Origin of the sequence: Microcoleus sp. F10-B2 (genome assembly GCF_036704965.1) — a bacterium.
Lineage (GTDB): Bacteria > Cyanobacteriota > Cyanobacteriia > Cyanobacteriales > Microcoleaceae > Microcoleus.
Map to the genome: position 1 here is coordinate 1 of NZ_JAUBTB010000054.1, position 54554 is coordinate 54554.

General features: G+C 45.7%; 50 protein-coding genes, 1 tRNA gene and 1 pseudogene. 27 read left to right on the plus strand and 25 right to left on the minus strand.

What is annotated here, in order from left to right:
- Window positions 1-397 precede the first annotated feature (397 nt).
- Window positions 398-1587 (minus strand): annotated as a pseudogene (locus QUA99_RS20510) (RNA-guided endonuclease InsQ/TnpB family protein).
- Window positions 1588-1676: 89 nt separating this feature from the next.
- Window positions 1677-1847 carry a hypothetical protein gene (locus QUA99_RS20515; protein WP_333240194.1) on the minus strand — a complete coding sequence of 57 codons (171 nt, stop codon included), beginning with the start codon at window positions 1845-1847 and terminating at the stop codon, window positions 1677-1679.
- Window positions 1848-2454: 607 nt separating this feature from the next.
- Between QUA99_RS20515 and QUA99_RS20520 the strand changes: the two genes are divergently transcribed.
- The 3 genes from QUA99_RS20520 to QUA99_RS20530 all read left to right on the plus strand — a co-directional run bounded on the left by QUA99_RS20520 (window position 2455) and on the right by QUA99_RS20530 (window position 3642).
- Window positions 2455-2664, plus strand: a complete 210-nt coding sequence (locus tag QUA99_RS20520; protein WP_015176940.1) for a DUF2997 domain-containing protein — start codon at window positions 2455-2457, stop codon at window positions 2662-2664.
- A gap of 40 nt (window positions 2665-2704) precedes the next feature.
- Window positions 2705-3091, plus strand: coding sequence for a DUF1257 domain-containing protein (locus QUA99_RS20525; RefSeq protein ID WP_333240196.1), 387 nt, complete (start codon window positions 2705-2707; stop codon window positions 3089-3091).
- Window positions 3092-3171: 80 nt separating this feature from the next.
- Window positions 3172-3642, plus strand: coding sequence for a ferredoxin (locus QUA99_RS20530; RefSeq protein ID WP_333240198.1), 471 nt, complete (start codon window positions 3172-3174; stop codon window positions 3640-3642).
- A 95-nt stretch (window positions 3643-3737) separates the two neighbouring features.
- Here QUA99_RS20530 and QUA99_RS20535 read toward each other — a convergent pair whose 3' ends face one another.
- From QUA99_RS20535 to QUA99_RS20560, 6 genes are all read right to left on the minus strand, one after another.
- Entirely contained in the window at window positions 3738-4019 is a 282-nt protein-coding gene (locus tag QUA99_RS20535) for a YiaA/YiaB family inner membrane protein (protein WP_015176943.1), read from the minus strand.
- A gap of 362 nt (window positions 4020-4381) precedes the next feature.
- Window positions 4382-5461, minus strand: coding sequence for a hypothetical protein (locus tag QUA99_RS20540; protein WP_333240200.1), 1080 nt, complete (start codon window positions 5459-5461; stop codon window positions 4382-4384).
- A 76-nt stretch (window positions 5462-5537) separates the two neighbouring features.
- Entirely contained in the window at window positions 5538-6515 is a 978-nt protein-coding gene (locus QUA99_RS20545; RefSeq protein WP_333240202.1) for a hypothetical protein, read from the minus strand.
- A gap of 56 nt (window positions 6516-6571) precedes the next feature.
- A complete protein-coding gene (locus QUA99_RS20550) occupies window positions 6572-6940 on the minus strand; it encodes a hypothetical protein (protein WP_333240204.1) in 369 nt (122 codons plus the stop codon).
- A gap of 59 nt (window positions 6941-6999) precedes the next feature.
- Window positions 7000-7704: a hypothetical protein gene (locus tag QUA99_RS20555; protein ID WP_333240206.1), complete on the minus strand. Its 705-nt coding sequence runs from the start codon at window positions 7702-7704 to the stop codon at window positions 7000-7002.
- Between the two features lie 114 nt (window positions 7705-7818).
- The gene (locus tag QUA99_RS20560; RefSeq protein ID WP_006634886.1) at window positions 7819-8085 is read right to left on the minus strand and encodes a hypothetical protein; all 267 of its coding nucleotides are present in this window, start codon (window positions 8083-8085) and stop codon (window positions 7819-7821) included.
- A 254-nt stretch (window positions 8086-8339) separates the two neighbouring features.
- On the opposite strand from QUA99_RS20560, the gene QUA99_RS20565 reads away from it, so the two are divergent.
- The 7 genes from QUA99_RS20565 to QUA99_RS20595 all read left to right on the plus strand — a co-directional run bounded on the left by QUA99_RS20565 (window position 8340) and on the right by QUA99_RS20595 (window position 11967).
- Window positions 8340-8663: a helix-turn-helix domain-containing protein gene (locus tag QUA99_RS20565; RefSeq protein ID WP_172189318.1), complete on the plus strand. Its 324-nt coding sequence runs from the start codon at window positions 8340-8342 to the stop codon at window positions 8661-8663.
- Between the two features lie 15 nt (window positions 8664-8678).
- On the plus strand, window positions 8679-9368 hold the full coding sequence (locus QUA99_RS20570; protein WP_015176948.1) for an ImmA/IrrE family metallo-endopeptidase: 690 nt from the start codon (window positions 8679-8681) through the stop codon (window positions 9366-9368).
- An 87-nt stretch (window positions 9369-9455) separates the two neighbouring features.
- Window positions 9456-9806, plus strand: coding sequence for a hypothetical protein (locus QUA99_RS20575; protein WP_333084760.1), 351 nt, complete (start codon window positions 9456-9458; stop codon window positions 9804-9806).
- Entirely contained in the window at window positions 9803-10249 is a 447-nt protein-coding gene (locus QUA99_RS20580; protein WP_333240208.1) for a nucleic acid-binding protein, read from the plus strand. The genes QUA99_RS20575 and QUA99_RS20580 overlap by 4 nt, the downstream gene beginning before the upstream one ends.
- 43 nt (window positions 10250-10292) lie before the next feature.
- Window positions 10293-11135 (plus strand): YheC/YheD family protein, encoded by an 843-nt coding sequence (locus QUA99_RS20585; RefSeq protein ID WP_333240210.1) that lies wholly within the window; start codon window positions 10293-10295, stop codon window positions 11133-11135.
- A 218-nt stretch (window positions 11136-11353) separates the two neighbouring features.
- On the plus strand, window positions 11354-11611 hold the full coding sequence (locus QUA99_RS20590; protein ID WP_333240212.1) for a hypothetical protein: 258 nt from the start codon (window positions 11354-11356) through the stop codon (window positions 11609-11611).
- On the plus strand, window positions 11608-11967 hold the full coding sequence (locus QUA99_RS20595) for a ParE family toxin-like protein (protein ID WP_333240214.1): 360 nt from the start codon (window positions 11608-11610) through the stop codon (window positions 11965-11967). The genes QUA99_RS20590 and QUA99_RS20595 overlap by 4 nt, the downstream gene beginning before the upstream one ends.
- A gap of 8 nt (window positions 11968-11975) precedes the next feature.
- On the opposite strand, the gene argS is transcribed toward QUA99_RS20595, so the two are convergent.
- Window positions 11976-13733 (minus strand): arginine--tRNA ligase, encoded by a 1758-nt coding sequence (argS, locus tag QUA99_RS20600; protein WP_333240216.1) that lies wholly within the window; start codon window positions 13731-13733, stop codon window positions 11976-11978.
- A 72-nt stretch (window positions 13734-13805) separates the two neighbouring features.
- On the minus strand, window positions 13806-13973 hold the full coding sequence (locus QUA99_RS20605) for a hypothetical protein (protein WP_333240218.1): 168 nt from the start codon (window positions 13971-13973) through the stop codon (window positions 13806-13808).
- A 267-nt stretch (window positions 13974-14240) separates the two neighbouring features.
- Between QUA99_RS20605 and QUA99_RS20610 the strand changes: the two genes are divergently transcribed.
- The 4 genes from QUA99_RS20610 to QUA99_RS20625 all read left to right on the plus strand — a co-directional run bounded on the left by QUA99_RS20610 (window position 14241) and on the right by QUA99_RS20625 (window position 21232).
- Window positions 14241-14636 (plus strand): hypothetical protein, encoded by a 396-nt coding sequence (locus tag QUA99_RS20610; RefSeq protein ID WP_333240220.1) that lies wholly within the window; start codon window positions 14241-14243, stop codon window positions 14634-14636.
- A gap of 898 nt (window positions 14637-15534) precedes the next feature.
- On the plus strand, window positions 15535-16926 hold the full coding sequence (locus QUA99_RS20615; protein WP_333240222.1) for a malic enzyme-like NAD(P)-binding protein: 1392 nt from the start codon (window positions 15535-15537) through the stop codon (window positions 16924-16926).
- Complete coding sequence (locus tag QUA99_RS20620; RefSeq protein WP_333240224.1) at window positions 16927-17169, plus strand: hypothetical protein; 243 nt, start codon at window positions 16927-16929, stop codon at window positions 17167-17169. It abuts the gene before it with no gap.
- A 220-nt stretch (window positions 17170-17389) separates the two neighbouring features.
- Complete coding sequence (locus QUA99_RS20625; RefSeq protein ID WP_333240225.1) at window positions 17390-21232, plus strand: PAS domain S-box protein; 3843 nt, start codon at window positions 17390-17392, stop codon at window positions 21230-21232.
- 56 nt (window positions 21233-21288) lie between these two features.
- Here the strand turns inward: QUA99_RS20625 and QUA99_RS20630 are convergent, their stop codons facing one another.
- The 5 genes from QUA99_RS20630 to QUA99_RS20650 all read right to left on the minus strand — a co-directional run bounded on the left by QUA99_RS20630 (window position 21289) and on the right by QUA99_RS20650 (window position 26899).
- The gene (locus tag QUA99_RS20630) at window positions 21289-22677 is read right to left on the minus strand and encodes a cytochrome P450 (RefSeq protein ID WP_333240227.1); all 1389 of its coding nucleotides are present in this window, start codon (window positions 22675-22677) and stop codon (window positions 21289-21291) included.
- Between the two features lie 74 nt (window positions 22678-22751).
- A complete protein-coding gene (locus QUA99_RS20635) occupies window positions 22752-22976 on the minus strand; it encodes an MAPEG family protein (RefSeq protein ID WP_333240229.1) in 225 nt (74 codons plus the stop codon).
- A 341-nt stretch (window positions 22977-23317) separates the two neighbouring features.
- Window positions 23318-23812: a GNAT family N-acetyltransferase gene (locus QUA99_RS20640; RefSeq protein ID WP_333240231.1), complete on the minus strand. Its 495-nt coding sequence runs from the start codon at window positions 23810-23812 to the stop codon at window positions 23318-23320.
- Between the two features lie 91 nt (window positions 23813-23903).
- The gene (locus QUA99_RS20645) at window positions 23904-24500 is read right to left on the minus strand and encodes a tRNA isopentenyl-2-thiomethyl-A-37 hydroxylase MiaE (protein WP_333240233.1); all 597 of its coding nucleotides are present in this window, start codon (window positions 24498-24500) and stop codon (window positions 23904-23906) included.
- A gap of 209 nt (window positions 24501-24709) precedes the next feature.
- Window positions 24710-26899: a tetratricopeptide repeat protein gene (locus tag QUA99_RS20650; RefSeq protein WP_333240235.1), complete on the minus strand. Its 2190-nt coding sequence runs from the start codon at window positions 26897-26899 to the stop codon at window positions 24710-24712.
- Window positions 26900-26998: 99 nt separating this feature from the next.
- Between QUA99_RS20650 and QUA99_RS20655 the strand changes: the two genes are divergently transcribed.
- Window positions 26999-27667 (plus strand): glycosyl hydrolase 108 family protein, encoded by a 669-nt coding sequence (locus tag QUA99_RS20655; RefSeq protein WP_333240237.1) that lies wholly within the window; start codon window positions 26999-27001, stop codon window positions 27665-27667.
- 303 nt (window positions 27668-27970) lie between these two features.
- Here the strand turns inward: QUA99_RS20655 and QUA99_RS20660 are convergent, their stop codons facing one another.
- Window positions 27971-30796: a calcium-binding protein gene (locus QUA99_RS20660; protein WP_333240239.1), complete on the minus strand. Its 2826-nt coding sequence runs from the start codon at window positions 30794-30796 to the stop codon at window positions 27971-27973.
- Between the two features lie 323 nt (window positions 30797-31119).
- On the opposite strand from QUA99_RS20660, the gene QUA99_RS20665 reads away from it, so the two are divergent.
- The 3 genes from QUA99_RS20665 to QUA99_RS20675 all read left to right on the plus strand — a co-directional run bounded on the left by QUA99_RS20665 (window position 31120) and on the right by QUA99_RS20675 (window position 38302).
- Window positions 31120-32292, plus strand: coding sequence for a serine/threonine-protein kinase (locus QUA99_RS20665; RefSeq protein ID WP_333240241.1), 1173 nt, complete (start codon window positions 31120-31122; stop codon window positions 32290-32292).
- An 898-nt stretch (window positions 32293-33190) separates the two neighbouring features.
- Entirely contained in the window at window positions 33191-36721 is a 3531-nt protein-coding gene (locus QUA99_RS20670; RefSeq protein ID WP_333240243.1) for a PAS domain S-box protein, read from the plus strand.
- A 309-nt stretch (window positions 36722-37030) separates the two neighbouring features.
- The gene (locus QUA99_RS20675) at window positions 37031-38302 is read left to right on the plus strand and encodes an FAD-dependent hydroxylase (RefSeq protein ID WP_333240245.1); all 1272 of its coding nucleotides are present in this window, start codon (window positions 37031-37033) and stop codon (window positions 38300-38302) included.
- 163 nt (window positions 38303-38465) lie between these two features.
- On the opposite strand, the gene QUA99_RS20680 is transcribed toward QUA99_RS20675, so the two are convergent.
- A complete protein-coding gene (locus QUA99_RS20680) occupies window positions 38466-38813 on the minus strand; it encodes a hypothetical protein (RefSeq protein ID WP_333240247.1) in 348 nt (115 codons plus the stop codon).
- A 219-nt stretch (window positions 38814-39032) separates the two neighbouring features.
- Between QUA99_RS20680 and QUA99_RS20685 the strand changes: the two genes are divergently transcribed.
- Entirely contained in the window at window positions 39033-40133 is a 1101-nt protein-coding gene (locus QUA99_RS20685) for an AAA family ATPase (protein ID WP_333240249.1), read from the plus strand.
- A 172-nt stretch (window positions 40134-40305) separates the two neighbouring features.
- On the opposite strand, the gene QUA99_RS20690 is transcribed toward QUA99_RS20685, so the two are convergent.
- On the minus strand, window positions 40306-40962 hold the full coding sequence (locus QUA99_RS20690) for a hypothetical protein (protein ID WP_333240251.1): 657 nt from the start codon (window positions 40960-40962) through the stop codon (window positions 40306-40308).
- A 136-nt stretch (window positions 40963-41098) separates the two neighbouring features.
- Between QUA99_RS20690 and QUA99_RS20695 the strand changes: the two genes are divergently transcribed.
- Entirely contained in the window at window positions 41099-42976 is a 1878-nt protein-coding gene (locus tag QUA99_RS20695) for an ATP-binding protein (protein WP_333240253.1), read from the plus strand.
- Between the two features lie 20 nt (window positions 42977-42996).
- On the opposite strand, the gene QUA99_RS20700 is transcribed toward QUA99_RS20695, so the two are convergent.
- From QUA99_RS20700 to QUA99_RS20715, 4 genes are all read right to left on the minus strand, one after another.
- A complete protein-coding gene (locus tag QUA99_RS20700) occupies window positions 42997-43353 on the minus strand; it encodes a DUF5615 family PIN-like protein (RefSeq protein WP_333240255.1) in 357 nt (118 codons plus the stop codon).
- Window positions 43346-43744 (minus strand): DUF433 domain-containing protein, encoded by a 399-nt coding sequence (locus QUA99_RS20705; RefSeq protein ID WP_333240257.1) that lies wholly within the window; start codon window positions 43742-43744, stop codon window positions 43346-43348. Before QUA99_RS20705 ends, QUA99_RS20700 begins: the two co-directional genes overlap by 8 nt.
- 37 nt (window positions 43745-43781) lie before the next feature.
- Complete coding sequence (locus QUA99_RS20710; RefSeq protein ID WP_333240259.1) at window positions 43782-43994, minus strand: helix-turn-helix transcriptional regulator; 213 nt, start codon at window positions 43992-43994, stop codon at window positions 43782-43784.
- A 190-nt stretch (window positions 43995-44184) separates the two neighbouring features.
- Window positions 44185-44268, minus strand: a tRNA-Leu gene (locus tag QUA99_RS20715).
- Window positions 44269-44496: 228 nt separating this feature from the next.
- Between QUA99_RS20715 and accC the strand changes: the two genes are divergently transcribed.
- Window positions 44497-45852 carry an acetyl-CoA carboxylase biotin carboxylase subunit gene (gene accC, locus QUA99_RS20720; protein ID WP_333240261.1) on the plus strand — a complete coding sequence of 452 codons (1356 nt, stop codon included), beginning with the start codon at window positions 44497-44499 and terminating at the stop codon, window positions 45850-45852.
- Between the two features lie 81 nt (window positions 45853-45933).
- Here the strand turns inward: accC and QUA99_RS20725 are convergent, their stop codons facing one another.
- A complete protein-coding gene (locus tag QUA99_RS20725) occupies window positions 45934-46218 on the minus strand; it encodes a YggT family protein (RefSeq protein WP_006634856.1) in 285 nt (94 codons plus the stop codon).
- Between the two features lie 124 nt (window positions 46219-46342).
- On the opposite strand from QUA99_RS20725, the gene psbX reads away from it, so the two are divergent.
- The 6 genes from psbX (at window position 46343) to QUA99_RS20755 (ending at window position 52843) form a co-directional block, all read left to right on the plus strand.
- Window positions 46343-46462 carry a photosystem II reaction center X protein gene (psbX, locus tag QUA99_RS20730; protein WP_333041933.1) on the plus strand — a complete coding sequence of 40 codons (120 nt, stop codon included), beginning with the start codon at window positions 46343-46345 and terminating at the stop codon, window positions 46460-46462.
- Window positions 46463-46742: 280 nt separating this feature from the next.
- Window positions 46743-47549, plus strand: coding sequence for a Ycf66 family protein (locus tag QUA99_RS20735; RefSeq protein ID WP_333240263.1), 807 nt, complete (start codon window positions 46743-46745; stop codon window positions 47547-47549).
- Between the two features lie 452 nt (window positions 47550-48001).
- Window positions 48002-49126 carry a redoxin domain-containing protein gene (locus QUA99_RS20740; protein WP_333240265.1) on the plus strand — a complete coding sequence of 375 codons (1125 nt, stop codon included), beginning with the start codon at window positions 48002-48004 and terminating at the stop codon, window positions 49124-49126.
- A gap of 156 nt (window positions 49127-49282) precedes the next feature.
- On the plus strand, window positions 49283-50476 hold the full coding sequence (locus QUA99_RS20745) for a transposase (RefSeq protein ID WP_333240267.1): 1194 nt from the start codon (window positions 49283-49285) through the stop codon (window positions 50474-50476).
- 108 nt (window positions 50477-50584) lie between these two features.
- Complete coding sequence (locus tag QUA99_RS20750; RefSeq protein ID WP_333240269.1) at window positions 50585-52036, plus strand: trypsin-like peptidase domain-containing protein; 1452 nt, start codon at window positions 50585-50587, stop codon at window positions 52034-52036.
- 186 nt (window positions 52037-52222) lie between these two features.
- Complete coding sequence (locus QUA99_RS20755) at window positions 52223-52843, plus strand: pre-peptidase C-terminal domain-containing protein (protein ID WP_333240271.1); 621 nt, start codon at window positions 52223-52225, stop codon at window positions 52841-52843.
- A gap of 275 nt (window positions 52844-53118) precedes the next feature.
- On the opposite strand, the gene QUA99_RS20760 is transcribed toward QUA99_RS20755, so the two are convergent.
- Entirely contained in the window at window positions 53119-53310 is a 192-nt protein-coding gene (locus QUA99_RS20760; protein WP_333240273.1) for a chlorophyll a/b-binding protein, read from the minus strand.
- A 94-nt stretch (window positions 53311-53404) separates the two neighbouring features.
- Window positions 53405-54421 (minus strand): succinate dehydrogenase/fumarate reductase iron-sulfur subunit, encoded by a 1017-nt coding sequence (locus tag QUA99_RS20765; RefSeq protein WP_333240275.1) that lies wholly within the window; start codon window positions 54419-54421, stop codon window positions 53405-53407.
- Window positions 54422-54554: the final 133 nt, after the last annotated feature.

The window sequence follows — 54554 nt, forward strand, 5'->3', positions numbered from 1 at the left end:
TATGTAGGTCTTTTAAGATTGTCAAATTTTTGTTTGAATTTTTTACTAACGAACATAAATTTGATTTCCCCAAAATACATAAATATAATTGCACGGAAAAAATTAATTAGGATTGCTCTAGGTCTAGAAAATCATTTAGGATTGCTATAGCAGGAGGCAGGAGGCAGGAGGCAGGAGGCAGGAGGCAGGAGGCAGGGCAGAGGTAATCAGAGCAAGGGTTTCAGCCATCGATCTCGTCCTAACAAGCCCATGCCAAAGTTAGAGTATTCGTAGCTTTGACCGGGTTCGCTCAGCAGCGTGATTTCTGCTAGATCTGCATACATTTCCTGCGCCGTGTAGTGAAGTTGACACTCCCCGGCTTTGAAGGCGCGGGGATTCTTGGATCAATCAGTCGAACTTATCTCTGTTTTGCTGCCATCAAAGAGTAGAGATCGGTCTGTCCCCAAGCGTTGATTTCGGTGTGCCCCACCGTATTTAAATTCAAATTAATTCCTGCTTGCTTCAACCCTTTAACCAAAATATTGCGAGCTGCGTTGTAGTCACGATCTAACGTCGCACCGCTATCGCAAATATGGGTTCTGGTTGATAGCGTTTTCTTGATAGTATTGCCACAACTTGAAAAATCTTGCGAGGTGTATTGAGGTGGAACAGCAATTACTGTTTTGCCGTACACATTTCCAAAATACTCTAACCATTGAGCAAATTGTGACCACGCTGCATCGCTAATCGACTTAGCAAGTTTATGGTTTTTGACCATATTCCGTACTTGAAGGTCTTCGTAGGCTACAAAATCGCGCTTATTTTACCGCGCCGGGCGCCGTCTTTATAACGAAGTCTTTACGCTGCCGACTAACCTTCAGGTGCTTTCTTCCTAACTTGTCGATCGCTTTTATTCGATTGCCAGAGCTTTTCTTCTTCCCTTGAAACTCGCTTTTGCAATCTCTTCAAAGCTTTTTCACTTTTTCGGAGGTGGCGAGGGTTCGCGACTGTTTCACCATCGCTATCGGTATAGAAATGGTTCAATCCCACGTCTATTCCAATAGCTTTACCAGTCGGAATAAGTTCCTCTTTTCGCTCCACATTGATGCAAAGTTGTGCGTAGTATCCGTCGGCACGACGCACAACTCTGATTCGCTTAATTTCATCGGGTGCATAGAAATGCAAATCCCGACTACCGACTAATTTGAACTTTCCAGCAGCAAAGCCGTCCTTAAATGTCAAACATCTTTTGTCGGCAGAAAGCAGCCATCCTGATGTTTTGTATTCGACAGAGCGAGTATTTTTCTTAAACTTTGGGTAGCCTTTTTTGCCTGGTGTTTTTGCTTTGCAATTAGCGAAAAAACGTTGGATAGCAAAAATGGCACGTTCGGCACAAGCCTGACGTGCCATTGAGTTAAGCTTGCCTGCCCATTCAAACTCTTTTGCCATAATGGCGCATTGTTTGTACAGATCAATTAGCTTAACTCCTTGATTGTCTATCCAATATCTAAGAGTTTTGTTTCGGACAAATTGAGCTGTTCTGATCGTCTCGTCGATGACCCGATATTGCTCGGCTTTGCCTTTCAACTTAAACTCTAGAACTATCATGACAAAATCTTATCACTTTTGCGAAAGCTTTTAGTTACAAAATACGTATATTTAACAATTATTTGCAATAAGTGGAAATTAAAGCCGTCCTAGAAGGACGGGGCTTTAGACCCAATTTTTTGGTAAATTGTACCAGCATTAGGAATAGCAGAAACGGTGTCGCTGAGGTTGCCAAATCCTTTGATGTAATGATGTCCTTGGCCAACTACTCCGATCGTTAAAGCCAGTTTTTCTCTCTTGCTTAGATAATCCTGCGTCATTCGATCGATTTTAGACTCCAAAGTTTGATAATCCTGGATTATCAATTAAAAATAATTGATAAGTAATTCCGCCGGAAAAACAGAATACCCAGAACCCCGACTTTTTTAAGAAGTTGGTATCTAAAGCGCGATCGTATTTTACGTTTACAAAACTTACGCAAAGATAAGCCCAGAGGCATCTAAGTTTTACCGTCACTTTCGATAGAATTCTTTTTGGGTGTCCCACCCGCCCGAAAAATAAAATTTAGATGCCCAAAAGCTTACTATCCATAGGGCGAAGCACACGGTACCTTACCCTCGGCCTACTATCTCGCGATCCATCCTCCCTCCCCGAGGATCAATCCCAAATAGCCGTTGCTAATATTCGTCACTCATGTATGACTTGACTGATGTCACGATCTACGCGAAACTTTACATACCACTGATGTATTGCTTCTACCTATTAATAAGTTCTGTTAAGTTGTGACTCAAAACCTATCAATTAGTCAAAATTGATATAGCGCTTTGCCAGTCAGCCAACTCTCAAGAAGCTACTTCAGGAGGCATCGTCCCTGGCTTGCTGGTGTCGGTGTCTGATCTCACTATTCCTATTCAGTCAGCCCGAACTATGGAAACACTAGAGTTTGTGATCTATCCAGATGGTCGCGTACAGGAAACAGTCACCGGCATTGTCGGTGCTTCCTGCGCTGAGGTAACGGCTGCAATTGAAGCTCAGCTCGGCGTGGTGCTTCATCAAGAGTCAACATCTGAGTATTTCACGCAAGCGCTGCATCAGTCAGCCGAAGCGACGGCCCAAGTGGCTTTTAGCGATTGGTAATTTTTTTTGTTGAGTTCACTTAAATTTTTTTGGAATCACCATGTCACACTTTAGCCAAATTAAGACCCAGATCCGCAATTTGAATTCTTTGGAAGCTGCTTTAACTGACTTGGGTATCGACTGGAAGTCGGGCCCGACTGAGGTGCGCGGCTATCGCGGCCTAACCAGCACCGCTGAGGTGGTGATTGAGCAAGAAAACGGCTACGACGTAGGTTTTAGCTGGAACGGGACTGAGTATGAATTGGTGGCTGACTTGCAGTTTTGGCAGCAAGCTTGGTCTGTAGACCGTTTTCTGAATAAGGTGACTCAGCGCTACGCTTACCATACTGTGGTGAATGAAAGCGCTAAGCAGGGTTTCCAAGTTTCTGAGCAAAAGCAAAATCAAGACGGTTCGCTCCGCTTGGTGGTGCAGCGCTGGTGCGCTTAATAGTTTTGCGAGATTTTTGCAACAATCTTGTCTCATCAAAGTCCGCCTCTGCGGACTTATTTACTCTTGTGGGGGTCTAAATGTCTGAGCTTTCTGGACTCGGAATAGATACAGCAAGCGACCGCTCTGGTTTAGAGCCGGAGTTGGGAGGTTTTTTGCGGGATGCGCCCGATCGCTCTGGTTTGGAACCGGAATTGGGCGGCCTGTTGCGCCAAAAAGGTGTCTATGTTGATGAGATTACCTGCATTGGCTGCAAGCACTGCGCTCACGTTGCTCGCAATACTTTTTATATTGAACCGGATTACGGTCGATCGCGCGTAGTTCGACAAGACGGGGATTCTGAAGAGTTGATTGCTGAGGCGATCGATACTTGTCCGGTGAATTGCATTCACTGGGTTGATTACACCGAACTCAAGAATCTGGAAGAGGAACGCAAGGATCAGGTGATTCCTGTCGTTGGCTTTCCCCTTGAGTATGCGACGATTCGGGCCCGCGGTCGCCAGCGGAAAAAAGCTAAATTGGGCGATCGCAAGTTCAAAGGTAGCCCTTGAAATCCCCAATTCCCATCCGCAGCTTGAAACCTGTGGATCAAACAACAAAAACAGCCCGCGCGGGCTGTTTTTTGTATACATTGTATAATTAAGGTTTATTTGAGAGGATGGTGCTCAGCGAGAATTTTCTCAACTCTAGCTTCGTCGATTCTGGCGGTTAATGTTGATGCCTCGTTGTTATCGCGAATCGTTTTTGCTAAAGTAAAAGACGAGCCGACTGAAAAAGTTAAACCCATACCCATAAAAGCTTTCTGCCAGGGGTCTACCTGTAAATAAATGATACCTACAGTAGTTGCGGAAAGGGCAAGAATAAAAGAAACCCAGCACTGAAGTATCCAAGCATTAGTATCTTTTTGGCGTATGATTTGTTTCTGCATAGTGCCTCTAGATCAAATATATCTTTTGGTGGATTAACTTAAAGCATAGAAAGCGTGAGTGAAGCGGTCAGGAGAGGAAGGGACAGTTTCGATAAGTGAACAGTGCGATCGGGCTTTTTACTAAAAACTAGAACGCTGTAGATAGGGTTTAAGGCTCAAGGAAGACTTGCAGCGAGTGGACAGTTTGAAAACTCCACTAAGGAAAGCTTGTTTTTTCTCAAAATAGCGTAAGGTGCGCCGAAGAGCACCTTACTTCTCCCAGTCGGCCTCCGCAGACTTCGTTTGACTCTCGACAGCGGTTGAAACCGCCGGGTCTTATCTACTTCGTTTGTATAGCCCCGGTTTCAACCGCCGAGTTAGATCTACTTATTTTTCTGCTGAGTCTTCGCTTGTTCGATCGCAATTTCCCTGACTGCTTGGAAAGAACTCAAATTCGACGCACCTTCAATTGCCTTCACCGCCAAATCTTGAACCTGTTTCAAAGCAGAATCCAGTTGTTTCGACAAGCTAGCAAGGCGCGCATCTTGATTTTGAATTGTCTGCAACATCCCTTGAATTTGCAGTTCATAATTTTGCTTTTGCCCTTCAATATCTTTAGCAGACAAATCAGCCTTAACTTTAGCTTGGTAATTGCCAATATTGCGGCCGTTATCTTTCCCGTTCTTGATATTAGCTTCCAGTTCTTTCGGAAAAGCTTCTACCTTCGCTTTCACCTCAGCATAAAGTTTTTCTCGTTCCGAAATAGATTTTTCGCGTTCCGCCCACTGTTTCTCCTGTTCTTGCTGAAACTCTTCGATTTCTTGATACAGCCTTTTCTGGCGCTGTTGGTATTCTTCGATGTCCAGATTTCGCTGAAGATTCAAATCGTAATTATACAATTCTTCATCGCGCTGGCGAGCTTTTTGTTGATTCTCATTGCGTTCTTTAACGGTCAACTTTTGCAGTTCCTGCTCTTTTTGCCAAGCTTGCCGGCGTTCCAACAATTCCTGTTCAACGGTTTCGCGCTGTTCGCTGAGTTCCCCAGCAAAACTTTTCGCGCTTTCTTCGTACTGTTGAATTAAATTGTCCAGCGTATCTTCTGCAACATCTTCTAAACTGTGCAACTCTTGCAGTTGTTGAATTTCCTCGTCCACAGTGCGCCGCAATTCTTCGACTTTAGCAGCTTCTGAAGTTAATTTCTCAGACAACTCGCTGACAGCGCCGCCAAAGCCAAATTGCAGCAAAATCAAATTATCGATTGTGGACTGCATTTTTTGTTGATTTTGAGTTAAAGCCATTGGTTTTGGTGCCTCCACAATAGGTTTTTCAGTGGCTGCTGTTTGCTTTTGGGAAGCGTTTAGCTGTTGGATTTGCGATTCTAGCTGCGCTTTTGCTTGCGCTGCTTCCTTGTACGCTTCTAAGATTTCAGCCTTGGTGCTTTTGTCGCTAACTTTTTTGTTCATGACTTTTCATTTCTTAATAGCGGGGAAAATTTATGTCATTTTTTCGTAAGGTATGTATTGCACACCCTACTGAGTTTTAAGCTTTGCTGGCAAAAGCTTTCATTGCCAAATCTTGCGCTTGCTTCATCGTGGCTTGCAGTTGCGCGGAAATTTCGGCAATTTGTTCGGTTTGTCGCTCAATAGTCTGCTGCAAAGATTGCACTTTCAATTCATATCCTTGCTTAGTGCTTTCCCACTCTTTCTCCACTAAATCTGCCTTGACTTTAGCTTCGCGGGAAACTTCTTGAATTGCTTCTTCTTTGGCTTTGACATAAGCCTGTTTGAGTTCTTCTTCAAATCCGGCGGCTTTTCTTTGATTCTCTTCAAACTCTGCTTGATTGTCGCTGAGGACTTTTTCCCGTTCCACCCAATTTTTTTCTTTTTCGCGGGTAGATTCTTGCAAATGCCGTTCTAGTTTACGCTTCGTTTCTTCGTATTCGTCGGTTTCGATTTGGCGACTGCGCTGTAATTCGTATTGGTAATCGGCTGTTTCTTCCTGACGATTTTTAGTTATGAGTGCAGTCTCTTCTTGAACTGCGGCATCAAATTCTTGCTGTTCTTTTTCCCAAAGCTTGCGTTTTTGGGTCGTGTCTTTTTCGATTATTTCGCGCTGGTTGGCGGCGTTTTGTTCCAGCAGGGTCAATTTTTCTCGGTGCTCTTGAGTTAAAATGTGGAGGGCATCTGCTACAACTCTGATTTGCTGCAACTCTTGCAATTGTGCCGCTTCAATTTCGATCGCGCGTTTTAATTCGTCTAATTTTGAAGATTCCGCCTTCAGTTTTTCGGAAAGTCCGCTGATGGTGCTGCCGAAATCTAATTGCAAGTCAGCCAAGCCTTTGACGATGCTGTCAATTGTGTAGGTGGAAGCGACTTCGAGGAGTTGTTTGTTTTTGGCTTTTTCGGCTGACTGTTCTTTGGTCTCGACTTTGGATTCGATCTTTTTTTTGTCTGCTAAAATCTGCTGAAAGTTTTGCAAAATTTGGGCTTTGCTATCCTTGGCAGTTGCTATGGTCATAATGTTTGCTTCTCCTGATTCTAACTTGTCGAGATTTTTTAGTGAAACGTTTTCAGTTATTCTAAGTTGCGGAGTTGGCTGAGAATGGAACGGTATTTTCTGGCTGCGTCGGGTTTTTCTTCGGGATTGGCGCTGGCTAGAGTTCTGAGAATTTTCCAGCAGCGATCGCACCGATTTCCTTCCCAGCAGCCGCACTCATCAATTATACTTAAAAGTGTGCCTTTTAGCAATTGATTTTCGGCTAACAAAGCTCGGTAATTCCGCTGAACTGATTCGGCAACTAAAGTCATGTGCTGGAAGTCTTCGGTGAGACTTTCGATGTCGTTAACTGCATCTGTCCGAATTTGGTCTAGCAGCTCAAGATTCTCTTTCAAACGGCTTTCTTGCAGGTTTGGTTTGGTTTTCAGCTTGGTTAATTTCTTCATTTCACTCTGTTATAACAGTTATGGTAAAGGCGCGATTAAATCGCGCCTTTACAACAAAATTAGAACAAGTCAGCAGTTAATTGCTCTTCGGCTGGCGGTAGCGACATACTGCCGTTGGAATTCAAAGCCATAGCATCGTTTTCACCGCCAGCGTGAGCAGCCATCAAGCAGGCAACTTGCTGCGCCGGCAGGTTATCTAAACACACCATAGCTTTTGTTCCTTCTAAGTCAATCATCCGCGATTGATTGCTAGAATCGGACAAAACTGCTGCGGCTTGGTCGATAACCGCCCAATCTTTCCGTTCGTTCCAAGACCATTTCAAGCTGTAGTAGTTGATCGGTTTTACTACTCCGCTGTCGTCTGGTTTCTGACCGGAATGCTTGACAAATTCGGGAACAAAAATCCCGGTTGCAGGTTCTACGCCGCGAGATTGAACTGATGCTACCAAACGGTTAAAATCGTTCAAGCTGCGGTTTTTGATGTATGTCACCATGACAACTCCTTGTGGCAATTCGCCGGTTTCTGCGATAAACCACAGTTGACCCCACAATGTGTGGGAAGTTTGACCTAAACTGCCGAAGAATTTGGAGAATTTGAGGATTGTCATGGAACACTTGGAACCGTAGTCGGTGTCGCCGATCGCCCATTGGCCGCTTTGGCAATTGTTACGCACTGCGATCGGGATTTCTGGTACTAGTAAAGCATTGCTCGGTTTGGCACCAAATACTGAAAATGTAGGTCTTTCTTGTGTTTTAGTAGTCATTGTTCGTTTTTCCTTAGTTATTGATTTATGTTCTGACAATTAGGAATCGGTAATTAGGAATTGGGAACTCACAACAATCGAATTATTTTTCTTCCTTCTTCATTCTTCCTTCCATTACCTAATGAGATGTGTTGTCGCTTTTGGTTCAGGATAGGTATACTCAAGCATCGCCTCTTGTTGAGCTTTGATAATCCGCAGCGCGGCGAGCAAATGCTCTAACGTTTCTAGGTGCGCTGGGGTGAAGTGGATGCTGAAGCCTTCGCCATCCCGCGCGTAGCCGGGACAAACCAGTGAGGCTGAGCTTTGTTCTTCGTGGGTGGCGATGTATAGCCAGTCATCGTCTTCGAGCTTGTAATGCGTGTCTGTCCAGGTTCTCAGCATTTGCGATCTGCTCCTCCTTATTTGCTGCGTACAAGCGTTTTGATGCCCAGCGCTTCTCACTCCTCTGAAGTTGACGACGCTATATGTAGCGTGTGAGCTAGGCTAATTTGCACTCTTAACCCTACCAGTCAGGCTTGGCGGGTTGATTAAACCGTCAACTAATATCATGGTAGCGCGGGTTGATTTTCCCGTCAAGTATTTTGTTGAACTTTTCATCAAAACAGGCTAGAATGCTTGTCAGGAGGCAAAAAACCGTGGAACAAACATTTGGAAGACTGATCCGTCAAGCTCGCAAGGACAAAGCTTACTCACAACGTGAGCTAGCAGCTATGCTAAGTGTGGATTTTACTTATTTGTCGAAGTTGGAGAACGATCGAGCCGATTATGCGCCAAAAGAGGACGTAATCCGAGCATTAGCGCGGAATCTAGACATAAACGAAGAGGAATTGATTTTCTTGGCGGGGAGGCTGCCGCAGCAGTACGAAGCGCTGCTGAAGCAGAATCCGAAGGAAATGCAGGCTCTTTTCCGCCGGATGCAAGAAAATCCAGATTGGCTCAAACAGTCTTTTGAAGCGTAAGAGAGGCCCCTCATAGTGAGTATTTTTAAGCCGTATTGCTTCTATCCCAAAGAAACGATCGAGCGTTTGGCAAATGACATCTTAATGCAGATGCAGAAAACGCAAAATTTTGCTCCGAGATGGCCTTTTGATGCGACAACGGTTGCTGATTTTCTGGATTTAGGCGTAGTTTGGGAGTGCATTGAGCCGGATGAAGAAGGTGCGATCGCGGCGAGGATTTTGCCGCAGCAGCGGTTAATCGAAATCAACGAACAGATTCTCGAAAAACCGCCGGGTTTCATCGAATCGACGATCGCCCACGAAATCGGCCACTGGGTGCTGCACGTCAATCAAGACGAAGCAGACGGGACTGTGGAACAGTTGGAATTAAACTTAGGCGATCGAGGAAAAACCGCCCAGGATGTCGAGGAACCGTTTGTTTGTCGGGGTGCGAGTGCTGATAATAAGGTTTTGTCGATCGAATGGCAAGCGCAATATTTTGCAAGCTGTTTGTTGATGCCTCGGTGTATTTTGGAGGAAAAAAGACAGGGACGTGATTTAACTAAGTGGTCGCATTTATACAAAATGAGAGATGAATTGGGAGTGAGCATTTCCAATTTGACAAACCGCTTGCAAGAATTCGATTGGATTTACATTCCCAAGGGAACGCGCGAGATTTATGCCGGGAAAGACGCGGCCAACGGACAGCAGCGGTTGTTTGGATAAAATTTGATGAAATTTGAGATGAGAGAATTGCGATCGGTTCTCCAATCTCAGATATTTAAAATTAGATTGAAATAATGAGGCTGCAAAATGGAAACAAAACGAGTAGCAGACTTGACAGTTGAAGAACTGCAAGCGATAATTCTCCAAACCAAACGAGTATCGGACTTAACCGTTGAAGAACTGAAAGCGATAATTACGGAAGTAGTAGATCTGCGGTTAACTTATTGGCTAAATTTAGTCAATAAAAATCCATCACCTGTGCTTCCTTCCCGAACAAAAGAAGAACAAATGGAGATAAATCTAGCTGCAATTGAGTGGTTAGATAAATGGGCAGAAGAAGGAGACGCTGAGGAACAGACAGAGACATTTGAATACTTGCAAAAAGTATTAGATGAAGACCGCCTGTCATCCCAGCGACTTTTATTTCAAAAACAATGATTGTATTATTAGATGCTGGTCCTTTAGGAACATTAACAAATCCCAAAGGGTCGGCTGTGACAGTGGAATGTCGGATGTGGGTGCGCTCTTTGTTGCTCAAAGGTTACAGGGTGATTTTACCTGAGATAGCCGACTATGAGGTGAGGCGAGAGTTGCTGCGTGCAAATAAACTGGCAGGAGTTAGACGGCTTGATGACTGGAAAGAGAGGCTTGAATACTTGCCAATAACGACACCTACAATACTCAAGGCGGCTCAGTTGTGGGCGACATCGCGCCAGACAGGAATGCCGACAGCAGACCCCAAAGAACTTGATGGAGATGTGATTTTAGCAGCTCAAGCTTTGCTGATTGTTGAAGGTGGAGAAGCGGTTGTTATTGCTACAACAAATGTGGGGCATTTGTCGAGATTTGTGGATGCTCGCGAGTGGCGGGATATTGAGTAATGGTGGATACTAAAGTTAAAATTTACAATTCAAATTACATTTTATGCTAACCAATATTCAAATCCTGCTGGCAGCTTGTGAGGAATTAAATATACCTTACGAAATCCTGCATCCTTCCCAAAACTTGATTAGACTAAAACAGGGCGGCGAAGAATATTATTTTGTCAATTACATGACGCCATTTAACAGCGCGTCATTAGCAGAGATTTTTAAAGACAAAGAATATACCTATCAACTATTAAACGGCAAAATAAATACTCCCAGAACTCTCGGCTTTGTCTCGCCTCGCTGCGAGGAGAAGTATAAAAAGTATTTGAGTTTCCCAGATATTGAATCAATAGTTTTAGAAGTCAAAAAAAAATTCGCTTTCCCGGTGATTCTCAAAAGAAATCGCGGTGCTGGTGGCAACAATGTTTTTTTGTGTGAAAGTAGAGAGCAAATTAAAGCAGCCCTAGAAATTATATTTAATGTCAACAGCAAAGATTATGACTATGTGGCGCTCGCTCAAGAATATATCGAAATTGCCCACGAATATCGGGCTGTATTCTGCAAAGAAAAGCTAGTTTTGCTGTACGATAAAGACAAATCTCAGGCTAAATTTGCGGGGAATTTAAGCCCGCTGCACTGGGAAGGTGCAAAAGCCAAACATATAATTAACCCCACTATCATGTCGGAGATTGAAGATTTTGTTAAACCTGTTTTTGCAGAAATTGCGATTAATTATGCTGGGCTTGACATAGCACTAGATAAAAACGGAGCATATTGGTTAATTGAAATTAACTCAAGTCCTAATTACGATATTTTTGTCAGAGATAACGATCGCCAAATTGTCGTAACAATGTTTAAAGGAATTCTGGAGAGCTTGATTGTTAACAAAAAGCCGTAAATGCTCGATTTTAGAGAGGCGCTACAATTAACTAAATCCCAATCTCACAAAAAGTAAAAGCCATGACATCAGAAATGTTAGAACTAGAGGGAACTTGGGAATAGATTCTCGCCCTATCCGAAAAATTTGCCGATCGCAGAGTTCGCATTATCGTTCTTGCTGATGAGGAACCGCTGAAGTCAGCCGAAGACTGTTTTCGTCAAGGATGGCACGAAGCAATGACAGGAGAGACTGTACCGCTTTCTGAACTGTGGGAAGGCATTGATGCAGCGATCGAGATGATGCAGTCTCTGCCAGAAACTTTACAGCAACAAGTAGCAGAATACTTGAAAGAGTATATCGCAGACTTAAAAGATGAGCTTCAATGGGACGAATCTTTCCAGAAAACGCAACCGCAACTTGTGGCTGCTGCCCAACGCGCAAAACAAGAAATTGCTGAAGGAAAGGCAGAGGAAATGAGACTCAATGAGTTATGAATTCTGCCACCCTTCCTTCCTTTTGGGAAAAATACAATTCTCTTGACAGTAGAGTAAAAGAGCAAGCTAGAAAAGCTTATCGTTTCTGGCTGGAAAATCCCTTTCATCGAGCTTTGTACTTCAAGTGCATCAACCAGGAAGAAAATATCTGGTCTGCGAGAATCACGCGCGGCTATCTACCAGTGGGGATTTTACAAGGAGATACCGTGACATGGTTTTGGATTGGAAACCACGATGATTATAAACGTTTTTCTAGTAATCAGGCCGGGGCGGGTTTTCGAGATGGTTGGTTTCAGGCAATTATTGTTAGCGAACCCGCCCCTACATCGCCTGGAATCTTGCCTGTTTCACAATAGTTAAAAACTTACATTCTTTCCAAGACCTTAATCCCCAACAACTCCAAACCCAAATTCAAAGTTCTCGCCGTCAAATCGCACAAAATCAACCGCGAAGTCCGCAACGGTTCCTCAGCTTTCAAAACCGGACACTGCTCAAAAAATTGATTGAACTTTTGACTCAATTCAAACAAATACTGACAAATTCGATTCGGCAACAAATCGCCGCCAACAGCATTCACAACTTCATTCAACTGCAATAAATGCTTTGCCAATACCAACTCGGAATCAGATTGCAAGATTACTTTCGCACCAGCATCTAAGTTATCAAAATTAATTTCACCTTTGCGGCGAATTCCCTGCACGCGCACGTAAGCATACAGCATATAAGGAGCGGTATTTCCTTGCAATGCGAGCATTTTGTCGTAACTGAAAATATAGTTACTGGCGCGGTTTTGACTTAAATCGGCATACTTAACCGCACTCAAACCAATTGTTCGAGATACGTTAGCAATAAATTCCTCAGTTTCCTGTCTTTCCTCGGCTTTTAATCTCTCTTCTAAATCTTGGCGCGTGCGGACGATCGCCTCATCTAACAAATCTTGCAGCCGCACCGTTTCCCCAGAACGAGTTTTGAGTTTTTTGCCGTCTTCGCCCAATACCAAACCAAAGGGAATGTGCACAATTTCGACATCTTCAGGAATCCAACCGGCTTTTCTGGCTACTGCAAATACTTGGGCGAAATGGTTGGCTTGTCCCGAATCTGTGACGTAAATTATGCGCTTTGCATTGTCTTTTTGTATCCGGTAGCGCACTGCTGCTAAATCTGTTGTGGCGTAATTGTAGCCGCCGTCGGTTTTTTGGACGATTAGCGGCAGCGGTTCGCCTTCTTTGTTGGTGAAACCGTCTACAAAAACGCATTTCGCGCCGTCACTTTCTACTAGCAAACCTAGATTGGTTAAATCTTCGACTACTGCGGGCAATAATGGATTGTAAAACGATTCGCCGCGTTCGGTTAATTGGATATCGAGCAAGTCGTAAATTACTTGAAATTCGCGGCGCGATTGATCGCACAGCAATTTCCAAGCGCGGCGGGTGTCTTCGGCGCCTGCTTGCAGTTTTACTACTTCTTGGCGGGCGGTTTCTTTGAAGGTTTCGTCGGCGTCGAAGCGCTGTTTTGCTTGGCGGTAAAATGCGACTAAATCGCCTAAATCTAGGGCGTCAGCGGTTGTGAGGGCTTCGGGGTGAACTTCGCGCAAGTATGCGATCAGCATTCCGAATTGGGTGCCCCAGTCGCCGATGTGGTTGATTCTGAGTACGTCGTGGCCTTGAAATTCGAGGATGCGGGCGATCGCATCTCCGATGATTGTCGATCGCAAGTGTCCGACGTGCATTTCTTTGGCTATATTCGGACTCGAAAAGTCGATCGCGATTGTCTGAGGCGTTTTCGCAGGTTCAATCCCCAAACGCGAGTCGCCGGCGATAGCACTAATTTGCGCTTCCAAATAAGCCGGTTTCAGCTTCAAATTGATAAAACCTGGCCCGGCGATTTCTGGGGTTTCGCAGATGTCGGTAATATCTAGGTTTTCGATGATTGTTGAGGCGATCGCCCGCGGGGGCTTTCCTAACTTTTTCCCCAAACTCATTGCCGCGTTGCACTGAAAGTCCCCAAAGTTGGGATTGGTGGCGGCTGCTAGCATCGGATCTGCACCTGCATAACTTTCGCCGAATGCCGCGGTGAATGCTTTTTCAAATCTTGCTTTTAACTGTTGGGCGATCGAGTTCATGTTTAATATTTTGATTGGATGTTTATTTTAAACTCTAGATTCAGCACTTTTTGCCAATAATACTCTTACTACTTACGTAATTTCCCTCTCTCCCTCTCCTCCTCGGGAGCATCTCATATTTGTAAAAACACTTCTTCTGGCTCCTTCCTTCTTCCTCTTTCCTTCTTTCTCTTTCCTCCTGCCTCGGGCCTCGCAGCAAGAGAGCCTTAAAACTCCAATTTCTAGCTTAACTGCTTTCATTGAGATGCTCCCTCCTCCTCTGGCCCTCTGGCCCTCTCCCCAGCTACTAGGAAATTTTGTACTTAGCTTTGAGGTGCTGACGCGATCGAAATCAGTGGCAGTGCTAACACAGACTACATTTTATCACAGTTGCGATCGCTACACAAATTTAAAAATGTCACATCAAGTCCATGATCTCGATCGCTAAATAATTTTGTTAAATCCCTTACATTAAGGTATGTTAAAATTTTTTCAAGGCTCCCAAAAATCCTACGAAAGGAAGTAGTTATGTTACCTCAACCTATTTTTGGCGATCGTTCCCTGACCCAAGCCTTTTATCAAGCAGTAATCGATCGCTTCTACGACGGTTTCAGTCTCTCCACCCAAGCACTATTAGGAGAGTGTACCCTCGGCTTCGCCCCTTGTCCCGATGGAGTCAAAACCTTTTTCATCATCGCGCCAAGTCTGGATGCAGCAGAGCAACTAATTGAAAAAATCGACAGTATTTTGGAGCGAGTTGGCGAACTCATGGCTGGAGTCGGACAAGTTGCCCTGTGCATAGTTCCCGCCGGCAGCGAAGCAGAGAAATCGGTCGATCTGCAAGACTTAGAAAAAGTTCCCCCGGATTGTCTGGCTTGCAAATTCTTTACAATTATATGGGCCGATGCTGCGGCCGATCGATAAAATTGACAGTTAGCAACCAGCAAATGTCCACGCTGGGCTGAACCTGTCCCTGTGTCGGCGCGGGGTAGATTGTCTATTAGTTACATTCCCTAGAATTTTCGGGCAAAGGGTGCAGGTAATTCGCTCGTTTGCCAGGTGGCACTCGCTATCGAAGGTAAGTGTTAAACGGGAGCATCTCAATCAAAGCAGCCAAGCTAGAAATCTCAGTTTTGAGGCAGGAGGCAGAAGGAAGGATCCCGAAGAAGTGTTTTTACAAATATGAGATGTTCCCGTGTTAAACAAGCAGGCAATATATATATCAAATACCCGCTTGTCAGTCGATGCGATCGGTCGATCTGATTTTTACCAGCAGGCTCAAACAGCGGTGCATCTACATTTGTACCCGCAAAGTCGGTAGCCAAAGAGCCGCACCAACCCTTCTGGGCATCTCGCTTCAAAAGACGGCAGCAGGAATTAGGCGTTATCGCTGGAAAATAGAGTTTTGCGAAATATCTGCTCGTGTTCATAATAAGCAGAAATATTCTCCAAAATAGATAAGACTTGCGCACCTTTACCTGAGAAACGCGGTTGATTCGTATATTTCTCGTTACTAACGCAAAGTTTTTGTATAAACCGGGTTTCTAGCCCCGTATTTCAGATTCACGGTTCGCGGGGTACTTGACAGAAAATAAGTTGTTTGTGGGCGAGTCACAAGCCATACACAGAGCAAAGATTAACTAAAAAAAAGAGGATGAGTTTCGCGGTGGCACGCTGGAATAGCAGTGCGATCGCATCCACCAGCAAACAGAGTTTGTGAAAAATTTAACTTAAAAATTTTAATAATGAAAATTTATAGATAAAATGAGAGATTCAATCTAAAATCTAAATTCAGAAATCTCCAATCTCAAATCAAGGCATCATGGTAAAACTGACACCGAACCCCAGCTTTAGTTTAACAATTCGCGTTGCTCTGCCCAACAAGCCTGGAATGCTAGCCAGAGTCACCAGCGCCATCGCATCTGTCGGCGGCAACTTCGGCCAAATCGACTTGATCGAGCAAACCCGCGCCACTACAGTTCGCGATATCACCGTCGATGCCTCCAGCACCGAACACAGCGAAGAAATAGTCCAAGCAGTGAAAGGATTGCCAGATATCAAAGTGATGGACGTGTACGATCGCACTTTCAATTTGCACCGCGGCGGAAAAATCAGCGTAATTAGCAAAATTTCCCTCAAACGCCAGTCAGATTTGGCAATGGCATACACCCCTGGAGTCGGCCGCATCTGCACTGCGATCGCCAATGACCCCGAACAAGTTTACAACCTCACAATTAAAAACAATACTGTTGCCATTGTTACCGACGGTAGCGCCGTTTTGGGACTGGGAAACCTCGGCGCTGCCGCCGCACTGCCAGTCATGGAAGGCAAAGCCATGCTATTTAAAGAATTTGCAGGCATTGACGCCTTTCCTATCTGTTTGAACACCCAAGATACCGAGGAAATTATTCGCACAGTGCAGAATATCGCCCCGGTTTTTGGCGGCGTTAACCTTGAAGATATTTCTTCTCCCCGCTGCTTTGAAATTGAAGCAAGATTGCGGGAAACCTTAGATATTCCCATTTTTCATGACGACCAGCACGGCACTGCGATTGTCAGTTTGGCAGCATTAATTAATGCCTTGAAAATTGTCAAAAAAACCATCGCAGAAGTGTGTATAGTGATTAACGGAGCCGGTGCGGCCGGAGTTGCGATCGCCCGATTGCTGCGTAAAGCAGGTGCCCAAAACATCATCATGTGCGACTCCAAAGGCGTCCTCTCCCAAGACCGCACGGATATGAACCCCGAAAAACTAGAATTTGCTGTGGCTTCGAGCGGTACTTTGGAAGATGCGATCGCCGGTGCCGATGTATTTTTAGGCGTCAGCGCCCCCGGCGTGCTCACCCGATCCATGGTGCGTTCGATGGCCGAGAATCCCATTGTTTTTGCAATGGCAAATCCCATTCCCGAAATTCAGCCAGAATTAATTGTGGAAGATGCGGCGATCGTAGCAACCGGACGCAGCGATTACCCAAATCAAATTAACAATGTTTTGGCATTTCCGGGGATATTTCGAGGTGCTTTGGACTGCAAAGCTGCCACGATTACGACCACTATGTATTTGGAAGCAGCTTATGCGATCGCCTCTTTAGTTAGCCCTTCCCAGCTTGACAAAGAACACATTATACCATCTGTTTTTGACGAAAGAGTTGCCATTGCTGTCGCCGGTGCAGTGCAGTTGGCAGCCCGATCCGAAGGTATTGCCCGCGATTAATTGAAGGAAGAAGGAAGAAGGAAGAAGGAAGAAGGAAGAAAGAAGAAGGAAGAAGGAAGAAGGAAGAAGGAAGAAGGTTGGAGGGAAGATACCATGTATAAATTAATGGTCTTTGTACCAGTTTTGTACTTCTTCTTTTGTGATTTTTCTGGTTTCTTCTCATTCCCTCTTTTCTCCTCCCCGTTGATTATTGCTCATTTTTGTTTCCCCATCTTGTTTTTTTCCTCAACATCCATCCGTTAAATCCCGTACAGGGATCGTTGCCAAACCTCCCTCGAACCTCCAACCTCCAACCTCTTCCTTCTTCCCTCCAACGTCAGCATCCATCCGTTACATCGATTAAATCCGTTATACAATCTGTTGCCTAACTTCCTTCTTCCCTCTTTTTTAATTAAGGATAAAACTCACAGCAATAAACAAGATAAAAAGATATAATTAAATAAACCAAGTCCAGCTAGGTCAGATGCAAAGCCAGTTAGGAAAAGCCAAGCGCAATCGCTCCCGCCGCCAATTGTTAGAACTCAGCCCCATCGGGCTAGCATTGTGCCGGACGGACGGGACTTTTCTCGACGTAAATCCAGCTTTTGCAAGTATGATCGGCCTCACAGTGGCAGAAACTCTCCACCTCAACTATTGGGAAATTCAGCAAACACAGTGCGCTGGCAGAGAAAAATATCTAGAAAGTCAAGTAAAAAATAGCTGTACGGACTCGTGTGAAGCAGCATACAAACATAAAAACAACCATCTCGTACCGGTGCTAGTTTCCGAACGGGCAATTGAAACAGAGGGAGAATGGGCGATTTGGGTGAGTGCTGAACAAATTTTTAATCCTCAGCATGAAAATAGCGAGCCGCTAGAATCAGCACCGCGCTGCAGTTCTTCACATCTAGAAAAATTGCTCGCAAAGCAGACAGCAGAACTGGCAAAAACGAAGGAACTACTCCAAGAAAAAATCGCCGAACTGGAACAGACCAAAGAAAAATTGCGTCTCCAAAGTCAAATTATCGACCAAATTCACGAGTCGGTGATTTCTACAGATATGGACGGGTCGATCGGGATTTGGAATCAAGCCTCCCAAAAGTTATACGGCTATCAAAAAACTGAGGCTGTCGGACAGCACATTTCTCTAATTTATTCGCCAGAACAGCACGAATTTTTGTTAGAACAAGTCATCAAACCCGTACAAAAAAAAGACGAGCATGAAATAGAAGTTATAACACGCCGTAAATCGGGAGAAAATTTTTACTCGCACCTGATGCTTTCGCTATTGCAAGACAACACGGGAGAAGTTGTCGGGATGATTTGCTATTTAACAGATCTCAGCGTTCGCAAAGCTTTAGAACAAGAATTAGCACAGAGACAAGCACTATTTGATGCCTTTTTTAAGGAGGCACCGACAGGACTTTGCATTTTGGACTCCCAACTGCGCTACGTGCAAATTAATCAATTTCTAGCAGAAATAAATGGCCTGAGTCCGGCAGATCACATCGGCAAGACTGTACGCGAAATATTGCCAAATAGCGCTCCCATAATAGAGCCTTTGTACGAAGAAATTTTGAGAACGAAACAACCCTTAATTAACATCGAGATGAGCGGTGACAATCCGAGAAAGCCAGGGTTTGTCCGACACCTGACAGGCTCTTATTTTCCCCTGCTCGACAAAGACGGCGAGGTTGTAGGCATCGGTGCAGTTGTAGTTGATATTAGCGATCGCAAACAAGCCGAAGCTGCGCTGCAAAAAAGCGAACAGCTTTACCGCACTATGGCAAGCAACTTTCCTAACGGTGCGGTGATTTTGTTCGATCCAGAACTGCGCTACACGCTGGTAGAAGGTACAGAATTAGCAGCAGTCGGGCTTTCTAAAGAATTGATGGAAGGCAAGACAATGTGGGAAGTATTCGAGCCAGATGTTTGCGCCGATCTCGAGCCAACTTATCGGGCGGCACTGGCAGGAGAAACAGTTGTTACAGAATTTTTATACAGCGATCGCGTTTACCTCGGTTATGCTTTGCCGGTGAGAAACGAACTGCAAGAAATTATCGGCGGATTGCTAATGACTCAAAACATTACCGCTCGCCAATTAGCAGAAGAAGCGCTCAGGGAAAGCGAGGAAAAATACAGGTGCATTGTCGAGACAGCAGATGAAGGAATTTGGATGATAGATACGGAGGGTAAAACTAATTTTGTCAACCAAAAAATGGCTGATATGCTCGGCTGCACTCCAGAGGAAATGATCGGGGCATCGCTATTTAATTTCATGGATGCAGAAGGCATCGCGATCGCACAAATCAGTCTCGAACGCCGCCGTGAAGGAATTCGCGAACAGCTCGATCTTAAGTTCCGTCGCCGAGACGGCAGCGACTTGTGGGCGATGGTTTCTACTAATTCCTTGGCAGACAAACAGGGACGCTATGTGGGCGCTTTGGCAATGGTTGCCGACATTACCGATCGCAAGCAAACAGAAGCCGCATTGCAGCAGTCGGAAGCCAAATTTCGATCGCTCTACGAATTAACCAGTTTGCCTGTTTTGATGTTATGTGACAATTGCATCACCGATGCCAACACAGCCACCCTCAAACTATTTGGCTGCACCGCCCCGCAACAGTTGTACGGTAAAAACCCCGGCAAACTTTCGCCTCCTTTCCAACCCAACGGCAGAGATTCTTTGAGCTTTATTAACGAAATGATGGATCTCGCCTTTGAGCGGGGAAACCACCGTTTTGATTGGGTTCACCAGCGCTTAGACGGTACTGATTTTCCCGCAGAAGTCGTCCTGACAATCATCGAGGTGGGAAATGAAAAAATCATCCAAGCAGCGATCCAAGATTTAACCGATCGCAAACTTGCAGAAGAAACTTTAGTGCGATCGGAACAAGCGCTCAGACAGCAAGCTCAGCGAGAACTGCTGCTCAATCAAATTGCCAATCAAATCCGCACTTCTTTAGATTTAGACACAATTGTAGAAACCGCAGTTCAAGAAATTCGCAATCTGATGTACCTAGATTGGTGCATCTTCAGTTGGTATCGCCCCAACAGCAATCCTCCGCTTTGGGAAATAGTTTGCGAAGCGAAGAATGCAGCTTTGCCGAGTTTACTCGGTACTTATTCTGTAGGCGACCAATCTAGTGTCCCCAGGCGGCAGATTTTGCGGCGACAAATTATGCGAATTGATGATGTCAGCACTTTTGAAGATGCAGAAGTGCGCGAAAATTTCCAGGCATTAAAAATTAACTCTGTGCTGTCGCTGCCAGTTCAAACTGCTTCAGGCGATCTTGGGGCGATCGCCTGCTATCAGGCTATGTCCGTGCGAAATTGGAGCGACTCTGAAGTCGAACTGATGCAAGCAGTGGTCGCTCAAATTGCGATCGCGATCGACCACGCCGAACTCTACACCCAAACTCGCACAGCGGCCCGATTAGCTCAAGCTCAAACTCAACAGCTAGAACAAACTTTGCACGAGCTCCAACGCACCCAAACTCAATTAATTCAAAGTGAAAAAATGTCGAGTTTGGGACAGCTAGTAGCAGGTGTAGCCCATGAAATTAATAACCCGGTTAATTTTATTTACGGCAATCTCAGCTACACTAGCGAATACACTGAAAACTTGCTAAAAATGCTGCAACTTTACCAGCAGGAATACCCCCATCCTAGCGCCAGAATTGTAGATGCCAGAGACGATTTTGAAATTGATTATCTTGTTGAAGATTTACCGAAAATTTTAGCATCTATGAAAGTCGGAGCCGATCGCATCCGCGATATAGTGTTGAGCCTGCGGACTTTCTCAAGACTTGACGAAGCTGACATGAAACAAGTTGACATTCACGCAGGCATTGAAAGCACGTTGCTGCTTTTGCAAAACCGCCTGAAAAATCAACCCGATCGCTCCACAATTAATCTTATTAAAGAATACGGGAATTTGCCTTTAGTTGAATGTTATCCCGGTCAGTTAAATCAAGTATTTATGAATTTGTTGAGCAATGCGATTGACGCCTTAGAAATGGAGATGAACACATCCAATCCCACGACCAAAAATCTGGCAATTAAGATTCGCACCGAAGTCACCGACAATAACTCTGTTGCGATTCGGATAGCTGACAGCGGTTCTGGGATGAGCGAAGATGTGCAAAAGCGATTGTTTGACCCGTTTTTTACTACTAAACCCATTGGCAAAGGAACTGGTTTAGGATTGGCAATTTCGCACTCTATTATAGTAGAAAAACACGGCGGCAAGCTTTCCTGCAATTCTGTATTGGGAGAAGGTTCCGAATTTGCGATCGAGATTCCTCGGCGGCAGAAAAGAATTTAAAACTGGTGGCATAGGTATCATATCATGTCCGGTCGAGCGATCGGATTTGATAGGATTCAAATCCTACCCTTTACCGTCATACGCACACCTCCAGCCGGTGCCATTGTCAAACCGCGACGTACTGGCACAACGGGACTATTTTCTGCAAGTTCTAAAGAGTATCGTGACAGCACTTTCGCCAATACTAACTTCATTTCAAACATGGCAAATGCCGCCCCAATACAGCGGCGGTTTCCTCCCCCAAATGGCAAATATTCGTAAGGCGAAAATTGACGTTCGAGAAAACGTTCTGGTTTAAAGCGCTTAGGTTCCGGGTAAATATCAGGACGGTGGTGAACCAAATAAATACAGGAAGAAACTATCATTCCTTTGGGAAGATTATAACCCATTAACTGCATCGGAGCTTGCAGAATGCGCGGAAATGCAAAAAATACGATCGGATAAATCCGCAGCGTTTCGCAACAGACAGCATTCAAATACGGGAGTTTAGTTATTTCCGCCGGATCGTAATTTTTTAAATCAATAGAATTGAGTTCTTGCAGCAGTTTTTCGCGGACTTCTGGGAGGTAGTGAATCCAATACAAAGCCCAGGCTAAAGCTGTGGCTGTAGTTTCGTGTCCCACGAATAACATTGTCATTAATTCATCCCGCAATTCAACGTCGCTCATCGGCTGTCCCGCTTCGTCACGAGCTGAAATTAACAAGCTCAGGATGTCTTCGCCTAATGGTTCAGACTGAGTTTTGCGTTCGCGAATTTCTTGATAAAGCAGTTCATCTAAACGCTGTCTTTGTCGCACAAATCCTCCCCAAGGACTCCAAGCACCTAAATCTTGTTGCAACGACTTCACAAACAAAAATGTCGCACTCAAAGGATTGCTAAAAAAATTTAACATATTAACAAGAAGTTGCTGGATTTGCTGGTAGCGTTCTCCTTCGCTCAGCCCAAACACCGCGTGCAAAATCACTTCCAAGGAAATCTCCTGCATAGTTGATTGCGCGATAACCGAGTTACCAGGAGTCCAATTATTAATTACTTTTTCGGTGGTATTGCAGATGATTTGTCCGTAAGCTTTCATGCGTTCACCATGAAAAGGTGGCATTAAAAGTTTGCGCTGCTGCAAATGTCGATCGCCATCTAACAACAATAACGAATTGGGGCCTACTAAAGGTAGCGCTATCTGGTTTCCCGTACCGGATTCAAAAAGTTTGGAATCCGCTGTAAAAATTTCTTGAATAGCTTGAGGATTGCTAATAATTACCTGGGGCGGAAAATTGCTGAATTTGCTGGTAAAAATGTCGCCGTAGCTTTTATAGTTTCGTTCTAAATAATACAGAGGATTTAAAATACCCCGCACTGTCTGAACAAATCTATTATCTTTAGGTCCGTCTAAAACTTTGTTAATAGAATCATTTTGAGATTGAGAGTTTTTGGTGAGGATAGTCATTTGTTTTTCTCCTATTTTTAGGGTTTCACAGGACTAATGAAAGCATAATTTATGTGTCAAAAAAATCGCCACTCTCAGTTATTAAAAAATAGTACGCGGTAGGCATCATAAATTAGTACGGCAATAGTAGGATACAGAGTAAGTCCCAGGCCAAAAGCTCGTTCTATCGGCTCTTTGAGATAGCCTATCCAAAACGCTATTCTTCCCAAAACAAACAAAGTTGCCAAAATAGGAATTAGCTTGATGCTGTAAGTATCTAAAAACGTAGAAAGAATTAAAGTGCCTACAAAAAACAGCACAAATTGCTCTCTTCGTGTTGCTCAGATAACGTACATTAATCCGCATTGCTTCTGATTCGGCATTCGCTAAAGGGTTGATGGCTGGGCTGCTAAATCTACCATTACCAACTGCAACTATGCCGGCAAATAACATCAGTAACGGAAAAATTTGGCAGCGAAGGCTGAAAATTAGGCGCGACTCTGGGGTATTTAATAGCGGTAGGGGCAGCGCTATCACAAAATAACCAATCAGTACAAAAGTAAGGCAGAAGATTAAGGCAGAAATGCCTCGCCAAACAACTATTTGCTGTTGTGGATTGAAACTGAGTAAATTAATCATTGTTTACAGAAACCAAACCTTATTATACCTTTTTTATACCTAGATATTTTACGTAAACCCGATCGCACCTTGGCGTCTCCACACCAGTTGTCTGTAGATATCCGCTATTTTCGTACATTTTAACAGCTTCCTTGAGAATGCTCGCAGTTTCTATCCAGATTTCATCAAAGCCGCGAGCGATAATTTTACTTTCCAATTCTTTCAGTAAAAATTTCCCCAAACCCTGTCCCCTTGCTGCTGGCAAAATATACATTTTGCGAATTTCCACAGCATTATTCCCGCGCTCGATGGGATAGTAAGCGGCCGTACCCACTATTTTATCCTGCCGTTCAACTACCCAAAATTCGCCATCCTTGGCTTGATAGTGCAGTTCTACATCATAGACATCTCGATCTGCCCCGTGAGGTTCGCATTTTAAACCGTACTCTGCTAAAACATCTCTAATTAAATAGAAAGCCTCAGCGCGATCGCGCGTTTCCCAGGAACGAATAAAAAAATCCAGATGTTGGGTTTTCATGGGTTGTTGCAACGTATATTTATTTTTTGACTTTAGCAACTGTAAAATCAGCGATTTTTTGTGTTTTACAGTCTTTAAATGCACCTAGATTTTAACTGTGAATTCTCGGTTCTGGATGAATAATTGCCAGCAACTCGCTCTCAACTAAGGATAATTCCTCCAACCTCTGCATCACAATATCCCGATCGAAATAAGTTGTTGCCAAAATCCAATATACACCGTAATGGCGCGCTTCCGAAGCCATCAAACTGCGGTAAAATTTAGCTAATTGGGCGTCGGGACAGCGATCGCCCAGCAACCCCAAGCGTTCGTGACTGCGCGCTTCTATCAAACCAGAAACCAACAAAGAATCCAAAAGTCTCTCCGGTTCCTGCTTGCGAATTTGGCCGGACAAACCAGCACCGTAGGGAGGTGCAGCCAAAGGGCCTAAAGCAATGCCGCGCTGTTCTAAGCGCTGGTTGACTTGCTCGAAATGCTCTAATTCTTCGCGGGCGATCGCCGTTAGCATCCTCACCAATTTTTCCCTTGCTGGGTAGCGAAACATCAAATTTAACGCTACTCCCGCCGCTTTCCGCTCGCAGTGAGAATGGTCTAATAAGATTGTATCTAAATGGGCGATCGCCTGTTGCACCCAAGCTTCCGAAGTCGGCTGTTTCAAAAACTTAATAGTTGGCAGTGTTGAATTCATACCCTTTTAGATTTTAGATTTGAGATGAGGAAGGATATCGTTGACAAGAGCATCGGAAGGATAGGCAACCGAGGACACGGCAATGCCGTTTCCCTACCCCAAAATAATCCATCTTCCTTGATTAAAAATGTAACCATCGCCCGATTAATTGTAGGGACACGGCAGTGCCGTGTCCTAGTCCCCGCGCCGGACACGGCAGTGCCGTGTCCCTACTTTTCAAAATTGATTTTACACAATTTTTGAAACACCCCATACATATCACCAGCAAACTTTTTCGGATTCCACAGCGGCGACAAATTGGCTGCATCTTTAGATTTCACCAACTGTGCTTTAATTGCGTTTCTCAATTCAGGATCTTTACCGAATTTTATACCCAAATCCACATATTCCGACCAAGACCAAGCCACACCAGCTTCAATTCCCAAAGCCTGCAAAAACGAATAAGCCATTCTCGACAAAAACTGCTCTCCTGTGCGAGTCACCACCGGCAAATTAAACCACAAAGCCTCTAAACTGTGAGTCCCTCCGTTGTAAGGATAAGAATCTAACAAAACATCGGCCAACAAATAGATAATTCTGTGTTCTTCCTCAGTAGCAAACCTCGGCAAAAACTTAATTCGGTGCCTGCCGACTCCTTCAGCTTCGCAAGCTTGGTGATAGGCACCCTCAAACACAGCAGCATCGCCTAAAGCTTTGTGAATTAAAATACTGTTCGGTACTTGTTTGAGAATTGCAACTTGTGCTTTTACCAACTCGCGATTGAATTTTCGGCCGGGAGCGACGCACAGGTAAACTATCTGATCCAAACCGATCCGATTCGACTTTCTCAATGCAACCGGATCGACTCCATATCTATGAAACCCTGACACGGCTACAAAGGAATCAGGCATCCTAATTAGCTGCTCGTCATAATATTTTTCCCGCCCGGCTGGGTGCGAGTGCCAGTCTGTAAGAAAGTAATTTTCTGGGGATATGTAAGGGGCGTCAAATCCGAGCCAAGAAACACAAACTGGTGCGGGTTTTTGGTAGAGAATGTCAGCGTGAACTGGTACGCTGAGAGAATCTAAATCGACTAAAACGTCCAATTCATCTTGCTGAATTTGGTCGATAATTTCTGCCGAATTGGCAAGTCCGTTTGGGTAATTTTTCGGAAAAGTCAGTTTGCCCAAACTTTCAAATTGCTCAGTGCGATCGTCAGGAACAATTCTTTCGGAAGCGTACAAATACAAATTGGGTGTGATGTCTGACAATTCGCGAATGATGTCAGCGCTGCACCAACCTACAGAATGGCGGCTGAAGTGATTGGACAAAAAGCCGATTTTTAACTTGCTGGATGGGGCATTTGGTTTGAAAGTGTAATTTGCGGGTTGAGAAAAATTAGGTTTGATACATTGGTCGATATACTTTTGGGCAATTAATCTGTAAAGTTTTGAGTTCGCCGCCAAGTCATCTCGCAAATAGGGCGTGCTGAATAAGAAGTTTGCATAAAGCGATTTAATTTCTACCGAACTAGCGGTTTCTAAGTTTTGCTGCAAGTACGACTCTAGCTCTAAAAATCGATCGCCCGCAATTTGATTCAATCCCGACACTTGATAGGTGCTGACGAAGTAAATAGCGGTCATAATTGGATCGGTTTCGGCACACATTTGGCTGTATTTGTGAACGGCTTGCCGCGCTGCCGCTAAATCGCTAGTGTCTCTGAGGATGCCGCATAAATGTTGGTGAGCCGAAATAAAATCGGGTTTAATTTCTAGGGCTTTTTGAAGGTTGGGTATTGCGTCTTTAAAGTTGCCTTGGTGGCGCAAAACTATGCCTATTTGACAGTATGCTTCGGCTAAATCGGGTTTGAATGCGATCGCCTGCTGCCATGCAGCCACCGCCTCATCTAACTTCCCTTGCCGCGCTAATTTATCTCCTAAATTTAAGTGAAAATCTACCTGAGCCAGATGGGGATTGAGTTCGAGAGCTTTTTGCTCGTATGCTACCGCTGCATCCGGCTGCCCCTGCTGCTTCAGTGCTCCTGCCAAATTCCAGTAAGCAGCAGCCAAATTCGGTTTAAGTTCGATCGCCTTTTGGTAATTGACAATTGCCTCCACCAAACGCCCTTGTTTGTATAGCATACTGCCCAAATTAGCATAAGCCTCAGCAAAATCGGGATTCAGGGCGATCGCCTCAGAATAAAACCGCATCGCTTCATCAATTTGGCCGCTTGCTTGCTGCACATTGCCCATTGTCACGTAAGCCGCCGCCCAATCCGGTTGCAATTCCAGAGCTCGGCGACAAGCAGCGACGGCTGCTGCTAAATTGCCTTGAGAGTAATAGGTTTCTGCAACGACTGTCAGCGATGCAGCATCTTCTAATTCGGGTGTTTCGGATTGGTTGCGAAAATCGGAATTCATTTGGCGGCCTATCTGTGCTATCAAGTTAAAGGTTGAATCTATATTATTTTGCAGAGTAGCAGTTTTAGCGGAACTACGGGCAATCGTCACAGAGAATTTATGAGCGACAAGCAAGCGACACAGCGCCAACATAACATCAAGTGGAAACCAAACCTCCTGCTGGGGATACTCTTGTTAACCTTAGCAATTCCCTTACCCTTTGCCCAAAAAACTTTCGCACAGCAGCAGCAGACAGCCAGCTTTCGGCAGAAATTATTTCAAACGGCTCTTTATTTCACCCTATATTTTGAGGGCGGATTCAGCAATCACCCCGCAGATAAGGGTGGCAGAACTTATCGGGGCGTCTTGCAAACGGAATACAACGCTTACCGCTACAGTCGAGGGCTTCCGCCTCTAGACGTGACGCAGATGTCGGAAGCAGAGCTCTTAGAAATTTATCAACATTACTGGGATTCTAGTCTTTCGGGCACGATGCAGCCAGCTTTGGCGATCGTCATGTTTGACACCGCCGTTAATTTCGGTATTAATAACTCTATTACCTTTCTCCAGCAAGCGTTAGGTTTGCCGCAAACCGGCGTTTTTGACCCGCGCACCAAGGAAGCATTGAAAGCCGCTAACAACAAAAATACGGCGCTGCAAATGATTAACGAACGGATTATTTACCGCTACAAACGGGTGCAAGAAGATCCGAGTCAGATGGCTTTTTTCCGGGGTTGGCTGAGCCGAGATTACAGTTTGTGGGGCTACGTGAACAAGCTTAAAAATTAAGCCGATTCATTTGTAAATAGGCCTTTGAGGGCGGGCTAGCAGTGCCCATCCCACAAGAAAAATTAATATTTGTGGAACAGGCATCTTGCCTGTTGCTGATACAGCGTATTCCAGGTTTATGAAGTAGGGACGCGAGTGCCTAAGTCCCTACGGCGGGATAGATCGATAGGCGGGTGTCCTTCATAAACGTGGAATGTGCTGTAAAACATCCTCTAAGCTACTCGCTGTGCGAATTAATTCCCACAGCGAGCTTTCGGTTTAAGCGATCGCGCCTCGATCGCCCATTCGATCGCCCTTTACTCTCTAAATCAAAGTGATATTAGCAGTCACAAAACTTCCCAAAAGTTGGTCTGGCTTCACCGAATTAACCACAGCTAAAACTTGACCGGAATCCGCAACTCGAATCACAGTGCTGCAATCAACCTCGTCCAGTCGCAAATTATTAAAGGTCAAATTTCCAGTAAGTCCGATCGAATCAATTCCCACCTGAAAATCGGCAATTAAATCAGCAAAATTTGCATCCGCTGGGGCTCCATTTTGGCGCAGCACAAACAAATCATTTCCCGACCCGCCAACTAAAGTATCTTGAGCCAAATCGCCGCTCAGCGTATCATTGCCTTCCCCGCCAAACAGCACATCCAACCCTTTGCCGCCGAACTGAAGATCGTCGCCATTGTCACCGATGACAGTATCATTAGCTAGATCGCCCCTGAGTCGATCGTTCCCATCGCGCCCGACAATTAAATCGTTATCTTTGCCGCCAAAAATAACATCATCGCCAGCAGCACCATCAATAGTATCGCTGCCGGGATTGCCAAAAATGCGATCGTCCCCATCACTTCCAAACAAACTATCAGCAGCATCCAAACCAAACATCGTGTCATTGCCCCTGCCGCCATTGATACTATCTTCACCGCTAGTACCAAACAGCAAATCATCTCCTGAATTTTCCAGAGTTACGATCGGGCCAGGTTCCAATACAGGCATCGGTATCGATATCGGTGCCGGACATGATTCCGTTGGTGTTGGCGTCGGCGCAGGCGTTGGTGTTGGAGTCGGAGTCGGCTCGGGCGTTGGAGTCGGCGCAGGCGTTGGTGTTGGAGTCGGAGTCGGCTCGGGCGTTGGAGTCGGCGTCGGCTCGGGCGTTGGCGTCGGCGCAGGCGTTGGTGTTGGCGTCGGCGCAGGCGTTGGTGTTGGCGTCGGCGCAGGCGTTGGCTCGGGCGTTGGTGTTGGCGTCGGCTCGGGCGTTGGGGCGGGCGTTGGAGTCGGCGTCGGCTCGGGCGTTGGGGCGGGCGTTGGAGTTGGTGCAGGTGTTGGTGCCGTCAGTACGGGTGTAGGAGTAGGTGGCGGCGGAGTTGGAGGCGTCGGTGGAGGCGTTGGCGTCGGTGGAGTTGGAGGTGTCGGTGTGGGAGGTAGCGGTTGCGGCGGAGGCGGTGGAGGCGAGACAGCAAAACTACTGAAAATTTGCGTGCTGCTGAAATTTCCCACTGTTTGGATGACGCCAGTACCGGGATTAGTTCCTGTCTCCGTCGCAAAGAAGTCTACAATCTCTACATCTCGACCGTCGATCGTACCATCTTGGTTCAAGTCGATCGCCAAACTCGTGCCATCTCGTCCCAATCCCGTCGTGCCAGGAGCTAAAGTAAGCGATAGCGTGACTCCCGGAATACTGAGGGAATTTGTGCCGCCAATGTCTGAAATGATGCTACCTTGAGCCGTCGTACCGTCCAACTGATAAAAATCATTGCCCGCCCCTCCTAGCAAGAAGTCAGCACCGCCACCACCGACAAGGGTATTATTGCCATCTCCCCCCAATACAAAGTCATTACCCAACCCGCCGTTTAAAGAATCATCGCCAGCATCCCCGCCCATAAAATCATTGCCCGCCCCCCCATTCAAGATGTCCTTGCCATCACCGCCAAACAGGAAGTCGCCACCATCCAATCCCGACAGGAAGTCATCGCCAGCCAAACCACTTAGGAAATTAGAGCTAGTATTTCCTGTTAGAGAATCGTTGCCGCTGCCACCGAAAATATCTTCAATACCGATGAGACTGTCAGTTCCTTCTCCCGTCGCCGTTCCAGTTGTGAGGTTAGCGACTACCGGGCTAGTTGCAGTGCTGTAAGAAACTAGATCGAAACCCTCTCCACCATCAAGCGTGTTATTACCAGCTTCTCCAGATAAGAAATCGTTGCCATCACCGCCGCCGAGGAAGTCATTGCCATCACCGCCGCCGAGGAAATCACCGCCATCTAATCCCAACAGAGAGTCATCCCCAGCGAAACCACTTAGGAAATTAGAGCTAGTATTTCCTGTCAGAGAATCGTTGCCGCTGCCGCCGTCAATGTCTTCAATACCGATGAGAGTGTCGGTGCCTTCTCCTGTGGCTATCCCTGTTACGAGATTTACCAGCACGGGAGTTGTTGCTTCGCCATAGGAAACTATATCAAAACCGTCTCCGCCGTCGATCGAATCGCTGCCGGCATTTCCAGACAAAAAATCGCTGCCGAGTCCTCCTTTGAGAGTGTCATTGCCGTTATCGCCGGAGAGAAAATCGCTGCCATCTCCTCCTGAAATTGAATCATCGGCATCGAAACCCGCGAGAAAGTCAATACCATCCCCGCCATCGATCGAATCTTTGCCAGCACCGCCAAGTATTACATCGTCGCCCAATCCGCCTAGAAGCGTAGCAGATTTGTTCGCACCGGCGATCGTATCACCGCTGATGAGACTGTCATCCCCCGCGTCGCCAAAAATTAGGTCATTACCGCCAGTGCTGCCGAGAAAATCATTGCCTTCACCGCCGCCGAGAGTCGAATTACCGAGTCCGTCAATTAGGGAATCATCGCCAAGTCCGCCAACGATCGAGTTATTCCCTTCATCGCCGAACAGAAAGTCTCTACCTCCTAGCCCGACGAGGCTATCGTTTCCTGCCGCTCCGAATATGTCGTCATTGTTCGCAGTTCCTGTTAGTAGAGTGTCACTGTCATTGAGTGCAAAAATAAATGCCATGACTGAATTTCCTGATGTGATGTTGTTAGTTTTGAAGTTTTTGCTACTTAAATACGAGTTCGAGCTGATATCTTGCACCTCCGGCAGAAACCCGGTTTCTGGCCAATACTCTGCCACAAACTCAATATTTTTATTCAGAAACCCGGTTGCTCTATCGGTTATCGATAATGGCGCGATATCTCAGTTCCATCGCACCTATAAACTCGTGCACAGACATAATTAAATAAACTCTTTCCTAAGTCAATTCATAAAGTTCATAACTTAAAGTCATAAAAGTCATATTTGTAAAAATATATTGCGATAGTTAGACAAGTTAGCAATATTCAGCTAAATCCTATATAACAGTAATTGCACCACAGGCAATAAAAATCAGTTTGTAGTTGCGCTTAAGCGTCGGCCCCAATATCGCAACTATAAAAATTGGAATTAGGAGCAAAAAAATGGTCAGCTTGAGTACAATTAGCTTAAAGCATGAAACTATGACGGTAGAAGAAGCAATAATTATTTTGGACAATCTGGTATACGAACAAACGGAAAAACACCTGAGTCGGTTGCAACAGTCGATAATTCGAGGCGTTGTAGAAGGTTTGACGTACCAAGAAATTCAGCAAAACGATCCGATCGCCCGCGGGTACACAGTGGGCTATCTGGGGCGTTATGTCGGCTACAACTTGTGGAAAGACCTCACCAAGGTACTGAAGCAAGCAGAAATTATTGGACAAGAAGAAAGAGTAGTCGGAGCAAATCTTTGGGACTGCATCATGAGATCTGTACAAAAAGGCACACAACCAGCTAATTCTGTCGATCCGATATTGCAAAAGCTGCTGCGGATGCGTTACCGAATTAGAGAACATTTAGTGAGCACGGAGTACAGCGACACCTATCTCGCTGAAGATGAAAACTTGCCCGATCGACCTTTTTGCCTTGTCAAGCGCCTGAAAAGCCAGTCAGAAAGAACCAGCCAGTTATTCGAGCGAGAAACGCGGGTTTTATATCGATTGGGCCAACACGATCGGATACCAGAATTGTTAGCTCGCTTTGAAGAAGATGGATATTTTTATTTAGTCAATCAATTCATCGAAGGGCAACCCTTGTATCAAGAACTAATCGAAGGTAAACCCTGGGAAGAACATCAGGTTATCGCTTTGTTGAAAGATATCTTGGAAGTGCTTGTTTTTGTTCACAAACAAGATGTAATTCACCGCGACGTTCACCCTCAAAACTTAATCAGGCGGGCATCAGATGGCAAGATTGTATTAATTGACTTTGGGGCAGTTAAAGAAATCAACACTTCACAAAACAGCACCGGTCAAACGAAATCGCGCGGCGGTACTCAGCAAGATTATATTCCCCCCGAACAAGCCATCGGTTCCCCGAAATTGTGCAGCGACATCTATGCTGTCGGGATCATCGGGATTCAAGCCTTGACAGGAATGCGCCCGAAACAACTCAGAGTTGATAATTTAGGGAATCTCATCTGGCAGAAAAATGCAACTGTCACTCCGGAGTTGGCTCGCGTTTTAGACCAGATGGTGCTGTACGCTTTCCCCCAGCGTTACCCGTCAGCAACCGAAGCTTTGGAAGCACTTCAAAACTTAGGAGTTAGCAGTTAGCAGTCAGTTGACTGTTGTCAGTTGACTGTTGACTGTTGTCATTAGACTTCTTGCAAAAGTCCTTTCGATCAAATTTTCGGACGGGCTCTCCGGCCCATCCCACAAGAGAAAAAACTTTTTGTGGGACGGGCCGGAGAGCCCGTCCCAGCTATTTTTGCAAGAGGTCTATTATGATCGCGAATTAAATAATTTACACATATTTGTGGGATGGGCGTCCCGCCCGTCCAGAAAGGACGGGCTCTCCGGCCCATCCCACAAGAACAATAAATTGTAAGTTATTTAATTCTCATTCCTTAGTTGAAGAACGAAACCCAACACCATTGTACGCGAGCATCTTTAGGGACACGGCAATGCCGTGTCCTTACGGGGTTCTGATTAATAATTGGTATAAGATTGAGGATTGTAGCAAAAATTTTTAAGCTAAAAAATATAAGCGATTGAGTGCATATTGTCAAGTTTTTTAAACAAGAGTTTAGCGTAACTTTTTTGCCGATCGCATTTCCCACAGCCGCATCAGCCGGTGTACAATGCGAGCGATTTTGTTGCAGAGTGATTCATCCGCTACAATTATCCCTCCATGTACTGAGTAAAAACACTCGGTCTTGCCGATGAATCGGGCGCCAATTTCCGAGATCGAAGGGACAACGAACAAGGAACAAAGAATTTTTTTTAATTTACCATCAATAAAAATTGTTGAATTCTGCCGAATGGTTTCTACATAAGAGCCTTAAACCTTCAGTTGACTATATCTCTAAAGTTAGATAAAATAATTCATATTTTATGCTTGACAGTTTTAAGAAAATCTTAAGCAGCTTTGTATAGCGGGCAACAATATACCTACAGTGTTTATTGTTACCTTGGATACGTAGGAACCTAAATAATTTGAGGGATCTAGAAATTGGAACTTTTTGAACAAGCAAAACAAGTGCAAAGGTCCTCAACTGCCATTGCGGCAGTCCAGTCTTTTTCCAGAAAAGCTAGTGTTGCAGTAATCGCGATCGGCTGTACAGTCATTTTGGGTTGGATATTCGATGTGCAACTCTTAAAAAGCATTCTGCCCGGACTCGTGACCATGAAAGCCAATACTGCGGTCTGCTTTATTTTGGGTGGGTTTTCTCTGTTCATCCAACAGATCCGGCGCGCAGAATCAACAGCAATAAAATATCAAAAAATTACTAAACTTTTAATTTTTACCTGCTCATTTTTTATTATATTAATTACCTTCTTAACCCTAGTTCAATATAGCTTTAATTTAGACTTAGGCATCGACCAACTGCTATTTAAAGAAAGTTACACCTTGACCAGCCCCGGAACACCAGGACGGATGGCACCGAATACTGCTGCTGCTTTTTTATTGCTGGGAATATCCCTGCTGCTGCTGTCAGAACGTCGCCCTAAATACCTGCGGATTCAAATCTTAAGCTGTTGTGCATTTTTAATTGCATTTATGGGTTTGATAGGCTACCTCTACGGCAAAGCTTTATTTTACAGGATTGGTGATAATACAGGCATGGCTGTGCACACGTCCGCAGCATTTATGTTGCTGAGCTTGGGCATTTTATTTACTAATCCAGAGCGAGGATTGATAGCAGTAATTGCGAGCGATCGCGCTGGCGGCATCATGGCGAGGCGCTTGTTGCCACGGGCAATCATTATCCCGCCTTCAGTCGGTTATTTCATCCTATCGGGAGAGCGGTTACAAGCATACACCCCGGAGGTAGGAATATCGCTGTTGAGCGTATTGAACGTGATGATTTTTACAGTTCTGATTTGGCAGAATGCCAAAACTCTCTGCACCGCAGACCGGAAGCGCTATCGAGCGGAACTGGAACTGAGGAAAGCTAAATCCGACTTAGAAACTAAAGTTGAGAAACGGACTCTCCAACTGCAACTCGCCAACGAGCAATTGCAGGAGCAAATTTTCGACACTAAAACAACTAAGCAGGAACTTCAAAAAAATTACAACCTCTTGCTTGCCGTCATCAATAGTACGCCAGCAGCCCTATTTGTCAAAGATATTCAGGGCCGTTACCTGATGCTCAATGCTGCGGGAGCAAGTATAATTGGCAAGTCTGTAGACGACATTATCGGCAGAGATGACAGCGAGTTATTTCACCCGGAAATTGCAGGCAAAATTAGAAAAACCGATCGCCCAATTATGACAACGGGAACAACGCAAGTTATCGAAGAAGAGCTGCCAGTCAAAGGAAATTTGAGGATATTTCTTTCTACAAAAAGTGCTTACCGGGACGGGCAAGGAAATATCAGCGGTATAGTTAGCATCGCTCGGGATATTACTGAGCGCAAACAAGCTGAAATCGCCAACAGCAGTCTGGCAGCAATTCTGGAAGCAACGCCGGATTTTGTAGGTATCTGCGACCTCGAAGGACGCGCCATTTACATCAACAAAGCAGGCAGAAAAATGGTGGGTATAGACGAAAACGAAGATATATCCAACCGACAAGTTCCACAATTCACGGCAGCGTCAGCCCGCAGCACTTTGAAGCAAGCGATCGCCACCGCTGTTTCCGGAGGCTTTTGGAGCGGAGAAACCGCCTTCGTGTCAGCATCGGGACTCGAAATTCCCGTCAGCCAAGTCATCATCTCTCACTCCGCACCGGGCGGCAAACTCCCATACATTTCGACCATCGCCCGCGACATCAGCGATCGCAAACACGCTGAAAAAGCCCTGCAACTGTCTCAAGCTCGTTTCGCCGGCATTGTAGAAATTGCCGACGACGCGATTATTTCCGTCGATGCCGAGCAAAAAATTATCCTGTTCAACCAAGGTGCAGAACGGATTTTCGGGTGGACGGCTGCAGAGGCGATCGGGCAATCCCTGAGTCTGCTGTTGCCCGAAACTTTTGCCGCCCCTCACAGCCACCTCGTCAGCAATTTCGGCGGCGGCGTTAAACAAGCCCGAAAAATGGGCAACCGCAAAGAAATTTTCGCCCGCCGCCGAGACGGCACGCAATTTCCCGCCGAAGCTTCTATTTCCAAACTCGAAGTTGCAGGCGAAATCATATTCACAGCAATTTTGCGCGACGTGACAGCCAGCCGGCAAGCCGAAGAATTTGTGCGTCTGAGCGAGGAAAGATACCGATCCCTGGCAATGGCCACCGCACAGATGGTTTGGACGACAAACGCTAGCGGAATCTTCGACAGGCCTCAGCCTGATTGGATAGCTTATACGGGCACGAGCTTGGAAGAGAAGGACAACTGGATAGAAGCAGTGCACCCAGAAGACCGCGATCGCACCCTACAAGCTTGGAAGCGCGCCATAGAAACACAAAGTCTCTACGAAGTCGAGCACCGCTTGCGGGCCGCAGACGGCAGCTACAGACACTTCTGGGTGCGGGGCGTCCCACTTTTGGCAGCCGACGGCAGCGTGCGCGAGTGGGTGGGAACTCACACCGATATTAGCGATCGAGTCCAAGTTTTGGAAGCACTCAAGCAGTCCGAGGGACAGTATCGATCGCAAGCAGCCGAGCTCGAAAAAGCTGTCCGCGAGTTGCACCAAGCTCAAACTCAACTAATCCAAACCGAAAAAATCTCTTCTCTCGGGCAGCTAGTCGCCGGCGTCGCCCACGAAATTAACAATCCGATTAACTTCATCTACGGCAACATTACCCACGCCACCCAATACGCCACAGATTTGCTCGGTTTGCTCCACCTTTACCAGGAAAAATACCCAAATCCCGTCCCAGAAATTGTAGAAGCAGCCGAAGATATTGAAGTTGATTACTTAATGGAAGACTTTACGAAGATTTTGGAATCAATGAAAGTTGGAGCCGATCGCATCCGCGACTTAGTTGTATCCTTACGCAACTTTTCCAGACTCGACGAATCGCAGATGAAGCGAGTAGATATTCACGAAGGAATCGAAAGCACTTTGCTAATTTTGCAGCACCGGATCAAAGCTAATGTACTTCGTCCCGCGATTGAGATTATCAAAGAATACGGCAATTTTCCAAAAGTCGAGTGCTATGTAGGTCAGCTCAATCAAGTATTTATGAATATTTTAGGAAATGCGCTCGACGCCCTCGAAGAGTACAACAATCATTATTCAAACGAAATCGAAATCTCTTTTCGACCCCAGATAATTCGGATTAGCACGAGTGCGAATTCAGACACAGTAACAATTCGGATTGCCGACAACGGGGGGGGAATCAATCCAGAAGTTATTCACAAGTTATTCGACCCATTTTTTACTACTAAACCAGTCGGCAAAGGCACAGGCTTGGGACTGTCAATTAGCTATCAGATTATAGTTGAAAAACACCGAGGCAAATTGCAGTGTATTTCCGCGCCAGGGGAAGGTGCAGAGTTTGTCATAGAAATTCCCATTTCCCAGAACGTATCAGCGCTGGCTGCGGAAAACACAAAGGAAATGGTCAGCAGTCATGAGTCATTAGTCATGAGTCATTAGTCATTAATTTCAAGGCTGACCCATCGTGGGGGCTAGAAACCCGGTTTCTACGAGTTTTGCGTTTAGTGACGAGAAATATAGCAAGAAACCCGGTTTCTACGAGTTTTGCGTTTAGTGACGAGAAATATAGCAAGAAACCCGGTTTCTGAGGTAGCGAGTGCATCCAGGACTTGCATTTGGATCTCGCAGTCTGAAAACCTTGATTTTCACTAATGCCGATACTCTCCCTTTCTCGATCGCCATAAATCGAAATAATTCTTTACAATAAAAAAGTAACATTCCAATTAACTTTGACAACCTCCCTTGAAAATGCCTGTAAACGAACTTTCTCCCACAACAGCCTCCACCGAAACACAGACACTCGACTTTGACATAGCCATCGTCGGAGGCGGCATAGTTGGGGCAACCTTAGCCAGCGCCTTAAAAGATTCCGGCTTAAAAATCGCCATAATTGAAACCCAACTCCCCGCAGTCGCAGCAGCCAAAAAACAAGCTTATGCAATTACCTTACTATCAGGAATGATTTTAGAAGGCATAGGCGTGTGGCAACAAATCTTGCCGCAAATCACCACCTTCGAGCAAATTAGCCTCTGCGACGGCGACTATCCCGGTGTCGTCGAATTCCACCGCCCCGATTTGGGAAATACTGGCAAATTGCCCGTACCAAAAACAGCTTTAGGTTACGTTGGCGAACACCGAGTCATGCTGTCAGCTTTGCACGAATGTTTGGCAAAAAACCCGAATTTTAGTTGGGTTTGTCCGGCGGAAGTCTTGCAAGTAAAATATTTAACTAATTGCGCCGAAATAGAAGTCAAACAACACGGTGAAACTCGGACAATTCGCAGCAAATTATTAGTCGCCGCCGACGGTTCTCGATCGCGCATCCGCACCGAAGCCAACATCAGCACTCGCGGCTGGAAATACTGGCAATCCTGCGTTGCTATCACCATTAAAGCAGAAAAACCGCACAATGATATCGCTTTTGAGCGCTTTTGGCCGAGCGGCCCGATGGGCGTCTTACCATTACCGGGGAACCGCTGTCAAGTAGTTTGGACAGCACCCCACGCGGAAGCGAAAGCTTTGCAGGAATTGGACGAAAAAGAGTTTTTGACTTTGTTGGAACAGCGCACGGGCGGGCTTTTAGGGCGTTTGGAATTGGAGAGCGATCGCTTTTTGTTTCCGGTGCAGTTAATGCAGAGCGATCGCTACGTTTTGCCCAGATTAGCACTAATTGGCGACGCAGCCCACTGCTGCCATCCCGTCGGCGGCCAGGGATTAAATATGGGCATTCGAGACGCAGGGGCGATCGCCCAAATCTTGCAGCAAGCGCACCAAAAAGGCGAAGACATCGGCGACTTGCAAGTATTGAAACGGTATCACAACTGGCGCAAAAAAGAGAATTTAATCGTGTTAGGATTTACCGATTTTCTAGACAGATTATTTTCCAATACTTGGCTGCCAATTGTAGCATTTCGCCGCTTTGGATTGTGGTGTTTGCGGACAATTCCCCCAGTGAGGTTTTTAGCCTTGCGGCTGATGACAGGCTTGATGGGGCGGCCGCCGGAATTAGCCAAAAATTAGAAGAAACCGGATTTTCATCTGCGTCCATCAGCGTACATCCGCCGACATCTGCGGTTCAAAATCAATAGCCGTTGTTGTTTCGCACAAATCTTTATAGCGATCGCCCCCAAGTTTCAAGCTTGCTTCTTCCCTTGAGCAGTAATTGAGAGTAATATTCAACGATTTAAGCTGAAATATGGGGTTTCCATTGGTTGCGGATAGCTTGTACTAACAGCCCTTCGCCGTTCCGCACTATTCCCCGGCGGCGATTTTCCTCAACTACAGCGATCGCATCTCGAACTACTTCAACATTGTTACTTAGAATCAAAGTCTTTAGCCAAGGGTTAAGATGAAATCCAGCCATTTCCACTTCCTCGAAAATTGTATTAGACATAACTGTAAAAGTCGATGATTGAGTTTTGGGAGAATCGGGGACAGTTTCAGCTAATGCCAGCAGGCGATCTAGATGTCCTATGCCATAAGCATCAGCAAATTCTTTAGCTGTCTGGATGTACTCAATTAGTTGTGTCATATTTATCTCCTGGCTTTTTCAAAGTTTGCGGTGGAAGGCTTACCACTAAATAACAGCTTATAAGCTACTTTCAAAAAAGTCCCAGAAAAAATTTTCCGGTATCATAAAAATAACCGGAAAATTTTTTCCTATTTTTTGAGAAACCGGAAAAATATCCTATTTACGCGCTAGTTATGGTAAACTCAGCAAGAGAGACGCCAAGTTATGAGAGAAGTTGGGGTGACTAAGACTGTGAACTTATGGCAAAGCTTTTTAAGAGTAAAGATAGTTACTGTTTATGACTTGAGTCGGACAGAGACAGCTATTCTTTTGGCTAAGTTTCCCGATGAAAACACGGTCAAGAGCAATACAGAGGTTGCAGATGGAGGAATCGCAGAAGAAAATTCTGACATCCCGATCGACCCTGAGAATGTTCGGCGGCAAATGTGGACGATATACAACAAGCGTTTCTGTCTAAAAGAAAACCAGGAAAGTTTTTTGGGTTGTCACAGCCAGAAAGGTCGAGATAAAGATGCTGCTGTTCTAAATTGCCTGAAATCGCAGTATTCAAGCTGGCGGTCAAGTCAAAGGAGTGCATTTACTAAAGACGATTGCACCCCTGCTATTTCTTGTAACCCTTTTATTCCTCAGACTGGTAAAGTTGACGACCCGCAACTGTTTTTTGGCAGAGAGCGGGAAATTAGGCGAGTATTCGAGGTTCTTAATAGCAATAATAGTGTAGCTTTAATAGGAGAGGAAGGCATCGGGAAGTCTTCTCTGCTATCGGCTATTTGTCAACAGGCTGAAAATCTCCTATTATCGGCACGCAAGCCAATTTACTTAGACCTAAATGGAGTCCGAGATGAAGATGACTTCTACACAGCTTTGTGCGAAGAAGTTGGCATCCCTAAAAGCGAGGGATATATGCTCACTCGTGCGTTGAAAAAGCATAGAGTGCTGCTGGCTATAGATAATGTCGGAAAGATGACTTGGGAAGGTTTTACCCGTCAAGTGAGAGATCACTTGCGGGGTTTAGCTGAGGGGCAAAATGCAGCTTTACAACTGATTTTAGCTGCTACCCAACCCCTCGATAAACTCTTTAATGACAGTCAGGATGAAGGGAACACGTCTCCCCTGGCGGGTATTTGCCAAGAAGAGAACATCAAGCCTTGGGATGAAGCAATTGCCGGTGCCTTTATTAAAGCTCGTCTTGCTAGGACTTTGGTGCGTTTTACTGAAGAGGAAATCAGCCAGCTAGTACAAGAAAGTGGCGGTCATCCACGACGACTGATGCAGTTGTGCTATCAAAATTATGCGCGATATATGGAGGATGTAAAATGAGCGATCGCAATACCGACATTCCCCGTTTAGACTTAGCTCCTCAATTAAAGCGACCTCTTTCATTATCAAAGCCCATCGATTACTTGCGGTTATTATACTGGGTGTTTTTCTTTCCCCAAGCGTTGCGGTGGTATATCTACAATAGAATATCTATTTCAGAGCGCCACAAGAATTATAAAAAAGATTCAGGATTATTGCCTAATTCCATAATAACTGGGTTACTTTTACAAGTAATGGTAGTCATATTCATTACACTCTTAAATTGGAGTGTAATTCTTAAATTGATTAATTTTTCAGTAGATGCGGTACATATATCAGTAGGGTTTTTCTTTACTATTTGGGGGTGTGGGATGGCCTTGGCTGTGACATTAATTGAAAAAGATAAATTTTTATCAAAGTTCAAGTCAGAAACAGCCAAATATCTAACTATAATTATTATTTTTTGTTTAAGTTTTAATTTATCAAATTTTACTGTGAGTGCTATCAAAGAAGAATCTACTAACCTGGGAGTTATCTTAATTTTAAGTATCTTAGCAGGTATATGGTTGGGCGTAGGAGGTATTTCGACACTAGCCATTTTAGGTGTGGACGAATTAGCTATTATATTCGTTATTGGTGGCGTGTTATTTATGTCATTCACACTTTGTATTTCTCTACCACTAGATTTAGACAAAACAGATTTTTTTACAGTTATAAAAAGCCTGTTAATTAGGGTAGTTTTTTTTGTTACTTGTGTGATAGGTTCATGTATAGGATTGCTGCGCCCAGATAACTGGTTTTTTACATTACCTCTAACCCAAAAATTATTTAAAATAGGAGTTACTCCCAAAGTTAAAGAAAACAGCAGCCCAAGGATTTTCAGTGATGAGTTTGGTTCCCGATATTCTGGATATTCTGATTTTCAGATTTCTTCATCTCCCCATCTTCCTCTGTCTCAAGAATTGCCATCTGATTATGTTTTTGAAATGCGTAAGTCCTATAGAAATCATCTAGACTTGCTGTTTCCTCGTGTAACTGTCCTGCCTAATCCCTATATCACCGAGCAATTAAAAGAATGGCTGCGACTAGATTGGGAAACAGGAATACATAATGCTTATGAAATTTATACTTATACTCTCCAGTTCATTCCTGTAATTCAAGCTTTAAACCAAGTTCTTGCTGAAGAACCAGAGCAAGTGGTCGATCGTATAGCACATTTAACTGATCATCCTTACAAATGGGAGTTGGTGCGTTTGATTTCAGGTTCTATCTATACAAATTTTATTCAATTTGAGCCTCATGCTCGCGCTGTTGCCCGTGGTTTCTTGTGTTTGCACGAGGAGTCCCTGTACGATGCAGGAAAAGCATTTGATGAGGTGCTGCGGTCTCTACCTTATGTAAAGGAAATGTGGTTGATAACTCTAACTTTATCGGAGTTACTAAATGCTAATAATTTAAATGATATTTCTGCAATTAAAACATACATTTTTACTGTAGAATACTGGAGGCGTCCGGCTACTGGTAAAGCAATTGCTAGTTTTTATAGGATTGTAGAAGATATTAAAATTATTCAGAAGAGTTCATCTCGTTCGGCCAGAGCCTTCGCTCTCAGCCGTGCTTTAGGGGAACTTAAAAACCTGCGGGAGCAACCTGATGATGTGCCTCAACCAGAGCGAGAAATAGTTAGAAAAATTGCTTTTAAGTGGTCGCAAGCGATACTAAATGTAGCTAGTGAGGTTGGCAACGTTTCTATTACTGAGCGAGTGCGTAATCCCTACGTGGTTGGCGACCCTGTTGAGGGGAACCTGTTTGTTGGACGAGAGGATATACTCAAACAGCTCAAAGAATTGTGGATATTGACTCAGCGACTTCAGTCTGTGGTTATTTACGGTCATCGACGCATGGGGAAAACTTCTATTCTGCTTAACGCTGCTAAATCTCTGGGTTCACAGGTAAAAGTAGCCTATGTCAATCTATTGCTAGTGGGAGATAGTCCTCAAGGAGTTGGAGAGGTGCTGATGGCAATTAGCGATGAAATTTCTGATGCTGTCAACATTTCACCTCCTGCCGATGCGGAGTTGCTGAATCTTCCCTACCGTACTTTTGAGCGCTATTTGAAACAAGTAGAGGCAAATCTGAGTGAAACGGGTTTGATTATTGCTTTAGATGAGTTTGAGAAGATTGAAAAACTGATTGAGAAAGGAAAGATTGACAGTGACTTTATGGAGGTTCTGCGTGGGATGGTACAAATGAGTCCTAAAATAGCTTTTGCCCTGGCTGGTTTGCATACTTTAGAGGAGATGACTGGGGATTACTCCCACCCTTTCTTCGCTAGCTTTATTAATATCAAGGTTAGCTTTATGGAAAGGGCAGCTACCCGCCAGATTCTTGCTAATCCCCATGAAGATTTCCTTCTTGACTACGCACCAGAAGCCTTATCTGCAATCTCTATGTTGACTACTGGACAGCCTTATTTAGTTCAGCTAGTGGGATTTCAGCTAGTTCGCCGCTACAATGAGCAAGTTTTTGAGAGGGGAACTTCTCGCGATCCGGTCTTTACAGTAGAAGATGTGAGGGCTGTCATTAATGACCCTGAATTCTTTCAGCGGGGACGCTACTACTTCGATGGCGTTTGGGGTCAGGCGACGCGGGGTACTCCCGGACAACAAGAGGTATTAAGAGCGATCGCACCTCACCGAGAAGGACTCGATATCAACACGCTAGCTGAAATTACTGGCATGAACGAGACAAATTTACAGCCAGCACTTAACTCTTTGATACGTCACGATGTAGTTTCGGCAAGGGATGGCAAGTGGCGCATTATTGTCGAACTATTTCGCCATTGGGTGGATAAATGTATATAGTGTGCTTGCGTAAGTTATGATTAGGTTCGCCACTGATTAAGCCAGCGGACTTGCCCTTTCCAGTCAGCAGATTGTGTTTCTGAAAGCAGGCGAGCGAGCGAAGCAATTAGACTAGATAATGTCCAACTGTTTTGAGCAGCCAAAATGATGCCACCATGTTCGGGATAACGCTGAGCTAAAACCTGAAAATCCCGGATATTAAACGTAAAAATACACCGCCCTCGCGCTGTTGCTTCTAGCAATTGAGCCTCATCGCTAGCATCTAAAGACATCCACTCAGTCGGTGTCCGAGTCACATCGTGACTGCGAGATAAAAGGGCGGCTTGCAAAGCTTTAATAGAGGTATCGGCATCTAGATGCAATAGCGGTTTAGACATTAGCAGCTTCGATAATTTGCTCAGCGGCAATAGATGCGTCTATTTCTTGATGGTGAGCCGCATAAAAAGCGAGAACATCATTCACTCGATCTTCACTTAAGTCATACTCAGTGGCAATTTGGTTTGGAGAAAAACCCCATTTCTGCGCTGCGATGACTACTGTTTGCACCCGCAACCGAGTACCGCGCAAAACGGGAACGAGTTCGCCGCTAGCGCCGCGCACATAGGTGATTTCAGGAAAAGCCGGATCGTCATTCCGCTGGTTGAGGGTAGCGACTTTTTCGGCAACAGCCCAGAGAATAAACTGATCGAACGAAATGCCTTGGAGTGTTGCCAATTTTTCAGCTTCTTGCTGTAACTGAACGGGTAAGTTTAAGGCGTAGGATGTCATCGATCTAACTTCCGTTTGCTAATATAATTTCATCGGTTCATTCTTTAACAACTTCCATCAACTCCTCAATCAAAACGTCGAGGGTGCGAGCTATCTTTTGAATGGATGTGATATCAACCGTTGCTAGTCCTTCCGAACGAGCATAGTGCCTGACTGTGCTGTACGGAACATCGGATCGATCGGCAACATCCTTTAACGTCCATCCTTTTTCGTCAGCCAACTCTCGGATTCGGAACCTAACTAACCCCATTCTACTTGACAAACGATAAGTATCTATGTTTTTAATTCAAACACAATTGTCGATCGACACCTAAAGAATGCTTAGTTCGATCGAGTTTTCGAGAATCCCATCTAAAACTCGATCGACTTTCTAGAAAAACCACTCAATACAAAACAACTGCCGACAGCCAAAACCGTCAACAGTTGTTTTACATATTCTATGCGGATGGCGAGACTCGAACTCGCAAGGACATAATGCCACACGCACCTCAAGCGTGCGCGTATACCAATTCCGCCACATCCGCTCTTTCTGGCAATCTCCGGGATTTTTGCGTTACGAGTTAAAGCTTCACAGGTTGAGGTTCCTGACATTTAACTTGTGACTTGCCCTTTTGCACCGCCGATTTACAATCATAGCACCACTACCAGCCAAATGTAAAATAAATTTTTGTGAACAATTTCTGGAAAACGATTATCCAGAACATACCGAAAGGCATTATTGTACAGAATATTGAGTGAATTAAGCAGCGAAGATGGGGTTCTCGAAAATTTTAATCGCTAATCGGGGAGAAATAGCTCTCCGCATATTGCGGACCTGCGAGGAAATGGGGATTGCCACGGTCGCCGTTCACTCCACCGTAGATAAACACGCCTTGCACGTCCAGTTGGCAGACGAAGCCGTTTGCATCGGCCCCCCCACCAGCAGCAAAAGCTATTTAAACATCCCCAACATCATCGCGGCCGCCCTGACGCGCAACGCCGCAGCCATTCACCCGGGCTACGGCTTCCTCTCGGAAAATGCCCGATTTGCGGAAATCTGCGCCGACCATCAAATTACTTTCATCGGCCCTTCTCCTGCGGCGATGCGGGCGATGGGCGACAAATCCACCGCCAAAGAAACTATGCAGCGGGTGAAAGTCCCCACAGTTCCCGGTAGCGACGGATTGCTGGCGGACGAACACGAAGCTTTGTCGATCGCCCGCGACATCGGCTATCCTGTGATGATCAAAGCCACCGCCGGCGGTGGTGGCCGCGGGATGAGGCTAGTTAGAGAAGCCTCCGAACTCCCCAAACTATTCTCCGCAGCCCAAGGCGAAGCCGATGCAGCCTTCGGCAATCCCGGACTTTACCTCGAAAAATTCATCGAAAAACCCCGGCACATCGAAATCCAAATCCTCGCCGACAACTACGGTAACGTCATCCACCTCGGCGAGAGAGATTGTTCGATTCAGCGCCGACATCAGAAACTCCTCGAAGAAGCCCCCAGCCCAGCCCTCAGCCAGAAACTCCGAGATCAAATGGGTCACGCCGCCGTCGCCGCCGCCAAATCTATCAACTACACCGGTGCCGGCACTGTCGAATTTTTGCTTGACAAATCCGGCAAGTTCTACTTCATGGAAATGAACACCCGGATTCAAGTCGAACATCCCGTCACCGAGATGATTACAGGCCTCGACTTGATCGCCGAACAAATTCGGATCGCCCAAGGCGAAAAACTGCAAATCAAGCAAAACCAAGTAATTCTCAACGGCCACGCCATTGAGTGCCGCATCAATGCTGAAGATCCCGATCGCAACTTCCGGCCCCATCCCGGCAGAATCACCGGCTTTTTGCCCCCCGGCGGTCCCGGCGTGCGGATGGACTCTCACGTTTACACCGATTACGAAATACCTGCTTACTACGATTCTTTAATCGGTAAATTGATAGTCTGGGGGCGCGATCGACCGACAGCCATCCGCAGGATGAAACGGGCTTTGCGGGAGTGCGCCATCACCGGCGTTCCTACCACCCTGGGCTTTCACCAAAAAATTCTCGATTCCCCCGAGTTTCTCAACGGCGAAGTTTACACGAATTTCGTCGAACAGTTCTTGAACCAAAACAGTCATTAGTCAGTTGGCAGTTGGCAGTTGGCAGTTGGCAGTTGTCAGTTGGCAACTAACCCATGCCCCATGCCCCATGCCCGCTGACTCTTACATCATCATTGTCAGCAGCCCTTGCTGACCGAGAATCATTTCTCGTAGCAAGCTACAGATACCGACCCAAATAATCGGCGTAATGTCCACCCCGCCGATCGGGGGTACAATCTTTCTAGTTACGGCTAAAAAAGGTTCCGTCGGCCAAGCAATCAGACTCAACGGCAACTTGCTCAGGTTCACCTCGGGATACCAAGTCAGGACGATCCGAAAAATAAACAGCAAGGTCATCACGACTAGGACAGAGCCCAGAATCCAACTTGCAACGGTAATACCAGTCATGGGTCTTATCTCGAAATTTTAAGTTTTGTTAAGTCTGCTATTCATAATTTTAACCGTTTCACAGGTGCGATCGAAAGTATAAAATTAATAAAAATCAAATTGTTGTAACAAAGGCTTTGAATCTATGACTCCTTCTCTCGCGAACTTTTTGTACAGCCTGCTGGTGGGCGTGACAGTAGTAGTGATTCCAGCAACGATCGCCCTGATCTTCATCAGCCAAAAAGACAAAATCAAGCGCACCTAAAAAGTCAGCGGGTTTCTAAATCCGGCGTGAAAGTCTATTTTCGCCTGCACGTCGGGCCTTTTCCCGATCGGAGAAACCTCGGCTACCAGCAACTGTCAAGGCAAAACCTTCAGTTGACTGCCAAGCTGAGGTTTTTTCCCGTTAAACTCATTATTATACTCACTTCCCAAGCTGAAACCCTGACCGGACGCTGCCCCAGAAAGCACAGTCGGGCTGACAGACTTAATGATAGATGTAAAATCTAACTCGCTAACATAGGAAAGACATAGGAGATAGGCTAATGGTCAATTTAGGATTGAACTGGAGCAGCCTGTTAGGGATTATCCTAGCAGTAGCAGGGGCCGGACTGTATTTTCTGCGATCGTGGCGTCCCAAACTAGCCCGAGACCACGATATTTTTTTTGCAGCAGTCGGCCTGCTGTGCGGCGGTATTCTGTTATTTCAAGGATGGCGGCTTGACCCAATTCTGGCATTCGGTCAATTTCTGCTCACCGGTTCGGCAATATTTTTTGCAGCAGAAAGCATTAAACTGCGAGGAGCGACCACCGCTCAAGCCAAAAGTCGCGCTCAATACGTAGATGAAGACCGACCGGTCAGCAACGCCTACGGTTACGACAGCTACGATTCCGACATCGACCAGCTAGAACCAGAGGAAGACTATCCCCCGCGTCCCCGCATCAGAGGCAGCCAAGACTACCGTTCCTCTCGGGAAGCCTACGACGACGAACCCCGTCGCCGCCCCTCAAATCGCAACGGCAGCGTTAACACCTCCAAGCCCGACTCGCCAGAGCGCGCGCGCAAACGTCCTTCTCGCCCAGAAGCCCCGCCCGCCCAAGGGTCTGACAACTGGGACGTTTCAGATAACCCCGAAGAAAGACCGGCCCGCAGCCGCAGCAGTCGCCCCCCAGCTTCGGAAAACCGCAGTTCTGATACGCCGCCGAGAACCAAAAAACCCCGTCCTACGGAATCATCGAGGTCTCGCCCCAGCAACCGCGACGTGGAAGCACCCCCGTCAGATTACGTGGAGTATCGACCCGTAGAATACCCGGAAGACCAACCGGATAATTCCCCCAGTTTCGACAAATAGGCAAACACTCAGTAGATGGGTGAAACTAAACATTTATCCCGCATAGCTGGTTTGGGAAACTTCTGAACTCTAAGTGGCATTTATGGAGACCCATCTACTTATTCTCAGATATTAGAGTTATTAAACCCACTTTCCGCACCCTCCACTGTCACAATCGGTTTTGGCGGAATTTTGTGAACCCAACTAATCATTTTTTATACACACAAGTGGGAAATTGGACTTGCGCTCGCCAGTTCGATTTAGCCAAACTCCGAAAATTCGTAGTGTGACAGTTCAGGGTGCGGAATGTGGGATTAAAAAGACGGTAAATTACGAGTGTGAAACCGCAGATAAACGCAGAGATACACAGATAAAAACGAATTTTTGTATATATTTTTTTACAGACAGAACCTGTGGAACTAATCGACAGCATAATAATCTAAATATAAAATCCCAAATATCCAATCAGCAAGATGCCATTACTCGAAATAGGAGATCCGGCTCCCTGGTTTTCCATTCCTTCTACAAATAACCCCTTATTTCATTTCCCAACTGTTGGCGGCCGGCGAGTCGTGCTGTTTTTCTTGGCCAGCGCAGCTTTTGAACAAATCCAAGTTATTCTCAAAAGCTTTCAAGAGCTTTCAGAAGAATTCCAAAGCTTGCAAGTACCGAGGTTCGGAGTGAGCGTTGACCCAGCAGACAAAGAACAAAACAGACCGACAACAATTGCTCCGTCATTTATCTTTTTCTGGGACTTGGACAAAAAACTCAGCCAGCAGTACGGTGTTTCCCGAGATGTCGAAGAAAATGGAGTTGCCGGAGTTCACTATGCACCACAAACTTTTGTTCTCAACGAAAACCTTCAGATAGTTAATATATTGCCGATGGGCGAACCGCAGCAACACGCCCAGCAAGTATTAGATTTTCTCAAAAGTTTGCCCCCAATTGAGGAAGCCCGAGCCGCTACTCGCCACGCACCGGTGTTAGTAATTCCTAACGTTTTGGACAAACAATTTTGCCGTATTTTGATCGATATGTACAAAGCTGACGGTGGCAGTCCGTCGGGCTTTATGAGGCAAATAGACGGGAAAACAGTTGGCATTCACGACGACACTTTCAAGAAGCGCCGAGATTTCTTTATTAAAGATGAGGATTTCCAGCAACAATTGAGTGCGATTATTTTCCGCCGGGTGCGACCGGAAATAGAAAAAGCTTTCCAATTTACAATTACCAGGTTTGAACGGTATTTGATAGGTTGTTATGATGCCGAGACTGGCGGTTATTTTCAGCCACACCGCGACAACACTAGCAAAGCTACGCTGCACCGCCGGTTTGCGATGACGCTAAACTTGAATGTGGGAGAGTACAAGGGGGGATTTTTACGGTTTCCAGAGTACGCGCCGCACGGTTATAAAGGCGATTCTGGCACGGCGATTATTTTTTCGTGTTCTTTGCTGCACGAAGCGACTCCCGTGATTAGCGGCCAGCGTTTTGCCCTGCTGTCATTTTTCTACGGCAATGAGGATGCTGCGGTACGACAAGCTAATTTTAAGTATCTTGCTGCTGACTCAGATTCCCGAATAGGAGAACCTGCGTGAGGAAGGTCACTACTGCGGTGCAATTCCTAAAATAATTACCAAAAGATTGGGTCTAAAGCCCCGTCCTTCGCTTGACGGATTTAATTGTGAGTGTAAAGATTCTTGAAATAGTCGATTTATAGCCACAATTGCCCGTAAGCATGATAAAATAACTCCATGATTGCACTAGAGTTCAAGTTAAAAGGTAAGCCACAGCAATACCGGCTCGTAGACGAAATGATCCGCACAGCTCAGTTTGTCCGAAACAAAGCTCTCAGACATTGGATCGACAATCAAGGAGTTAAACTATCAGACCTCTACAAGCAATGCGCCATCATGGCGAAAGAGTTTGAATGGGCGGGTAAACTTAACTCAATGGCGCGTCAAGCTTCGGCTGAACGGGCCATTTTTGCTATTCAACGTTTCTTCTCTAATTGCAAAGCTAAAAAGCCAGGGAAAAAAGGATATCCACAATTCAAAAAGCACACCTGTTCCGTAGAATACAAGACTTCAGGATGGACGCTTTCGACCGACAAAAGATGCCTAACCTTTACGGACGGCTTTGCTGCTGGAACCTTTAGATTGCTTGGTAGTCGGGATTTGCATTTCTACGCACCCAGTGAAATTAAAAGAGTCAGAGTAATTCGTCGAGCCGACGGTTACTACGCTCAGTTCTGTGTCAACGTAGCGCGGGCAGAAGAAATAGTTCCTACAGGGAAAGCGATTGGCATAGATGTAGGATTGAATCATTTCTATACCGATAGTACCGGAGAAACAGTTCCCAATCCTCGGCATATTCGTAAAAGTGAAAAAGCTTTGAAGCGCTCGCAGAAAAGAGTTTCTAGAAAAAAGAAAGGCTCCAGCAATCGCAAGAAAGCGATAAATAAATTAGGAAGAAAACACCTGAAAGTCAGCAGGCAGCGTAAAGACTTTGCCATTAAGACGGCGTTGTGCGTGGTGAAATCTAGCGATTTCGTAGCCTACGAAAACCTTCAAGTAAAAAACATGGTGAAAAACCATAAACTTGCTAAATCAATTAGCGATGCAGCATGGTCACAGTTTGCTCAATGGTTGCAATATTTTGGCAAAGTGTACGGTAAAACAGTAGTTGCTGTTGCCCCTGTGTACACTTCTCAAGATTGTTCAAGTTGCGGAAATCGTGTTCAGAAATCGCTCTCAGTCAGAACTCATATTTGCCTGTGCGGTGCGGTGTTAGACCGCGACCACAATGCAGCTCTGAATATTCTAGCAAAGGGATTGAGGCAGGCAGGAAGTAATTTAAATACGGTGGGGCACACCGGAATTAACGCTTGGGGACAGACCGACCTCTACTCGTTGGTGGTGACATCAACGGGCAAGTTGACTGGCTGAACCAAGAATCCCCGCGCGTTCACGCCGGGGAGTGTCAAAGAAGGTAGTTAGCGGTTAGCCACAAAACCTAATTCCTAGCTACCGATCGCTAAATACTAATCGATCGCCATGAATTTCAAACTTCTAAGTTTAGCAGTATCGGGAATTTTAACGGTTGGGGTAACAGCCAGCGCTGCTGCGGTTGTGACGGCACCCCCTGGGCGGCAATCAACAGATTCAACGGAATTTAACTCGGTGCGTTCCCAGGGTGCGATCGCCCAAAATGTCGAAGAACAAACCAATATTCGAGTCTACGAAAAGGCCAGTCCGGCGGTTGTTACCGTCGATACAGATAAATCTAACGGCAGCGGCACAATTATCAGCCCCGACGGCATGGTGTTAACCAACGCCCACGTTGTTTCGGCAGGCGGTACCGTCAATATCATTTTGTCAGACGGCAGAAAACTGGTCGCCGATGTCGTCGGATTCGGCGAAGAAGGTCTAGACTTAGCCGTGGTTAAGATTCGCGGTCAAAATAATTTACCTACCATTCCTTTAGCCCGTCCCGGTTCGGTGAAAGTCGGGCAACAAGCATTTGCGATCGGCAATCCATTCGGTCAATTTCAAGGTACTTTTACAGTCGGAATCGTCAGCCGCATCGACCTTTCTCGGGGCTTAATTCAAACCGACGCCGCCATCAATCCCGGCAATTCAGGAGGCCCGCTGCTCAACAGTTCAGGAGAATTAATCGGCGTCAATACTTCTATTTTTACTCGCGGTCGGGGTGGAGGCAATATCGGTATCGGTTTTGCAATTTCCGCAGACAAATTACCGGCTTTCCTGACAGCGGTGCGAGAAGGGCGAGCTCCCCGCGTGGCTCAAGCCCGATCGCCCTTTGGTGGCAACAAATCACCTCAAAAAGTTGCGTTAAACGGGCCCGCCGTCAGCGGCCTCCTCACCGAGAAGTCTAGCGTTCTGCCCACCGACAACAGCTTTTTCGATCTCTACTCCTTTGAGGGAAAAGCGGGCCAGCAAATCACAATAGAAATGAAAAGTCAAGAAATTGACCCTTATTTAATTTTGCTCGGGCCCAACCAGCGCGAAATCGCGCAAGACGATGACGGGGCAGGCAGTAAAGACGCCAGAATTACAGTCAGGCTGCCAGCAGACGGGACTTACACGTTAGTGGCAAATTCCTACCAAGCTAGGCAGTCCGGGGCTTATACGTTAGAACTGAAATCGAGTGCTCCTACCGCGCCTTCGCGGGCGATTTTGCAAGAAGAAGGTGCTTTAGTCGCAGGCGGCCCAGTATTGCCGTCTGACAACAGTCTGTATCGCGAGTATACTTTTGAAGGTCGATCGGGTCAGTCTGTAGCGATTTCCCTCGAAAGCACAGATTTCGATCCCTATGTGGCTATCTTTGGTCCTAACAGCCGATTAGTGGCAGAAAATGACGATGCGAGCGATTCGACTAAAAATGCGTTTCTGACCGTTACTTTGCCCGCTACGGGTCGCTACCGCGTAATTGTAAATGCTTACGACGCTTCGGGCCGGGGTCGTTACACTCTAACAGTCCGTTGAAAATGGGGAAAAAGGTAATGGGTAATCGGGAATTGGTAATTGGTCGAATTATTCTGCTTCCTGCTTCCTTCCTGCATCCGTTCAATCCGTTAGATAATTCGTTGCCGAACTTCCTTCTTCCATCCGTTAAATTCGTTACAACATCCGTTGCCTAACTTTCTTCTTCGTTGCAAATCGAGGTAATTCATGCGTCAAGTTAGATTTTGGGCGATCGCGCCAATTGCTCTACTAGCTACTTTTTCTGGCAAGCCGAATCTCTCCCTGCCTGTTTCAAATTCAAGTGGAGTTGCTAACAGCAGTTCCACCCTTATTTCAGCAGAATTTCCTCAAAATTTAGCTGATGCGAGGCTTGCTGGCAAGGCTGTTTTAGCTCAAGCAACCCCCAATCCGTCGCCATCACCACAGAGTTCGCCAACTCAGAGTCCAACTGTAGAAACTTCGCCGAGTCCCGATCCGGGTTCATCTAAAGTCATTTTAGAGCAAAACGGAGAACTCACCCCTGCTAAGTCTTCTGTACTGCCCTCGGACAGCAGTTTGTACGATGAGTATACCTTTGAAGGCACTCAGGGTCAGAAAGTGGTTGTTACCGTAGAAAGTACCGAATTTGATACTTATCTCGCTATTTTCAACTCCCAGGGCGAGCTACTTGCAGAAAATGATGATACCACGCAGCAAAATTCCAATTCTGAGCTGACTGTTACTTTGTCTGCGAACGGTCGGTACCGCGTCATTGTCAATGCTTACGATCCGCCTCCAAAAGGTAGGGGCAAGTACAGTTTGACCGTCCGCGAAACAACTGGAAATTAGTTGGAACGAAACTTCGGAGTCAGGATACGGCAATGCCGTGTCCCTATAATACTAGGTCGATCGCACTACAAGTAACTGCGATCGACCGGATTGCTTCTACAACAAGTTGTTTGCGATACCCATGCACTCTATTCATGTGTTTGCGTGCAACTATAAAAGTTATAATCTTCTACCTCTAATTTGATAAACTGTATTTTAAATAAGTCTTAAAAATCAAATGGAAGCTGAAATATCGATAATTTTTCAGCTTTCATTTTTAATTAGTTTTGATTAATTTAAGGCAGGCCCAGCCAGGTAAAAAAATCCTGACGGGTGAAGAATTCTAGCAGCAAAAGTCCCACGAATCCCAGCATGGCAAATCGGCCGTTGATTTGTTCTGCGTAGGCATTCCACCCAAAGGCTGGTTCTGGTTGTTTTGGGGTATTTGGGGTTGTCGGTTTTGGGGATGGAGGAGTTTGAGGAGTCATTTAAAAGTTTTAAGTTTCGTGTTTTGAGTGATGATTTTTGGGAAGCTTTGCGATCGCACAACTTGTAATTTACCAGGAAAATGACAGCAGAGAGTTAATCTGCTGACTTTTCTAAACCTTGAACCGATTCGATCAGATTTCGCACAGTTTCGGTACCTTCTGAAGGCTCAAAAAACAGCGGGAACTTGCCGCGAGCGATCATTCTCAAACCCAACGGGCCCAGACTCAGCAAGCCTTTAACGTCGCGGAAGTAGTTTCCTACTACTTCGATGCCAAACTTGCGCTCGTCTATCCAGCCGCCTTCTTTGACGAGATCGATTAAGACTTTGCGGTGGCGGATCGATCGACTGGCTTGGTCGTCTTTGCGATCGAGAATCTCCTGTTTAATCTTACCAATTTGATCCATCGGCGCAACTTCCATCGGACAAACTGAGTTGCAGTAGTAACAGCGGGTGCATCCCCAGACACCTGCGGTGCCTTCGTTGTATTTTTCGAGCCGATTTTCGGTTTCGCTGTCGCGGGAGTCGGCGATCGTGCGGTAAGCTTTGGCGAGGGCGTGGGGGCCGACAAATTCCGGGTTGACTTCGCGGGCGTTGCACTCAGAATAGCACGCGCCGCAGAGGATGCAGTTGCCGGTTTGGTCTAGTTTCGATCGCTCTTGTGGAGTTTGCAGAAATTCGCGTTCTGGAATTGCTCGCGAGGCTGTGCTGACATAGGGTTCAATTGCTTCCAGGTTGTCCCAAAAACTCGTCATGTCCACAACCAAATCTTTAATGACCGGCATATTTCCCATTGGGGCGACGGTGATTTCGGGAATTGCCTCGGCAGGCTTTTCTGCTGAGCTGGAATCGGCTATTTTTTGCAGTCTTGCGAGTTCGCCGGCCACATTTTCTTTGCAAGCTAATGCCGAGCGACCGTTAATTCGCATCGAACAACTGCCGCAAATTGTATTGCGGCAATTTTTGCGAAAAGCTAAAGTGCCGTCGTGTTCCCACTTGATGCTGTTGAGGCAGTCGAGGATGGTATTGCTCTCTTCCACGTCTAGGGTGTAAGTGTGAACCCGGGGAGCCTCGTTTTGATTTTGGCGGACTACGTTAAAGCGGACTTTCATATTTTGAGTAAGGAATTTAATGTCTATTTTAAGCTAAATTTTCTGACTATTTAGAACAGGGTAAGCTCATCTAATTTGGTATAAGATGAACTTGACAAAGTTAACAAAATAAGCATAAGAGACTGTGTAGACA

Excerpts from the sequence above, each read along its gene's own strand:
- QUA99_RS20705 (WP_333240257.1), bottom strand. The coding sequence starts at position 43,744 with ATGACATCCTACGCCTTAAACTTACCCGTTCAGTTACAGCAAGAAGCT.
- QUA99_RS20615 (WP_333240222.1), top strand. The coding sequence starts at position 15,535 with ATGGTAAAACTGACACCGAACCCCAGCTTTAGTTTAACAATTCGCGTT.
- QUA99_RS20550 (WP_333240204.1), bottom strand. The coding sequence starts at position 6,940 with ATGAAGAAATTAACCAAGCTGAAAACCAAACCAAACCTGCAAGAAAGC.
- QUA99_RS20740 (WP_333240265.1), top strand. The coding sequence starts at position 48,002 with ATGCCATTACTCGAAATAGGAGATCCGGCTCCCTGGTTTTCCATTCCT.
- QUA99_RS20515 (WP_333240194.1), bottom strand. The coding sequence starts at position 1,847 with ATGACGCAGGATTATCTAAGCAAGAGAGAAAAACTGGCTTTAACGATC.
- QUA99_RS20535 (WP_015176943.1), bottom strand. The coding sequence starts at position 4,019 with ATGCAGAAACAAATCATACGCCAAAAAGATACTAATGCTTGGATACTT.
- QUA99_RS20650 (WP_333240235.1), bottom strand. The coding sequence starts at position 26,899 with ATGAATTCCGATTTTCGCAACCAATCCGAAACACCCGAATTAGAAGAT.
- QUA99_RS20540 (WP_333240200.1), bottom strand. The coding sequence starts at position 5,461 with ATGAACAAAAAAGTTAGCGACAAAAGCACCAAGGCTGAAATCTTAGAA.
- QUA99_RS20630 (WP_333240227.1), bottom strand. The coding sequence starts at position 22,677 with ATGACTATCCTCACCAAAAACTCTCAATCTCAAAATGATTCTATTAAC.
- QUA99_RS20645 (WP_333240233.1), bottom strand. The coding sequence starts at position 24,500 with ATGAATTCAACACTGCCAACTATTAAGTTTTTGAAACAGCCGACTTCG.
- QUA99_RS20555 (WP_333240206.1), bottom strand. The coding sequence starts at position 7,704 with ATGACTACTAAAACACAAGAAAGACCTACATTTTCAGTATTTGGTGCC.
- accC (WP_333240261.1), top strand. The coding sequence starts at position 44,497 with ATGGGGTTCTCGAAAATTTTAATCGCTAATCGGGGAGAAATAGCTCTC.
- QUA99_RS20575 (WP_333084760.1), top strand. The coding sequence starts at position 9,456 with ATGGAAACAAAACGAGTAGCAGACTTGACAGTTGAAGAACTGCAAGCG.
- QUA99_RS20750 (WP_333240269.1), top strand. The coding sequence starts at position 50,585 with ATGAATTTCAAACTTCTAAGTTTAGCAGTATCGGGAATTTTAACGGTT.
- QUA99_RS20545 (WP_333240202.1), bottom strand. The coding sequence starts at position 6,515 with ATGACCATAGCAACTGCCAAGGATAGCAAAGCCCAAATTTTGCAAAAC.
- QUA99_RS20755 (WP_333240271.1), top strand. The coding sequence starts at position 52,223 with ATGCGTCAAGTTAGATTTTGGGCGATCGCGCCAATTGCTCTACTAGCT.
- argS (WP_333240216.1), bottom strand. The coding sequence starts at position 13,733 with ATGAACTCGATCGCCCAACAGTTAAAAGCAAGATTTGAAAAAGCATTC.
- QUA99_RS20580 (WP_333240208.1), top strand. The coding sequence starts at position 9,803 with ATGATTGTATTATTAGATGCTGGTCCTTTAGGAACATTAACAAATCCC.
- QUA99_RS20525 (WP_333240196.1), top strand. The coding sequence starts at position 2,705 with ATGTCACACTTTAGCCAAATTAAGACCCAGATCCGCAATTTGAATTCT.
- QUA99_RS20655 (WP_333240237.1), top strand. The coding sequence starts at position 26,999 with ATGAGCGACAAGCAAGCGACACAGCGCCAACATAACATCAAGTGGAAA.
- QUA99_RS20765 (WP_333240275.1), bottom strand. The coding sequence starts at position 54,421 with ATGAAAGTCCGCTTTAACGTAGTCCGCCAAAATCAAAACGAGGCTCCC.
- QUA99_RS20560 (WP_006634886.1), bottom strand. The coding sequence starts at position 8,085 with ATGCTGAGAACCTGGACAGACACGCATTACAAGCTCGAAGACGATGAC.
- QUA99_RS20605 (WP_333240218.1), bottom strand. The coding sequence starts at position 13,973 with ATGAAAGCAGTTAAGCTAGAAATTGGAGTTTTAAGGCTCTCTTGCTGC.
- QUA99_RS20725 (WP_006634856.1), bottom strand. The coding sequence starts at position 46,218 with ATGACTGGTATTACCGTTGCAAGTTGGATTCTGGGCTCTGTCCTAGTC.
- QUA99_RS20700 (WP_333240255.1), bottom strand. The coding sequence starts at position 43,353 with ATGTCTAAACCGCTATTGCATCTAGATGCCGATACCTCTATTAAAGCT.
- psbX (WP_333041933.1), top strand. The coding sequence starts at position 46,343 with ATGACTCCTTCTCTCGCGAACTTTTTGTACAGCCTGCTGGTGGGCGTG.
- QUA99_RS20760 (WP_333240273.1), bottom strand. The coding sequence starts at position 53,310 with ATGACTCCTCAAACTCCTCCATCCCCAAAACCGACAACCCCAAATACC.
- QUA99_RS20520 (WP_015176940.1), top strand. The coding sequence starts at position 2,455 with ATGGAAACACTAGAGTTTGTGATCTATCCAGATGGTCGCGTACAGGAA.
- QUA99_RS20595 (WP_333240214.1), top strand. The coding sequence starts at position 11,608 with ATGAATTCTGCCACCCTTCCTTCCTTTTGGGAAAAATACAATTCTCTT.
- QUA99_RS20695 (WP_333240253.1), top strand. The coding sequence starts at position 41,099 with ATGCGTAAGTCCTATAGAAATCATCTAGACTTGCTGTTTCCTCGTGTA.
- QUA99_RS20610 (WP_333240220.1), top strand. The coding sequence starts at position 14,241 with ATGTTACCTCAACCTATTTTTGGCGATCGTTCCCTGACCCAAGCCTTT.
- QUA99_RS20680 (WP_333240247.1), bottom strand. The coding sequence starts at position 38,813 with ATGACACAACTAATTGAGTACATCCAGACAGCTAAAGAATTTGCTGAT.
- QUA99_RS20710 (WP_333240259.1), bottom strand. The coding sequence starts at position 43,994 with ATGGGGTTAGTTAGGTTCCGAATCCGAGAGTTGGCTGACGAAAAAGGA.
- QUA99_RS20530 (WP_333240198.1), top strand. The coding sequence starts at position 3,172 with ATGTCTGAGCTTTCTGGACTCGGAATAGATACAGCAAGCGACCGCTCT.
- QUA99_RS20590 (WP_333240212.1), top strand. The coding sequence starts at position 11,354 with ATGACAGGAGAGACTGTACCGCTTTCTGAACTGTGGGAAGGCATTGAT.
- QUA99_RS20745 (WP_333240267.1), top strand. The coding sequence starts at position 49,283 with ATGATTGCACTAGAGTTCAAGTTAAAAGGTAAGCCACAGCAATACCGG.
- QUA99_RS20625 (WP_333240225.1), top strand. The coding sequence starts at position 17,390 with ATGCAAAGCCAGTTAGGAAAAGCCAAGCGCAATCGCTCCCGCCGCCAA.
- QUA99_RS20665 (WP_333240241.1), top strand. The coding sequence starts at position 31,120 with ATGGTCAGCTTGAGTACAATTAGCTTAAAGCATGAAACTATGACGGTA.
- QUA99_RS20585 (WP_333240210.1), top strand. The coding sequence starts at position 10,293 with ATGCTAACCAATATTCAAATCCTGCTGGCAGCTTGTGAGGAATTAAAT.
- QUA99_RS20640 (WP_333240231.1), bottom strand. The coding sequence starts at position 23,812 with ATGAAAACCCAACATCTGGATTTTTTTATTCGTTCCTGGGAAACGCGC.
- QUA99_RS20735 (WP_333240263.1), top strand. The coding sequence starts at position 46,743 with ATGGTCAATTTAGGATTGAACTGGAGCAGCCTGTTAGGGATTATCCTA.
- QUA99_RS20675 (WP_333240245.1), top strand. The coding sequence starts at position 37,031 with ATGCCTGTAAACGAACTTTCTCCCACAACAGCCTCCACCGAAACACAG.